This window comes from Desulfotomaculum copahuensis (assembly GCF_001655685.1).
GTDB classification, from domain to species: domain Bacteria; phylum Bacillota; class Desulfotomaculia; order Desulfotomaculales; family Desulfovirgulaceae; genus Desulfotomaculum_G; species Desulfotomaculum_G copahuensis.
The window spans coordinates 1-57,671 of record NZ_LYVF01000062.1; the positions used below are offsets into that span (position 1 = coordinate 1).

Below are 57,671 nucleotides of genomic sequence, written 5' to 3' on the forward strand. Positions count from 1 at the left end.
CGGCGCACCTACCTGATTGGGGTATTGGCCAAAGTAGTAGTAGACATCGCCAAAACCCTGGGCAAACCGCTGGCGGTAGAAAAACTGGACTTCGGCAAAGACCGGCTGGACACGAATAAAAGATTCAACCGCATGGCGGCCAACTTCCCGTTCCAAAAGATGATCGCAGCCGTCATGCGTAAAGCGTTCAAAGAAGGCGTAGGCGTAAAGCAAGTCTGGCCGGCGCACACATCCACCATCGGTTACTGGAAATACATGCGGCGGTACGGAATAATCATCCACCACGCCGCCGCACTGGTCATCGCCCGCCGGGCGATTGGATGCAAAGAACGCATCACCAAAGAGTTGAGGCAAAAGATCCAAGCCGTAAGAGAAAAGCTGAACCAAAAGGCAAATTCCTTACCTGGGGAAGGAAAAGGGATGACCCGAAAGGTAAAGCGGCTCTTCAAGCAACTGGACGGAAAGATTCCCGTTTACAACGGTTTAACCCGTTTCCAACAGGAATCGTTTTATACCGTCTGGCACGACTTGAAGAAACTCGTTTTATTGAGTAGGTGACCTAAGTTTAGCCGGAGTACGGACAAACCGGTAGGCCGCATCTAACAGATCGCGGGAGGCAAAGCCAATGGCTTTCGCTTGACAGTCAACGCAGGATGGAAACCCTCGTGGTTTCACAAAAGGCCGCGTCCTGTGCCCGTCAAGTGCCGTTCTCCCGTCCGGGTGGGACTCCCGGGGCCGAGGCCCCCCTGTCGCAATGTTCGTCCCCCGGGGCGGATAAATCAAATCCGAAAGGAGCGAAAGCCTGGTCATGGGGGTGGCCGGCTGCACAAAAACCAACGCTTGTTAGGTATTGTGAGCTTTTTTGAACCAGGCAATTTTATTTTGATTGCCATCATTGATTACGGCATGGGCAACCTGCGCAGCGTGCAAAAGGGGTTCGAAAAGGCGGGCTGGCCGGCGGCGGTGGTTGACCGGCCGGAACAGCTGGCGGACGCCCGGGGGGTGGTGCTGCCCGGGGTGGGCGCCTTCAACGACGCCATGACCAGGCTGCGGGAAAGCGGCCTGGACCGGGCCGTGCACCGGGTGGTGGAGGCGGGCAAACCTCTTTTAGGCATCTGCCTGGGTTTTCAACTTTTTTTTGAATACAGCGAGGAGTGGGGCCCCACCCGCGGTTTGGGCATTTTCCCCGGCCGGGTGCGCCGGCTGACCGGCGGCGTGAAAATCCCGCATATGGGCTGGAATCAGGTGCGCCTGCTCAAACCGGGTCCGCTGACGGCCGGCATACCCGACCAGTCGGATTTTTATTTCGTTCATTCCTATTATGTCGACCCGGCCGATAAGGCGCTGGTCACCGGTGTGACTTCATACGGCATTGAATTTACGTCCATGGCGGAGCGGGACAATGTTTTCGGCATTCAGTTCCATCCAGAAAAAAGCAGTGTGCTGGGCCTGAAAATTTTGCATAACTTTGGGGGGTTGGCGGCCAAGTGTTAATCATACCGGCAATTGACCTGCGGGAGGGGAAATGTGTACGCCTGGTGGAAGGCCGGCTGGACAGGGAAACGGTCTATTCGGACGACCCGGTGGCGGTGGCCCGCTTGTGGGAGGAGCAGGGCGCCCGCTGGCTGCATGTGGTCGATCTGGACGGCGCCTTCTCCGGTTCACCCAAAAACCTGGACATGATCAGCAACATTCTGATGGCGGTGCGTATTCCCGTCCAGATCGGCGGCGGTATCCGGGACATGGCGGTGATTGAGGAATTGAAGGGCCTGGGGGTCGCCCGGGTGATCCTGGGCACGGCTGCCATTATCAACCCGTCGCTGGTCGCCGAGGCCTGCCGCTTTTTCGGCGAGTCCGTGGTGGTGGGCATTGATGCCCGCAACGGCAAGGTGGCGATCGAAGGCTGGGGGGTGACGGCGGAAAAGAACACCCTGGAACTGGCCGCCGAAATGAATTCCCTGGGCGTGAAACGGGTGGTGTTTACTGATATCTGGCGCGACGGCACTTTAAAAGGCCCCAATCTGGCCGCCATCGAGGAGGTGGCCCGCGCCACGGGAATGAAGATCATCGCCTCCGGCGGCATATCCACCGCGGCGGATCTGTTTGCATTAAAGGCGTTGGAACCCCTGGGGGTGGAGGCGGTGATCATGGGCAAATCACTGTATGCCGGCACGGTAACCATGCGCGAAGCGCTGGCCATCGCCCGCGGGGAAATGGGGGAACAGGTGTGCTGACCAAAAGGATTATCCCCTGTCTGGATGTTACCGACGGCCGGGTGGTGAAGGGAACAAACTTTATCCATCTGCGTGACGCCGGCGATCCGGTGGAACTGGCCGCCTTTTACGACCGGGAGGGCGCCGACGAACTGGTTTTCCTGGATATCACCGCATCCGCCCGGGGGCGCAAGACAGTGCTGGATATGGTCTACCGGACGGCCGGGGACGTATTCATCCCGTTTACCGTGGGCGGGGGCATCACTACGCTGGAGGACATCCGGGCCATATTATCGGCCGGCGCGGACAAGGTGTCCATCAACACGGCGGCGGTGCAAAATCCGCGGCTGGTGAGCGAGGGGGCGGAGCGCTTCGGCAGTCAGTGCATTGTGGTGGCCATCGACGCCCGCCAAAACGGCCCGGACAGCTGGGAGGTTTACGTGCACGGCGGGCGCACGCCCACCGGCATGGACGCCCTGGAGTGGGCCGGGCGGGCCGAAGCGCTGGGCGCCGGTGAAATCCTGCTCACCAGCATGGACCGGGACGGTACGAAGGACGGCTACGACCTGTCCCTGACCCGCGCCGTTTCCCGGGCGGTGCGTATTCCGGTGATTGCCTCGGGAGGGGCGGGCACGCTGGCGCATATCGCCGACGGGCTGACCGCCGGCGAGGCCGACGCCGCCCTGGCGGCCTCCATCTTTCACTTCGGCGAGTATTCCATCCGCCAGGTGAAGGAATACCTGCACGAAAGGGGAGTGCCGGTGAGGATCGGAGGCCGGTCGTCAGATGCCGGAGGCCGGTAAATGTCCAAGCTGGTTGGAGTGGAAAAACTCCGTCATGCTCAGGGGCGGAATTATGAGGGTGAATATTTCCTGGAAGGTGATGTTTTTGGCTTTTGACGTGGATAGTCTGAAATACGACGCGGCCGGGCTGATTCCGGCCGTGGTGCAGGATGTGCGGACCAATGCCGTGGTGATGGTGGCCTACATGAACAAGGAGGCGGTGAAACGCACGCTGGAAAGCGGCGAGACCTGGTTCTGGAGCCGCAGCCGGCAGCAGTTCTGGCACAAAGGGGAAACATCGGGCAACGTGCAAAAAATAAAGGAAATCTTTTACGACTGCGACCGGGACACGCTGCTGGTACGGGTGGAGCAGAAAGGCGCCGCCTGCCATGAAGGTTATTTCAGCTGCTTTCACTACCGCATTCTTCCGGACGGCGGGGTGCAGGTGGTTGGCGAACGGAAGTTTGATCCGGCAAAAGTTTACGGCAAAAACGGTATTTAAGTATCAAAACGTTTTCCTGGATCGCCCGGGCCGGCCGCCCGCCGGCATCCGGGTTTTTTTATATAAGCCGTCCGCCAACTACATGCCCGCCCGCCCCGGTTTTCCCGGAGTGTATCCGGGTTTTTTGTATAAACGGCCCGCCCCGCCGGGTGATAATCTCCAGTCAGCCGGCGCAGCCGTGCACGCTGATGCCTCCCGGCATCAGTTTACATATTTTTGTAACATGAATTACACAAAACCGTAACAATTTTAAGATTAAATTAAAAATTAGCCGGGTGTCCGGGGGCGAAAGGCAGAAAATTTAGAAAAAGGGGGTAAGAACCCCGGTTTGACCGCTCCCGGTCCGCCGCCGGCGTACCGCCGGGAGCTTTTGAGCCGGGTAGAAGCCTATGCAGACAGGTTTAAAACGGGAGCTCAACCTGCTTGATTTGACGATGCTCGGATTGGGCGCGATCATCGGTTCGGGATGGTTGTTTGCCTCCCAAAAGGCCGGCAATATGGCCGGTCCGGCCGCTATTTTGTCCTGGTTGATCGGAGGCATCGCGGTCATTTTTATTGCCCTGGTTTATGCCGAGTTGGGCTCTATGCTGCCCGAGGCGGGCGGGCTGGTGCGCTATCCCCAGTATTCGCACGGCACGTTTGTCGGTTACATCATGGGGTTTGCCTGTATCATCGCCTATTCCACGGTGATCTCCATCGAGGCGGAAGCGGTTGTTCAATACATGAGTTCGTACATCCCGGTTTTGTTTAACGGCAAAGTGATGACATTCAGCCGTTGGCTGGTTTCCCTCGTGCTCATTGTGCTGTTTTTCCTGCTAAATTACTATAGCGTCAGGCTGTTTGCCAAAGTAAACACGGTGATTACCCTGCTCAAGTTCATCACTCCCGTGCTCACCGTGATCGTCCTGTTGACCCAATTTCACGGCGCCAACCTGGTTTCCCGCGGCTTTGCCCCTTTCGGCCTGCCGGGCGTTTTATCCGCCGTCTCATCGGGCGGCATCGTCTTTGCCTTTCTCGGGTTCAGGCAGGCGGTGGATATGGCCGGCGAAGCTAAAAACCCGCAGCGGAACGTGCCCCTGGCCATCATCCTGGCCATCCTGCTGGGCGTGGTTTTATACGCCGTTTTGCAGACGACGTTTATCGGCGCCATTCCGGCGGCGAAAATGGCCGCCGGCTGGGGACAGATCAATTTCCGCTCGCCTTTCGCCGATCTGGCTTTGCTGCTCGGGTTCAACTGGCTGGCGACAATTTTGTTCGCCGACGCCATACTGTCCCCGGCCGGCACGGGCAACATTTATACCGCCTCCACCTCGCGGGTGGTGCTCGCCCAGGCCAATAACGGCTTCTGGTGGCGGATCTTCAAGAATGTCGACGGCGTTTCAGGCGTACCGCGCCCCGCGCTCTGGCTGACCTTGATTCTGGCCGTGATCTGGACCGCCCCCTTCCCGGCCTGGAACAAGCTGGTGGGCGTGGTTTCCGGCGCGGTGGTTTTCACCTACATGATCGGCCCGGTTTCCGCGCTCTCTTTGCGCCGGGTGGCGCCCGACCTGCACCGGCCGCTGCCCGTGAAAGGACTGCCGGTCATCGCCCTGCTCGCTTTTATCGTCGGCACGCTGCTGATTTACTGGAACGGCTGGTCCACCGACTGGGTGGTGGTGGTGGTCGACCTGCTCGGTTTGCTCCTTTATGCCGGATTTGTCATTGCACGCGCGGACCTGCGCACAGACCTGGCCAAAAATATCAAGGCCGGCATCTGGCTGGTGGTCTACATGTTCTTTTTGCTGGCTGTTTCATACGCCGGCAGCAAGCAGTTCGGCGGACACAACCTGATCAAGTATCCGGAAGACATGCTGGTGGTAATTATCGGAGCCATTGTATTTTTCTATTGGGGGAACGCCAGTGCCATGCGTACGGAGGAGATTGAGAACGCCGTGGCCGACCAAGTCAAGGCACAGGAATACCTGAATAAGGAGCTAACCCACAGCGCCTAGTTTCCTTCCGGGTTCCGTCAGACCCCCGGACATTCGGCATTGGACGGCGGGTCGGCGCGACCCGCTTTTTTTTGCCCCGGGGGACGGTTCCGGCGCTTACCGTGAAATCCCGCATTCAAGCCGGCGGGCTGCAGCGCGCCGCGGCGCTGTCACGCCCGCGCCGGGCCGGGAATTGTCCCGGCCGGATTCTGCTGCGGCCGCCGCGCCCGGACCTTGCGCCCCCGGGGCGGGGCCGGCTTTTCCACGGAACAACGGCCGGGCGCCTGTTCGCCCCAACGCGTTTTTGCGGGTAACCGCAGGCGTCCGTCGGCTCCACGCCGGCCGGTTATTCAGGTTTTCCCCGGCGGCAACGCCCGCCGCCAATCTTTTCCCCGCCGCAAGTGTCAAGGTTCGCGAAAATGTCAACGGCGACACTTTTTTCCCGTCGCAAGTACACTTCCAGCCGGTGCTGTGGTATAATGCGGATGTAATCATTCCCCTCAACCGGCTTTAAGGAAGTGAACCCGATGGATTTGCTGGCCAATCTGAATCCGGCGCAGACTGCGGCGGTGTGTCACGCAGAGGGTCCCCTGCTGGTGCTGGCGGGGGCGGGCAGCGGCAAGACGCGCGTGCTGACCACCCGCATCGCCTGGCTGCTGCAGCAGGGAGTGGCTCCCTATAGCATCCTGGCCATCACCTTCACCAACAAGGCGGCCCGGGAAATGAAAACACGCGTGGCGGATATGGTCTCCGGGGTGGCGAATGAGCTGTGGGTGTCCACCTTCCACGCCGCCTGCCTGCGTATTCTGCGCAGTCAGGCCCGCTTTTTGGGCTACGACGGCAACTTTGTGATTTATGACGACGCCGACCAGCAGACGGTGCTCAAGGACTGTATGAAAGAACTGAACCTGGACGAAAAAAAGTTTCCCGCCCGTTCCGTGCACGCGGCCATTTCCGGCGCCAAGAACGCTCTTGCCGGACCGGCGGAATTTGAACGGCAGGCCGGCGATTTTTTCACCCGGCAGGTGGCTCAAATTTACGGCCTTTACCAGCAAAAACTGGCCCGGAACAACGCCCTGGACTTCGACGACCTAATTATGCTCACCGTGCGCCTGTTCCGTGAAAACGGGTCCGTGCTGCGCTATTATCAGAACCGCTTCCGCCATGTGCTGGTGGACGAGTACCAGGATACCAACCGTGCCCAGTACGTGCTGGTCAACCTGCTGGCCAAAACTCACCGCAACCTGTGCGTGGTGGGGGACCCGGATCAGGGAATCTACAGCTGGCGCGGGGCCGATCTGCGGAACATCCTGGACTTTGAGCGGGACTATCCGGATGCCCGGGTGGTCAAACTGGAGCAGAACTACCGCTCCACTCAAACCATTCTGGATGCGGCCAACCAGGTGATCCGGCGCAACCGGGGGCGCAAGGAAAAACGGCTCTGGACGGCGGCCGGCCCGGGCGCTCCGGCGGTGGTTTTCCTGGCCCATGACGAGCGCGCCGAGGCGGAGTTTGTGGCCGACCGCATCGCCCGCCTGCACCACCACCGGCAGTTGCCCTACCGGGAACTGGCCGTGCTCTACCGCACACACGCCATGTCCCGGGTACTGGAGGAAGTGCTGCTGCACCGGGGCATTCCCTATACCATCATCGGCGGGCTTAAATTTTACGAACGCAAGGAAATCAAGGATCTGCTGGCCTATCTGCGCTTGGTGGTCAATCCGGCGGACACCGTCAGCCTGCGCCGGGTGATCAACACGCCCCGGCGGGGCATCGGCGAGGCCTCACTGCAAAAACTGCTCGGGCACGCCGCGGAAAGGGACATGCCCGTGCTGGAGGCGTTGGCCCATGCGGAGCAGGTGCCCGGACTGACCGGACGGGTGCGGGCGGCCTGCGCCGGGCTGGCCAATCTCTTCGGCTGGCTTTATGAGCATCAGGACGGCATGTCCGTCACCGAACTGGCCCGGCAGGTGCTGGAACGCAGCGGCTACTGGCAGGAACTGCAGGCGGAAAGCACGGTCGAATCCCGCACCAGGCAGGAGAACCTGAACGAGTTTCTCTCGGTGACCAAGGATTACGACCGTCAGGCGGTGGAAAACTCCCTGTCCGATTTTCTGGCCGGTCTGGCCCTGGTCACTGACGTGGACAAGTACGAACAGGACGCCGACCAGGTGGTGCTGATGACCCTGCACAGCGCCAAGGGCCTGGAGTTTCCGGTGGTTTTCCTGCCCGGCATGGAGGAGGGGGTCTTTCCCCACTCCCGCTCCCTGACCGAACCGGCCGAACTGGAAGAGGAAAGGCGCCTGTGCTACGTGGGCATTACGCGCGCCTGCCGGCAGCTCTACCTGACCCACACCTGGCAGCGCACGCTTTACGGCGCCACCCGCCACAACGATCCGTCGCGCTTTCTGAAGGAAATTCCGCCGCACCTGCTGACCACGGAGGATCCCCTGGACGCGGAAATCAAAGAAAGCCGGCCGGATTACGGCGGAGCGGGTTGCAAGCCGGCCGCCGGCGACACGCAATCCGGGCGGGCGCGCAAACCGGCTGCCGGTGCGGACACGGCGTATGGCCGGAGTGTCTCCGGCCGGGGGCAGGTTGTTTTTTTCAACCCCGGGGAGCGGGTGCGCCACCGCAAGTGGGGTGTGGGTACGGTGGTGCAGGTGCGCGGCCAGGGGGACGCGGCCGAGCTGCAGGTGGAATTCCCCGACCTGGGTACCAAAACCCTGCTCGCCCGTTACGCGCCGCTGGAAAGGGTGGAGTGACGGCTTTCTTCCGGGGGCGGGCGTATCCGCGGCCCGGCCGGCGGCAATAATGGTGATAATGTTTTGTGATCTGTGTGGTAAGCATGCGGAGGAATTATGTCCCGTTTATTGTTTGTAGCCATACTGACGGCCGTGATTCACGCGATCAATACGCTGATTTACTCCGTGCGCCTGTCCGGAGTGCGCACCCGGCGGCTGGCCACGGCGTTGTCCCTGTTTCAGGTGATTTTTCTGATCGCCAGCACGGCCAATTTGATTCAGGCCCCGTTGATGTCCTCCATTGTCGAACTGGCCATCAACAAGGGGTCGCAGCAGGCCGGCGGGCACGATCTGCTGTCCAGTCCGTATTACCAGGCACAGCTGGTTCATCTAAACAGCCAGATCCGGACGGTGATGCTGGCCGCCACCGCCGGCACATTGATCGGCGGGATGCTGATTCCTTCTTTCGTCAATATTTTCACCCGCGCGATTATGCTGCTGGAAGACTTCGGCAACGTGCCGCGCATGCTTTTGAAAATTTTCATCTCTCCGCGCCAGGTGGCGCGCCTGGCCGGACAGGTCAAACTGCCCGGGGTGGGGCGTTTTCGCACCGCGCTCGCCGCGCCGCTGCACATCCCGCGCTACTTTTTGGTGGCCAACATTATTATTACCGGCGTTTGGACCACGGGGGTGCTGTCAGCGCTTTACGCCGGGGCACTGATCCCGCATTTCCGCTCCACGGCCACGCTTACCTCGGGGATTGTCAACGGCGTGGCGGCGGTGCTGGCCGCCACGGTGGTGGATCCCACCGCCGCGCTGATCACCGACCAGGCCATGCGGGGCAAGCGGCCGGAGGAAGACGTGAAGCAGATGGCCGTCTACCTGGCCATCACCCGCCTGCTGGGCACACTGCTGGCGCAGGCCATCTTCATTCCCGGGGCGCTGGTGATCCGTTTCGTGGCCGCGCTGATCACCTAGCACGCGTTGCCCGGCGCCGCAAGCGCGCACTTTTCGGTTCAGGGGGTTGTAAAAAACTTTGGATACCGGCTTGGAAAAGGCCCGGGCGCGGGCGGAGGAACTGCGCCGGGAAATCGAACACCATGACTACCGCTATTATGTGCTGGACGATCCGGAGATTTCCGACGCCCGTTATGACGCCCTGATGCGTGAATTAACGGCGCTGGAAAAGGAATATCCGCAGTTGATTACGCCCGCCTCCCCCACCCGGCGGGTCGGCGGTCAGCCCCGGGAGGGCTTCGCCCCCGTGCGCCACCGGACGCCGCTGCTGAGCCTGGCCAACGCCTTCGATGAGGGGGAATTGTTTGATTTCGACCGCCGGGTACGCCAGGCGCTGTCCGGCGAGACGGTGGAGTACGTGGTGGAATTAAAAATAGACGGCCTGGCCGTCGCCCTGCGCTACGAAAACAGCCGGTTCGTCCAGGGCGCGACGCGCGGGGACGGGGAAACCGGAGAGGAGATCACCCCCAATCTGAAAACCGTCCGGGCGATGCCCCTGCGCCTGCGCCGGACGGTGCCCGTGCTCGAGGTGCGGGGGGAGGTTTACATGCCCAAGCGCTCTTTCGCCCGCCTGAACGAAGCCCGGGAGGAGGCCGGCGAGCCGCTGTTCGCCAACCCGCGCAACGCCGCCGCCGGCAGCCTGCGCCAGCTGGACCCGGCGGTGACCGCCGCGCGCCAGTTGAGCCTGTTCGTCTACGGAGTGGGCGAAGCCGGCGGCCTGGACCTGCAGTCCCACAGCCAAACCCTGGACGTCCTGGCCGAACTGGGTTTTCCCGTCAACCGGGAGCGCCGCCTCTTTGCGGATATGGAGGGGATCATCGATTACTGCCGCCGCTGGCAGCAGGCGCGTTTTGACCTGGCTTACGCCATTGACGGCCTGGTGATCAAAGTGAACTCCCTGGAACAGCAGGCGCGTCTGGGTGCAACCATGAAAAGCCCGCGCTGGGCGATTGCCTACAAGTTTCCCGCCGAGCAGGCCAAAAGCCGCGTGCTGGGTATTATGCTGCGGGTCGGCCGGACGGGCGTGCTGACACCGACGGCGATCCTGGAACCGGTGCATCTGGCCGGCACCACCGTCAGCCGGGCTACTTTACATAACGAAGACATCATCCGGGAACGGGACATCCGGATCGGGGATGCCGTACTGGTGCAGAAGGCGGGGGACATCATCCCGGAAGTGGTGGCCGCCGTTCCGGAAGACCGCACCGGCAAAGAGGAACCTTTTGTCATGCCGTCCGTCTGTCCGGCCTGCGGGGCGGCGGTGGTGCGCCCCCCGGGCGAGGCGGCCACCCGCTGCACCAACCTGGCCTGCCCGGCCCGGCGCCGGGAAGGGCTGATCCACTTTGTTTCCCGCCACGCCATGGATATCGGCGGCCTGGGACCGGCGGTGCTCGGCCAGTTGCTGGCGGCGGGACTGGTGCGTGATCCGGCCGATCTGTACACGCTGCGCCACGAAGACCTGGCTGCCCTGGAAAGGCTTGGCGACAAGTCGGCTGCCAACCTGCTGCAGGCGATAGCCAAAAGCAAGGCCAACCCGCTCCACCGGCTGATTTTCGCTCTCGGCATCCGCCACGTGGGCGAGCGGGCGGCGCGCATCCTGGCCGGTCATTTCGGTTCTTTGGACCGGCTGACCCGGGCCACCCGGGAGGAATTGCAGGCCATTCCGGAAATCGGACCGGCCATCGCCGACAGCGTGGTCAACTTCTTTGCCGGGGAACAGAACCGCCGGGTGCTGGAAAAGCTGGCCGCGGCCGGAGTGAATATGCGCCAGGAAGCGGAGGCACCGGCCGGCGGCCGGCCGCTGGCGGGCAAAGTATTCGTGCTCACCGGCACACTGGCCGGCTTCACCCGCCAGCAGGCGCAGGAGCTGATTGAGGGTCTGGGCGGCCGGGTGGCCTCCAGTGTGAGTAAAAAAACCAGCTATGTGGTGGCCGGGGAGGACCCGGGCGGCAAGTACGACCGCGCTCTGGCCCTGGGCGTGCCCGTCATGCGGGAGGATCAGTTCACCGCCCTGGTGGCCGGCGCCGGCGCCGAACAATCCGGCAACCGGCCGTCCGGCGGGCAGGCTGAAAACAGCCGCACTTGAAGGTTGTTCCGGGGAAAGCGGCTCCCGCTGTTCCGGAAACGAAGCCCGGCGGCGCTTACGGCGGGCGGACAGGCGGCGCAAATCACGCCGGGCATTGGAGCGCTCGAAGTAAGGCCGCCGGCTTTAACTTTTGCGGGTTGAGTTTAAAAAAAGATCTGCTTTCAAGGAAGGTGCTGGAAAATGATTACCATTCGGGATGTCGAGCACGTGGCCCTGCTGGCCCGGCTGGAGTTGAACGAAGAAGAGAAAAAGACTTACGCCCGGCAGCTCAACGCCATTTTAGAGTACGCCGGAATGCTCAATGAACTGGATACGGCGGACGTGCCGCCCACGGCGCACGTGCTGCCCCTGCAGAACGTCTTCCGGGAAGACCGGGTGGGCGCGCACATGCCGCCGGAAGAGGTGCTGGCCAACGCTCCGGAGCGCGAGGACCGCTACTTCAAGGTGCCGAAAATAATGTAAAGCGGACAGCGGCCTGGTTTTAAAAGAAAACTTTTTCGCCGGACCGGAACACCGGAGCGGCGGGGTACGGCCGCCGGCCTTTCAAAAAAACGTATTTTTCGGGGTGCGTGCCGGCCGGATATAGCGGGACGGCATACGTGCCCGGTGGAAAAGTGCAATCTTGGAGGGGATATTTTTGGAACTTCATTATCTGTCCGCGCATGAACTGCACGGCATGCTGGTGAAAAAAGAAATCAGCGCGGCGGAAATATGTGCGGATGTTTTCCAGCGTATCGACCGGACGGAAGAACGGATCAAGGCCTTTGTCACCCTGACCCGGGAGGAGGCGCTGGCCAGGGCGCGGGAAGTGGACAAAAAGATTGCCGCCGGGGAGGAGATCCACCCCCTGGCCGGCATACCGGTGGCGGTCAAGGACAACATGTGCACCCGCGGCGTCCGCACCACCTGCTCTTCCAAAATCCTGAGCAATTTCATCCCGCCGTACAACGCCACGGTGGTGGAGAAACTGATGCAGGCGGACGCGGTGATGGTGGGAAAAACCAATCTGGATGAATTCGCCATGGGTTCTTCCACTGAAAACTCGGGCTTTTTCACCACCGCCAACCCCTGGGACACGGAGAGGGTGCCGGGTGGTTCGAGCGGCGGTTCCGCGGCCGCGGTGGCCGCCGGCGAAGCCGTGCTGGCGCTGGGCTCGGATACGGGCGGCTCGATCCGCCAGCCGGCTGCCCTGTGCGGCGTGGTCGGGTTGAAGCCCACCTACGGGGCGGTGTCCCGCTACGGCCTGGTGGCCTTTGCCTCCTCCCTGGACCAGATCGGCCCCTTCACACGCGATGTGGAGGATTGCGCCCGGCTGTTCAACGCCATATGCGGTCACGACCCGCTGGATTCCACCTCGGCGCCGGGAAAACAGCCGGACTATACCGGCTTTCTGACGGATGACATCAAGGGGCTGAAAATCGGCGTGCCCGCCGAATACATGGGCGAGGGCATCGACCCGGCGGTGAAGGAAGTGATCGGGCGGGCCATGAAACAGCTGGCCGCGCTGGGGGTGGAAATTGAAGAAACCAGCCTGCCCCACAGCCGCTACGCCCTGCCCACCTATTATCTGATCGCGCCGGCCGAGGCCAGTTCCAACCTGGCCCGTTACGACGGGGTGCGTTACGGCTACCGGGCGGAAGACGCCGCCGACGTGGTGGACATGTTCATGAAAACACGCAGCCGCGGCTTCGGCACCGAGGTGAAAAGGCGCATCATGCTGGGCACCTACGCGCTGTCCGCCGGTTATTACGATGCCTACTACCTGAAGGCGTTGAAGGTGCGCACGCTGATCAAGCAGGATTTCGACCGCGCCTTTGAGCGTTTTGACGCCCTGCTTTCGCCCACGGCGCCCTCGCCGGCATTCAAGCGGGGTGAAAAGACGGATGATCCGCTGCAGATGTACATGTCCGACATCTGCACGCTGGCGGTGAACCTGGCCGGCGTGCCGGGCATTTCCCTGCCGGCCGGCTTTGTGGACGGCCTGCCTGTGGGTATGCAGCTGATCGGCAAACCTTTCGGCGAAGGTACCCTGCTGCGTCTGGCCTACGCTTTCGAACAGCACACGGATCACAAAAGCCGCCGGCCGGCGCTGTAAACATATCCATGGCCAAAAGCCATGCTCATAATCCATAAGAGGGCCTTAAGCATTCCTCCGGACAAACGCGCCGGCTTTTGGGCAAAGCTTTTACGTGTCACCGGAGGGTTGCCCGGTATGATTTTTTTGGCGCATTTTCCGCCAATGAGCGCAAGCTCCCGGAACCGGCCCGGTAAATTTCCTGGGAGGTATTGAATATGGCTGATTACGAAACGATCATCGGCCTGGAAGTGCACGTGGAATTAAAGACCAACAGCAAAATTTTCTGTCCGTCCACCACCGAATTCGGCGCCGGCCCGAATACGCACGTCTGTCCGGTCTGCCTGGGCCTGCCGGGCACGCTGCCGGTGCTGAACAAAAAAGTGCTGGCCTACGCCATCAAGGCGGCGCTTGCCCTAAACTGCCAGATCGCCGAATATTCCAAGTTCGACCGCAAAAATTACTACTATCCCGATCTGCCCAAGAACTACCAGATCTCACAGTACGACCTGCCGATCGCCGAACACGGTCACCTGGACATCGAAGTGGACGGGCGGGAAAAGCGCATCGGTATTACCCGCCTGCATATGGAAGAAGACGCGGGCAAACTGGTGCACCAGGGGAACATCACCACCTCGCCCTATTCCCTGGTGGACTACAACCGCACCGGGGTGCCCCTGATTGAGATTGTGTCCGAACCGGACATGCGCTCGCCGGAGGAGGCGCGCGCTTACCTGGACAAGCTGAAGGCGATAATCGCCTACACCGGCGTTTCCGATTGCAAGATGGAAGAGGGTTCCCTGCGCTGTGACGCCAATATTTCCGTGCGTCCGCGCGGGACGAAGGAATTCGGCACCAAATCGGAAATCAAGAACATGAACTCCTTCCGGGCGCTGCAGCGGGCGCTGGCCTACGAAGTGGAGCGGCAGATCGCCGTGCTGGAGGACGGCGGGCGCATAGTGCAGGAAACACGCACCTGGGATGAAGCACGGGGCGAAACCCGGTCCATGCGCAGCAAGGAGGAGGCGCACGACTACCGCTATTTCCCGGAGCCGGATCTGGTGCCGTTGGTCATCGACCGGCAGTGGGTGGAGGAGATCCGCGCCACCCTGCCCGAACTGCCCGACCAGCGCCGGCAGCGTTACATGCGGCTTTACGATCTGCCTTCCTACGATGCGGCGGTGCTCACCTCATCCCTGGAGATGGCTGAGTATTATGAAGCCTGTGTGGCCATGTACCCGAACGCCAAGGCGGTGAGCAACTGGATGATGGGCGATCTTTCCCGGCTGTTGAACGCCGCCAACATGGACATCACCGCCTGCCGGGTGCGTCCGGACAACCTGACCGGTATGCTCAAGCTGATCGATCAGGGTACAATCAGCGGTAAAATCGCCAAAACGGTGTTTGAAGAAATGTTCAACACCGGCAAGGATGCGGCGCAGGTGGTCAAAGAAAAAGGCCTGGTCCAGATCAGCGATGCCGGAGCGATCACCGCGGTGATCGACCAGGTATTGGCCGGCAACCCCAAGGTGGTGGAGGATTACCGGGCCGGCAAGGACAAGGCGCTGGGCTTTTTGGTCGGCCAGGTGATGAAGACCACCCGCGGCAAGGCCAATCCGGAACTGGTGAACAAACTGCTGCGAGAAAAGCTGCAGGCTTAAAAAAAGGGGGCAGGCATCAAACCTGTCCCCTTGCATTTATTGGCGCGGTTACGCTTTTACGACCGTATCTACAGGTTCGCTCCTGGGCGGTTTGGTGGCGAAGCTCAGGATAGCCGCCACCACCAGCAGGCCGGCGGAAATCAGGTAACTGGCGGTATAGCCGCCGGTGAGGTCGGCCGCCCGGCCGCCGATGATCGGGCCGATCAGTGCGCCGGCGCCCCAGGCGGTAAAGACCAGGCCGTAATTCACGCCGGCATTTTTCAAGCCGAAGAAGTCATAGGTGGCCGACGGGAACAGGGACAGCAGCGAGCCGTAGGCCAGACCGGTGAGGATGGAGCCGATCAGCAGCGCCCCCGGGCTGCGGTAGGAACTGAACAGAAGCATATTGGCGGCCTGTACGGCAAACACCAGCAGCATGGTATTGGTGCGGCCCAGGCGGTCGCTCAGCCAACCGGCCAGGATGCGTCCGCCGGCATTGGCCACGGCCAGCACGACCACCAGCACAAATCCCCAGTTGATGTTTCCCTGGATCTGGGATATTTTGGCCAGGTGGCCGATGATCAACAGACCGGCCGAAGCGGCAAAGCAGAACATGATCCAGAGCAGGTAAAACTGGGGCGTGGCCAGCATTTCAGAAGCGGTGAAGTCCCGCTTGGGCGCGGACAGGCTGGCCGCCCGGGCGGCCGGAGCGGGTGTGCCCTGGGGCACAAAACCGGCCGGCGGATAAGACAGTACCTGGGACAACAACACGGTCACGATCAGGAAGATAAACCCTTCTATATAGAAGGCGCGGATTACACCGAAGGACTTGATGAAGGCGTTGGTCATCGGGGCGATATAAACCGAGGCCAGGCCGAAACCGGCCACCACCAGGCCGGCAATCTGCCCCTTGCGGTGGGGCGGGAACCACTTGACCGCCGCCGGGGTGGGCGCCGCATAGCCAAAGCCCAGCCCGATGCCCACGATGACACCGAAAGTAACGGCCAGCGCCTGGAAGGAACCGGTCAAGCCGGACAGGATCATACCGCCGCCGGCAAAGATGCCGCCGATGGTGGCCACCCAGCGGGGACCGATGCGGTCCACCATCCGGCCGCCCGGCACCATGAAAATGGCGAAGACGACGCAGGCGATGGTATAGGGGATAGCCGACGCTGTTTTGCTCCAGTGCAACTGGTTGACCAAAGCGGCGGCGAATACGCTCCAGGTGTATAACACACCCAGACACAGGTTGACGCCGGTACCGGCGAAAGTAACCGCCCAGGCCCGTGCCGAACCGGGTTGACTCATCCTGATACACCTCCTGTAGGATTGACATATTCGTCGGATGGGATAAACAGATGTCGTATGAGTGCGAAAATTCTGACACATTAATCTGCACCGGCTCACTTGTGCATAAAACTTCTCACTTAATCCCCCCTTGTGAGCAAAATTCCCCCGCTGCCATCATTTTAATGGCAAACGCTTACCGGCAATATGTTTTTTCCGGCAATAGACAAAAACATCCACCAAATGGTTTAATGGTCCCAGGGGTTGTGAAAAAAGGCTGCGGAGCGGCTGCCGTTTTCCGTTCAAGGTGCAAAGACGACCGTTCGGAGCGCAAAACAAGCCGTCCAGGAAACAGAGGGAAGGGACGGCCCGGCGGGTGCGGAGCCGGGCCGTCCGGGAAACAACCGGCCGGTTTGTATACAGTATGATCATAATTTGTAGTTTTCAGTTGACTGATTTCGTGATATGATAGTTTAATAAATTGTACAACGGCTTTCAAGGGGGAAAGCTTGATTTTTTTTCGATGGAGAAAGCCTAATTTATCTTGCAAGGAGTGGAACAGGTGTGAGCGAAAGAAAAATTTTTATTGTGGACACCACCCTGCGGGATGGCGAGCAAACGGCCGGGGTCGTTTTCGCCAACCGGGAAAAAGTGCGCATCGCCAGGTTCCTGGATGAAATGGGGGTGCATCAAATCGAGGCCGGCGTCCCGGTGATGGGCGGGGACGAAAAGGAAGCGATCACAGCCATTTGCAAGGCCGGCTTGAAAGCCAGCATCATGGGCTGGAACCGTCCGGTGCAGAAGGACATTGAAGCCTCCCTGGCCTGCGGAGTGGATGCCGTGGCCATTTCCATTTCCACCTCGGACATTCATATCAAATACAAGCTGCAGACCACCCGGGAATGGGTGCTGGAACAGATGGTCAACGCCACCCGTTTCGCCAAGCAGGAAGGCATGTACATTTCCGTGAACGCCGAGGACGCTTCGCGTACCGATATGGATTTCCTGCTCCAGTTCGCCCGGGCGGCCAGGGAAGCCGGGGCCGACCGGCTGCGTTACTGCGATACGGTGGGTATCCTGGACCCGTTCACCACCTTTGAGCGCATCAAAACGATCCGGGAAAACGTGGACCTCGATATTGAGATGCACACCCACAATGACTTCGGCATGGCCACGGCCAACGCCCTGGCCGGTGTCAAGGCGGGCGCCAACCACATCGGCGTCACCGTAATCGGGTTGGGTGAACGCGCCGGCAACTCCGCCCTGGAAGAAGTGGTCATGTCCTTGAAGCACCTGGCGGGCGTCGACCTGGGCTTCCGCACGGAGATGTTCCGGGAAGTGGCCGAGTACGTGTCCCGCGCCTCCGGCCGGGAATTGCCGACCTGGAAGGCCATCGTCGGCTCGAACATGTTCGCCCATGAATCAGGCATTCATGCCGACGGGGCGCTGAAAAACCCGAAAACGTACGAAGCCTTCCAGCCCGAGGAAGTGGGCCTGGAGCGGCAGATTGTGATCGGCAAGCACTCGGGCACGGCGGCTTTAAAGGCCAAGTTCGCCGAATACGGCATCCATTTGAGCGAGTTCCGCGCCCAGGAAATGCTGGCCAAGGTGCGCTCCTACTGTGTTTCTCTGAAGCGGCCGCTTTTTGACAAGGAATTGATGTACATCTACGAAGACTATTTCGGAAAGTAGGGATCAGTCGTTGGGTCAGACGATCATTGAAAAGATTCTTTCCAGCCACTGCGGCCGGACGGCGCATGCCGGTGAAATCGTGGTCGCGCGGCTGGATTTCATCATGGGCCAGGACGGCACCTCCCCGCTGGCCATCCGGGCTTTTCAGGAGATGGACGGCCAGGCGGTTTTTGACCCGGACCGGGCGGCGCTGGTCATCGACCACAGCGCGCCCAGTCCGAACGAAGGGGTTTCGGCACTGCACAAGCTGATGCGGGAATTCGCCCGGGAAAAAGGCCTGCACCTTTTCGACATCGGCGAGGGGGTCTGCCACCAGCTGGTGCCGGAAAGCGGCCGGGTCGGTCCGGGATCGCTGGTCATCGGCGCCGATTCGCACACCTGCACCTACGGCGCCCTGAACGCCTTCTCCACCGGCGTCGGTTCCACCGATTTGGCCGCCGGGCTGATTTCCGGCCAAATGTGGTTCAAGGTGCCGGAGACGTTTAAATTCGTCTGCCGCGGCACACTGCCGCCCGGCGTTTACGCCAAGGACCTGATTCTCTTCCTGATCGGCGACGTTACTGCCGACGGGGTCACCTACATGTCCGCCGAGTACACCGGCGGGGCGGTAACCGCCCTGTCCATGGAAGGGCGCTTCACCATGGCCAACATGGCCATCGAAATGGGCGCCAAGGCCGGCCTGATGGAGGCGGACGACAAGACATTCGCCTGGCTGGGGCAGTTCACCCGCCGTCAGTTCACCCCGGTGAGCGCCGACCCGGACGCCCGCTACGCCAAAATCAAGGAGTACGACGTGTCGTCCCTGGCGCCGCAGGTGGCCCGTCCCCACCGGGTGGACAACGTCTGTCCGGTGGACGGGGTGGCCGGCACGCCCGTCCAGCAGGCGGTGCTCGGCACCTGCACCAACGGCCGCCTGGAGGACCTGCGCATTGCCGCCGGCATTCTGGCCGGCCGCCGGGTGCACCGGGACGTGCGGCTGATTGTGGCGCCGGCTTCCCGGCGCATCTTCCTGCAGGCCATGCGCGAGGGGATCATCCAGACCCTGGTGGAAAGCGGCGCGGCCGTGGTCACGCCGGGCTGCGGCCCCTGCGTGGGCACACACAATGGCGTGCCTTCCGACGGCGAAAATGTCATTTCCACCGCCAACCGCAACTTCAAGGGACGCATGGGCAACAGCAACGCCTTCATTTACCTGGCCTCGCCGGCCACGGTGGCCGCTTCGGCACTGACCGGGCAAATTACCGACCCGAGAGAATTTGTAAAGCAGGTGACGGCATGATCCTGGCGGGCAGAGCACATAAATTCAGCGATGATGTGAATACCGACTACATCATTTCAGGAAAATATAAATTTAAAACCCTGGATATGAAGGAACTGGCCAAACACGTGATGGAAGACCTGGATCCGGACTTTTACCGCAAGGTCGCCCCGGGCGACTTCATCGTGGCCGGCGCCAATTTCGGCTGCGGTTCCTCCCGGGAACAGGCGCCCCTGGCCATCAAGCACGCCAACGTAGCCGCCGTGCTGGCCAAGTCCTTTGCCCGCATTTTCTACCGCAACGCCATCAACACCGGCCTGCCGGTGCTGGAGTGCGACACGGACGGCATTGAGCCGGGAGACGAACTGACGGTGGATCCGGCCGCCGGGGTAATCACCAACCGGACCAAAGGCACTGTCATTCCGGCCAAGCCGCTGCCGCCGGTGATGATCAAAATCTTGAACGACGGCGGTTTGGCCGCCCATTTCCGCAAATACGGCGGATTCAATTTCGATTGAACCATCCGGCCGGACAGCGCCGGCGGCGGTCATCCCCCGCGTGTCCGGTTCCGGTCCGTATGCCATTGGACGTTGGTTCAGTCACGGCATACCGACGCTCGCGGCATCAACCGGCGGCGCCAAAGACCGGGAAGGCGCCGCCCCGGTGTGGCGGCGGGCAGATAGAGGATACAGGAGGAATAAAGCAGCAGTGACACACAATGTAACTTTAATCCCCGGCGACGGGGTCGGTCCGGAGATTGCCGCGGCCGCCAGGCGGGTGATTGACGCCTCCGGGGCGCGCATCGCCTGGGAAGTGGTGCAGGCGGGCGAAGCGGTGATGGCTGAATACGGCACGCCGTTGCCGGCTTACGTGCTGGATTCCATCCGCAAAAACAAGGTGGCTTTAAAAGGGCCGATCACCACGCCGGTGGGGAAGGGTTTCCGCAGTGTGAACGTCACCCTGCGCCAGGAACTGAACCTTTACGCCAATGTGCGCCCGGCGCGCACCCTGCCGGGAATCAAAACCCGCTACCAGAATGTGGACCTGATCATTGTGCGTGAAAACACGGAGGACCTGTACGCCGGCATTGAACACCGGGTAGGCGCGGACGCCGCCGAGAGCATCAAGATCATCACCCGGCCGGCCTCCGAACGCATCGCCCGCCACGCCTTCGACCTGGCCCGCCGCCAGGGGCGGCGCAAGGTGACCGCCGTGCACAAGGCCAACATCATGAAGCTCTCCGACGGTCTCTTTCTGGAATGCGCCCGCCGGGTGGCGGAGGAATACCCGGATATCGCCTTTGAGAACATGATTGTGGACGCCATGTGCATGAAGCTGGTGCAGACGCCGGAGAACTACGATGTGCTGGTACTGCCCAACCTGTACGGGGACATTGTAAGCGACCTTTGCGCCGGACTGGTGGGCGGTTTGGGTGTGGCGCCCGGAGCCAATACCGGCCTGGAGGCGGCCGTCTTTGAACCGGTGCACGGCAGCGCGCCCAAGCACGCCGGACAGAACCGGGTCAATCCCCTGGCCATCATCCTGTCCGGAGTGATGATGCTGCAGCACCTGGGCGAAAATGAAGCGGCAGACCGGATCATGCGGGCGGTGACAGCCGTGCTGTCCGAAGGCCGCAACCTGACCTACGACCTGGGCGGCTCCGCCGGCACCAGTGAAATGGCCGGAGCGATCATCGGGAAAATGCAAGGATAACCCCGCCCTTAAAACAGGCAGGCGGGCCGCCCCGTTCCGGGAACGGCCAGCAATCAAGTGCGGCGGACCGGACAGGCCGTCCGGCCGGAGGGATTCGCCCCGTCTGAAATATTATTCCGTCAAAAGGAACGGCTGGCCGCCGTTCTTTTTTTTTGCATAAAAAAAGGCTTTGCACATAATAATAACTTTGTGGCCCCGGTTATCTAAAAGCAGCTGAATAACAACAGGAGGTGAATGCAATTGGCCTACCCGAGCAACTTCGGGGAAGGGGACTACCGGCTGCAAGCCATGCATGAGGCCGGATTTCCCGGGGGAGTGGTGGTGGACCCGACACCGGTCACCGCATATGACGAAATAACGGTATTTTATAACGGACTGCTTGCCCGGAGCGGCGCCGGACAGGTTTACCTGCATGCCGGTTACGGCAACGCCCGTGACTGGCGCAATGTGCAGGACCTGCGCATGTCCCGCACCGGCTGGGGCTGGGTGAAAACGCTGCAAATGTCCGATGACACCCGTTTTAATTTTTGTTTCCGGGACAACGCCAACAACTGGGATAACAATAACGGGATCAACTGGAGTTTTGAAATTCATAACGGAAACCGCCCCATGTAGCCCCGGCTTGAAGGTTATTATGCCCCGTACGGAAAGCATAGAGATCGGGACTTGCCTTCAATCCCTACCGGAAGCGGTAGGGATTTTTGATTAGGATCTGTAACGCGCCGGCCGCTTCCGTCCGGCCGGGAATATGGTCCGCGGGCCGTTTTAAGGAGGATCTGTCGCTTGCGTGTGCTCATGTTGTCGTGGGAATACCCGCCCCGGGCAGTGGGCGGCCTGGCCCAGCATGTCTATGATTTGACCGGCGCCCTGGCCGCCGCCGGGGAGGAGGTGCACTTGATCACCTGTGGCGCCCCGGGTCTGGAAGAATACGAGGAAGTGAACGGCGTACATGTCCACCGGGTGGTGCCCTACCAGATATCGGCGCCCGGTTTTGTCACCTGGGTCGCCCAGTTGAATGTAGCCATGCTCGAAAGGGCCATTCCCATCGTCAATGAGTTGAATGTTCATTTGCTGCACGCTCACGACTGGCTGGTGGCCTATGCCGCCCGGGCGCTCAAGCACGCCTGCCGCCTGCCGCTGGTGGCCACCATCCATGCTACCGAATATGGACGGAATTACGGTTTGCATAATGACACCCAGCGGCATATCAGTGATATTGAGTGGTGGTTGACATTTGAAGCCTGGCGGGTGATCTGCTGCAGTCATTACATGCGCAACGAGGTGCGCCACGTTTTCCAGCTGCCGGACGACAAGGTGGGCGTGATCCCGAACGGAGTCAACCCGTCCGCCTTTGCCGCCCGGAATCCGCAGGCGGCACGTGACCATTACGCCGCCCCAGACGAACAGATTGTTTTTTACGTCGGACGGCTGGTGCGGGAAAAGGGAGTGCAGGTGCTGCTGGACGCGGTGCCGGAAGTGCTTTCCCGCCATCCGCGGACGAAGTTTGTTATTGCCGGCAAGGGTCCTTATGCCGCTCAACTGCACCAGCAGGCCGTTGATCTGGGTATCGCCAGCCGCGTTTATTTTACCGGCTATGTCGACGACAAGACACGCAATTCCCTCTACGGCTGGGCCGCCGCCGCCGTCTTCCCCAGCCTGTACGAGCCGTTCGGCATTGTCGCCCTGGAGGGTATGGCGGCCAGGGCGCCGGTAATTGTGGCCGATACCGGTGGTTTGAGTGAGATTGTGGAGCACGGAGTGGACGGTTTGAAATTTTACCCCGGTAACAGCCATTCCCTGGCCGATATGATCTGCTGGCTGCTGCAGGATGGACAACTGGCGGAAAAATTGCGCCAGCGCGCCTTCCGCAAGGTGCAGGAGCAATTCAACTGGCGGGACATCGCCCGGCAGACCGGCCGGGTCTACCGGGGGGTCTGGCAGGCTTACCGCGGCGCCACCTGGTACGATACTCCGCGAGCCGGACGTTTATTCAACCGGGTCACGCGCATGCTGGCCCGGGCTTGAAACCCGTGGTCAATTACACAGGAGGGATGAGATGAAAGCAGTGATTATGGCCGGCGGTGAAGGTTCGCGCCTGCGCCCACTGACCTGCGGCCGGCCCAAACCGATGGTGCCGGTGGCCAACCGTCCGGTAATGGAACACATCGTCGACCTGCTCAAAAAGCACGGTTTTACCGACCTGATGGCCACCCTGCAGTATATGCCCGCGGCCATCCGCGATCATTTCGGCAACGGCGCCTCCTTCGGCATTAATATGCACTATGCCGTTGAGGAGACACCGCTGGGCACGGCGGGCAGCGTGAAAAACACCGGGGATTTTCTGGATCAGACCTTCCTGGTAATCAGCGGCGACGCCCTCACCGATCTGGATCTGGGTGCGGCCGTCGACTTTCACCGCCGGCGGGGGGCCATGGCTACCCTGGTGCTGACCCGGGTCAGCTGCCCACTGGAATACGGCGTGGTGATCACCGGGCCGGACGGACGCATCACTCAGTTTTTGGAGAAACCGGCCTGGGGGGAAGTGTTCAGCGATACGGTGAATACCGGCATTTATGTGCTGGAACCGGAGGCGCTGGATTATATCGAGCCCGGGCGCATGTTTGACTTCAGCAAGGATCTTTTCCCCCTCCTCCTGCGGGAGAAAAAACCGCTTTTCGGTGTTGTTCTGCCGGGTTACTGGTGTGACATCGGCAACCTGCAGCAATATCTGCAGGCGCACCACGACATACTTTCCGGCCGGGTGAGCGTGAACCTGCCGGCCCGGGAGGTACAGCCCGGCCTCTGGCTGGGCCGGGACGTGCAATTGGGCGAGGATGTGCGCGTGCAGGGGCCGGTGCTGATTGGGGACGGCTGTCACCTGGGCGCCGGTGTGGAACTGGCTCCTTATACGGTGCTCGGGCCGGACTGCCGGATACAGGACCAGGTTTCAATCAAACGCAGCGTGCTCTGGAACAATGTCTATCTGGGCGCCGGCGCCGCCCTGCGGGGGGCGGTGCTGGGCAGCCGCGTGCAGGTTCAGACCGGCGCCTCCGTCTATGAGGGAGCGGTGGTGGGGAGCGATTCGGTGATTCAGGAACTGAGCGTGATCAAGCCCGACGTGAAATTGTGGCCGCATAAAATGGTGGAAGCGGGAACCGTGGTGCAGAACAGCCTGATCTGGGGCACGCGCACGCCGAAAAAAGTTTTCGGGCTGGAAGGTGTCTCCGGGCTGGTCAACGTGGAAGTAACCCCGGAATACGCCAGCCGGTTGGGGGCGGCTTTTGCCTCCGCCCTGGGCGGCGTCGGCACCGGCCTGGCGGTGAGTGCGGACCGTTACCCGGCCTGCGGCATGATCAAAAACGCCCTGGCCGGCGGTATGCAGTCGGTGGGCGCCCGGATTTGCGATCTGGGTACGGGCATCACTCCCATGCAGCGTTTCGGCGTGCGCAGCCTGGGGCTGGCCGGCGGCGTACACGTACGTGTCTCCGCCCGGCGCAGCGACCAGGTGACCATGATCTTCCTGAACGGCAACGGGGGCAATATTTCCCGCAGCCTGGAACGCAAGGTGGAAAACCTGTTCATGCGGGAAGACTTCCGCCGCGCGGAACCGGGACAGGTCAAACCGGCGGAATATGTTCCCGACATGCCCGGCACCTATCTGCGGGCGTTGACCCGCGAGTTGGACACCGGATTGATCCGGAAAAGCCGCTTTCACCTGATTACGGCCTATGACCACGCCAATCTGGATCCTTTTTTGCAGCCGCTGTGCGGCCTGTTGAATATTGAACTGGAAAACCTCGAACCGGACAATCCGGAACTGCCGCCGCGCAACTGGCCGTCCTACCAGGAGGTTCTGCCCCTTTTGGCCGGCCGGGTTAAGGAACGGGGCGCCTGCGCCGGGGTGATCATGGACCACAACGGGGACCGCCTGGTGCTTGTTGATGAGCGGGGGCGCCTGATTCAGGATAATCTGCTGACCGCGCTGATCGCCCTGATCATTCTCAAGTCCCAGGGCGGTCCGGTGGTGGTGCCCGTGACCGCCCCCCGGGTGATCGAAACGCTGGCCGAACGTTACCGGGGGCAGGTGGTGCGGACCAAAACGGCGGTGCAGGATTTTGTGGAAAAAGTGCTCGGTCAGGACGAAGCGCTGCGCCGGCAGGGCGGCAGGCGCGTTTCCCAGTTCCTGCTCAACTTTGACGCTCTCGGGGCGCTCACCCGTATCCTGGAGTTCGCTGCCGCCCACCGGCTCTCCCTGGGCGAACTGGTGGACGAAATACCGGCCTTCTTTGTCGACCGCAAGGAGGTGGCCGTACCCTGGGAGGCCAAGGGTACGGTGATCCGGCGGTTGATCGAGGAACCGCCGGCGAAGGAACTGGAACTGCTGGACGGTGTGAAGGTGTTTCACCCCCAGGGCTGGGCGCTGGTGCTGCCGGATCCCGAGGAGCCGGTCTGCCGGGTGTTCAGTGAAGGGGCGACCATGGAGATCGCCCAGTCCCTGACCGATTTCTACATCGACAAAATCAGCCGGATTGCCGGCGGGAAATAAATAGCGGTCTTCCGGCCGGCTTTGCAGTAGCGCCGGCCGGAAGACCTTTAATTTTCAAAGGCGTGATTCGCGCCGCCGGTTCGCTTACCGGCGGCGCGTGTCGTGGTTCGCTCCCGGACCTGCGCCAGACGCTCCGCCGGTCCGGGCACCACCTTCAAGAGCGGCTGTTTTTATGTTAATGGGACGCCGTGGTGGACGGCGGCGCCGGTTTGATCAGCGGCGCGCCCAAAGGCAGGATGGTGCGTCCGAATTCCGTGTTCAAGATCACGCCGGCGGCGGTATACAGGCCGAAGATGCCGGCGATGAGCAGGAATACGCCGGCAATGGGCACCGGTGTACGGGCAATGGCCCCCATGTCGGCCAGGGAAATAATCCACAACGCCGGGTCGAGGGCGACCACCACCGCGCAAAGGGTCAGCGGTGATTTGAAATAAGCCGGCGTCCAGGTGGTCAGGGCGATGGCCAGGGCCAGCCAGGCCCAGCCGTCGATCCGGGCGTCTATTTTCCAGCCGTTGGTGGCGGCAAAGAATTTTAAAATCAGTTCCAGACCGGTAACCAGCATGAAAAAGGCCGAAAAAAAGGTGAACACATTGCCGCCGGTGCTGTTGCCCTCTTTCAGTTCAATCAGTCCGACACACAGCTGCACCACGAAACCGCCCAGCAGCCAGATGCCCATCAGCGGCGATACCCCCGCCGTCACTTTGCCGGTCAGCAGGGCGTAAAAAACAAAGCATGCCATGGCCAGGGCGACCAATCCGGCGGGACCGGGATTTGCCCAATCGTGTCCTTTGGCCAATAATAACGCCTCCTTTTGTTTGGTTTTGTCTTCATCAATCAACAGTTGCTCAGCCCGGATCAATTCAAGCCGTTCTTGATCATCATCCCCTTTCCCGGATTTGTGGTTCCCGGGGAATTGTAAATGCAAGAACCATGTTAATATTCAGTAAAATTAAAAATTAGTTTTTTCTACCCGAATAGTGTGCACTTTTCCGCTCACCGCTTTTTCCGCAGTGTAAATTAAAACTTACACCGTCATTAAACAAAAGGGGACATACCCGCGTGCTCCGGGCATGTCCCCTTTTGTAAATCAAGGTTTACAGTGTATAGTATTGTCTAACCGGCCCGGGCGGCCTTTTCCCGGCTGCTGCGGTAGCAGGAATAATCCAGATCCGGAAAAATATTGTTTGTTTCTTCCAACCAGGCCAACCATCCCTCTTCCAGGCGGTGTTCCCGGATCTGTCTTTCCAGGCCGAGAAAATTCAATAAGTGTTTTTTGGTGCGCCGTACGGCATAATCGACCATAGTGCCGGTGTTCATGATGAACGCCCAGTCACTGCTCTGGGCGAGCAGCAGTTCCCTGGCCGCCTGGTTCAACGCCCGCCTCAGCAGGCCGCCGGCCGACGGATAATCGTCTGCCAGCCCGGTCATGCGCGCGGCGGCCAGGTGCAGGTGGCGGTAAATCCAGTCGTTGGCCCGGCACAGCCAAACTTCGTTGTAGCCCTTGTTCCCCCAACTGGAGGCGCAGGGGACGGCCACCTGGTTGCAGCGGAAACGCTCCAGGTAGTCGCCGGGGGTAATCAGTTCCACCGTATCCTGGTCGTAATGCATTTTCCGGATCAAAAACTCCAGCCATTGCGGTCCCTCAAACCACCAGTGGCCGAAAAGCTCGGCGTCGTACGGGGCGACGATGACCGGCGGCCGGTCCATGATCCCGCTCAGGTAATCCACCTGGAGCTGCCGGTTGAACATGAAGTTGGCCGCGTGTATTGCCGCCTTCTCCACCGCCCGGGCCGGCACGTAGGGTTCCTTGTGGTCGCCGGTACCGGTGATGCGGTAATATTTTATTCCCGTGTGCAGGCGGATGCCGTCGGGATGAATGTACGGCTTGATATAGCCGAAGTCCAGATCAAAGCCGATGTCCCGGTAGAATTCCCGGTAGTCGAAGTCGCCGGGATAGCCCTCCTTGGCGCTCCACACCTGCCGGGAAGATTCGGTGTCCCGTCCGAACACGGCCACCCCCGAGGGGCAGTAGAGCGGGGCGAAAACACCGTAACGGGGACGGTGGGAGGCGTAAAGCACACCGTGGGTGTCGGTGAAGAAAAACTTGATGCCGAATTCATTCAGAATCTGATCAACGCCCGGGGCGTAAGCGCATTCGGGCAGCCAGATGCCCCGCGGCGCCACGCCGAAATGCCGGCGGTGCAAATCCACCGCCACGGCAACCTGCGCCCGCACCGCTTCCGGGTTGACCATCAAAAGGGGCAGGAAGCCGTGAGTGGCCGCGCAGGTGGTGAGTTCCAGCCGGCCGGCGTCCTGAAACCGTCTGAATCCGCGCGCCAGATTGCGTCCGTAAGTATCGTGCCAGGTGCGCCGCGCCGCGTGAAAATTGTGTTGATACATCAGCGCCGTGTCGTGAAAAGGCGTGCCCCGGGTACGCTCCGCTTCCCGGTTGCTCAACTCGATCAACCGGTCCAGATGTTTGGTGTAACGCTCCTGGAGCAGGGGATCGGTAAACATGGACACCAGGGGGGGCGAGAGGGAAACAGTCAGGCGGAAGGGCACACCGTCCCGTTCCAGCCGTTCAAAAACCTGCAGCAGGGGGATGTAAGTCTCGGTGACGGCTTCATAAAACCATCTTTCTTCCAAAAAATGCTCATGCTCCGGATGCCGCACATAGGGCAGGTGGGCGTGCAGTACGAGAGCCAGATAGCCGCGGGCCAAATGAAACACTCCCATCGTATAATGTCCTGATTTTTTTAAACGGGCGGGCAATTGAAAAGGACCGGCGGCCGTATACCGCCCCCGGTGCCCAGGTCCGGCGGCGCCTCTGCCGGGCGGTCTTTCTTCAATTTATATCCTGATCAGCGCCCCGCCAGCCGGGCGAACTGATGCCCAGGGGCAGCACTCCGGCGCCGGCGCCCATTTCCTCCAGAATCAGGGGGGAGCTGATGCCATACTGCGGGCGGTAAGTGCGGTACAGGCCCTCGATCCACATCCACTGCTCATCCAGGCACTCGGACAGATCATCACGGGGTGTGGTCACCAAGTTTGAGCGAAGCAGGGTGACAAAACGGCCGTCCGGAAACCGGCGTCCCAGATCCAGGCAGAAGGAGCGGTTGGGCCGGCCGGCCGGAATATGCCAGTTGTCCGCCTGTTCATTTATGTTGATGTCAATATAGCTGTTGGCGTTTTGACCGTTGAACTCAATTCCCGTCACATCATAAACCCTGAGCACCGGACGGGTGGCCTGCCAGGCACTGACGCCGTAAGTACGATCAAACTCTTCCTGTTTGGTGGCTGTTATTTCCCAATAGGCGTAAAGCCAGTAGGGATCCCTGACCAGTAAAACCAGCCTGTCCAGTCCGTAGGCGGCAGGCAGCTCCAATGCCGGAACAGCCGGTTTTTTGGCCGGCGGCGGGGGCGGGACGGCCAGTTCGGCGGCCATTTCTTCATTAAACGCCGGGCCGGCGGTCTTTGCCATGCCGGCCGGACGCCTGAAAGGCCGTAAAAAAATGACCAGCAGTGCCGCTGCCAGCACAGCTCCCAAAAACAAGGACAATGAAATGGTCATAAGTTGCCCTCCTTTAAAACTGAGTTCTGTCTAATAACAATCGCACAATGGAGGCATAATGCTTTATATATCGTAGACAGGCTTATTATTGCCCGTCGGGCGAATCTTTTATTAAACAAAAAATAACCTTGGCCTGGAGGAATCAAGTTGCCCAGGGAAATTGTGCTTGGAAACGGCAAAATGCTGATTAATTTTGATCAAAGCGTGAATATGAGGGATTTGTATTATCCCTATGTCGGGATGGAAAACCATATCTGCGGCCACAAAAGCAGCCTCGGCGTGTGGGTTGACGGCTGTTTTTCCTGGCTGGACGGCGGGGAGTGGCAGATTACAAACGGCTACCGGCCGGCCAGCCTGGTCAGCCGGATCGAGGCGGTGAATCCCTGTTTGGGTATCAAGCTGGAGATCAACGGTGCGGTTCATTATGCCCGTGACCTGTACATCAAAAAAATCCGCCTGCAAAACATGCACAGCACCAGCCGGGAAGTACGCCTGTTCTTTCATCACGACTTTTCCCTGGGCGGTTCCGACGTGGGGGATACGGCCCTGTACGACCCGGATACGGGCGCGCTGATCCACTACAAGCGCCATTACTATTTTTTATTTAACGGGCGGGCGGAAGAGGCGGGATTTTTCCAGTTCACCACCGGCATCAAACGCTTCGCCGACCAGGAAGGCACCTGGCGGGACGCGGAAGACGGAAACCTGGTCAATCACCCGGTGGCCCAGGGATCGGTGGACAGCACGGCCAGCCTGCGCGTACGCCCCGGAGCGGGGGGGGAATCCGTGCTGTATTACTGGATTGCAGCCGGGGACAGCTTTGAAGACGTCAAGCAGGCAAACAGCTTTGTGCGGGAACAGGGTGTGGACGCACTGCTGGCCGAGGTGGAAAGCTACTGGCGCCATTGGGTGGATAAAATTCCGCGCTTCTTCGCCGGCCTGGATGAAACGGCGGTGGAACTGTTCAAAACCAGCCTGCTGGTGGTCAGGACGCAGTGCGATCAACGGGGGGCCATCCTGGCGGCCAACGATACGGATATCATGGCCACCAACCGGGACAACTACTCCTATCTCTGGCCGCGGGACGGGGCGCTGGTCGCACACGCGCTGGAACGGGCCGGTTATCCGGAAGTGAGCCGGCCGTTTTATTCTTTTTGCCGGGAGATCATCACCCCGGAAGGTTTTTTCTGGCCCAAATACAACGCCGACGGCTCGGTGGGCTCAAACTGGCACCCCTGGATCCGGGCCGGACAACTGCAGCTGCCCATTCAAGAGGACGAAACCGCCCTGGTGCTTTGGGCGCTCGGACATTATTTCGGGCGGTTCCGTGATTTTGAATTGATTAAGGATTTATACCCCGCTTTGATTAAACCGGCGGCCGGCTTTTTAACCCGTTACCGGGATCCGTCCACCGGGCTGCCGCTGGACAGCTACGACCTCTGGGAGGAAAGACGGGGGGTGTTCACTTTTACCGCCGCCGCTGTTTACGCCGGTTTGGCGGCGGCGGCGGATTGCGCCGCACTGGTCGGAGACAGCACAAACGCGGCGCAATGGCGGGAGGCGGCCCGGCAGGTACGCGCCGGCCTGCTTAAATATCTGTACAGTTATGAACTGGGGCGTTTTATCCGGGGCATCATCCATGTTCCCCGGGGTGAACCGGAAAAGGACTTTACTCTGGAAAGCAGTGTTTACGGTGTCTTCGGCTTCGGCGCGCTGCCGGCCGCCCATCCCCGGGTGGCCGGCACCATGCGCGCAATCCGGGAAGGGCTGCGGGTACGTACGGAGATCGGCGGCATCGCCCGCTACACCGGGGATTATTACTTCCGCCGCAGCGCCGATGTGCAAAATGTGCCGGGCAACCCCTGGTTTATCTGCACCCTCTGGATGGCCGAGTGGTATGCCGAAGCGGCACGGAACCCGTCCGGACTTGCTCCGGCGCGCGTGCTGCTGGAGTGGGCGGCGCTGCACCGGACCGCCGGGGGCATGCTGGCCGAACAGCTGCACCCCTATACCGGCGAACCCCTGTCCGTATCCCCGCTTACCTGGTCCCACGCCACCTATATTCTGGCAGTATTGAAATATATTGAAAAATACACCCGCCTGACCGCCCATTAGCCGCCGGGCGGGCCGTCCGGTAAATTGCGCGCAGGGGAAAAATTGCTTTTCCCCTTTTCTTCCGGCGCCGGGAATGTTAAGATGGGTATAAAGCCATTTCCAGGAGGTAGGACCTTGTTCAACAACCCGGAAGACAAAGCGCTCAAATCGCTTCTTTCCACTGCCCGTACCATTGCCGTGGTCGGACTGTCCGACAAGCCGCAGCGGGACAGCCACCGCGTGGCCAAATACCTGCAGGAGCAGGGCTACCGCATCATTCCCGTCAATCCTGTGCTCAAGGAGGTGTTGGGCGAGGCCGCATACCCGGATCTGGCCTCCGTGCCGGTACCGGTGGATATTGTAAACATCTTCCGGCGCAGCGAGGAAGTGCCGGGAGTGGTGGACGCCGCCCTGGCCAACACCCCGCCGGAGGCGATCTGGATGCAGCTGGGCGTGGTCAATGAAGAGGCGGCGAAGGCGGCCGTATCCCGGGGAGTGACAGTGGTCATGGACCGCTGTATCAAAGTGGAACACGGGCGCCTGCTCGGCGGCGCGCCCGGCGGGGAGCGGACGTGAAAACAGTCCGCCGGGTTCCGGCGGCCGGAGGGAAACGGCGCCGGGAAACAGCCGGGGAAGCTATGCCGCCGGGGCGGCCGGACGCCGGGACCGCCGCCTTTCCGGACCGGGAACCGGGTGCCGCGGCCGCTCTTCCGGCCCGGCCGGTTTCCGGAAACGTTCTTGTTCCGGGGCCGGAAAGCACGGCAGATACGGCCGGGCGCGCCCGAAAAATTCTGGCCGTGCTGGCCCGCACCTACCCGGAAGCGGATACGGCGCTGCATTTCGCCAGTCCGTTTCAACTGCTGGTGGCCGCCATGCTCTCGGCGCAAAGCACCGACCGGCAGGTGAATATAATAACCGCCGGCCTTTTTCAACGCTACCGCACCCCGGCCGACTTCGCCCGGCTGACGCCGGAGGAGTTGGCTGAAAAAATCAAGGGCTGCGGCCTGTACCACAACAAAAGCAAAAATATCATTGCCGCCAGCCGGATGCTGGTTGACAAATACGCCGGGGCGGTGCCGTCAACCCGGGAGGAACTGGAACGGCTGCCCGGGGTGGGACGCAAAACGGCCAACGTGGTGCTCAACGTAGCCTTCGGCCGGCCGGCGCTGCCGGTGGACACCCATGTTTTCCGGGTCAGCCACCGCCTGGGCCTGTCCAGTGCCCGCACGCCGGAACGGACGGAGGCGGATCTGCTCAAGTTGATTCCGGAGGCGCAGCGCCGTGACGCCCATCACCGCCTGATTGCACACGGCCGCCAGATCTGCCGCGCCCGCCGCCCCCGCTGTGCGGTTTGCCCTCTGGCGGCGCTCTGTCCTTCCCGGGACGCCGCGCCGTCCGGGTAGCAATGCCGGCAGGCCGGCGGCCGCGGTTGGCCGGACCGTTTTACACGTCCTGACGCCGCCCGGCCGCAAACCAACAGGTCAGGAAGGGAACAGTTTTGCACATCGTCCTGGTTGAACCGGAAATTCCCGCCAATACGGGCAATATTGTACGCACCTGCGCCGCCACGGGCAGCATCCTGCACCTGGTGCGTCCGCTGGGATTTTCCACCGATGACAAGTATTTGAAGCGGGCCGGCCTGGATTACTGGTATCTGGTGGAAATCCATTACCATGATTCCTTTCTGGAAGTAAGGCGGCTTTATCCAGGTCATCATTTTTACTTTCTGAGCACCCGGGGGGAAAAGTGCTACACGGGAATACGCTACGGTCCGGAGGACTTTCTGGTGTTCGGCAAGGAAACGCAGGGCCTGCCGGCAGCGCTGATCCGGGCCAACCGCGCGTGCTGCTTCCGCATCCCGATGGCCGCGGACGCCCGCTCCCTGAACCTGGCCAATTCAGTGGCCCTGGTGTTGTACGAGGCGCTGCGCCAGCAGAATTTCCCCGGGCTGTGCTAAAATCCAGAACATAACAATTTTAAAAAAATACGAATGGCAGGATGAGCGACAAACAGCGCGAATATTTTGTTTATAGAATTGTGGCAAGGAAAGGACGGGGCCGCATGAACCTGACCATAGAGCAACTGCACCGTTCCCTGGAGCTGGCGGACTACATCTGTGACGAGGAACTGGTGGTGACCGTATATCTGGCCTTGAAGCTTGGCCGCCCCCTGCTGGTCGAGGGAGCGCCGGGAGTGGGCAAAACCGAGGTGGCCAAGGCGCTGGCCCGGGTGCTGCAAACGGACCTGGTGCGCCTGCAGTGTTACGAGGGTTTGGACGAAAACCGCGCCCTCTATGAATGGAATTACCAGCGGCAGTTGTTAAAAATACAGATTGCCCGGAACAGTTGCAATGACGCGGAACTGGAAAAGAGCCTGTTCGACCCGGAATACTTGTTGGAACGCCCGCTGCTCAAAGCGATCCGGGCCGGCCGGCAGGTGGTGCTGTTGATTGACGAAATAGACAAGACCGATCCGGAGTTTGAAGCTTTCCTGTTTGAATTGTTATCCGACTTTCAGGTTTCCATTCCCGAACTGGGCACACTGAAGGCGGTGCACATTCCGGTGGTGGTACTCACCAGCAACGGCGACCGGGAGCTTTCCGACGGCCTGAAGCGCCGCTGCGTCTATTTGTATATCGACTATCCCGGAGTGGAAAAGGAAGTGCGCATCCTGCAGGTAAAAGTACCGGAGGCCGGAGAGACGCTGGTCCGGGAAGTGGCCCGGGCGGTGCACTACATCCGGGCCAACCTGGATTTGAAAAAACAGCCGTCCATCGCTGAAACCCTGGACTGGGCGCGGGCGCTGGTAGCGCTGCACGCCGGCGCCCTGACCCCGCAAAACATGGACCGGACTCTGAACCTGCTGCTCAAGAACCGTGACGATCAGCAGGCTGTCAGAACCGAACCCGGTTTGGAACAGCTGCTCTCCCGGAGCAGGGAGGCCGGGCCCGGCGGGGACGCCGCCTCCCGGTGCGCCTGCGGCCGGCACGGCGCATAGCGGGGTGAAGGCATGGAAGTGGACCGGGTAACCAGAGTGGTCGCCCGGGTGGAAGCGGAAGGCATGAATTCCCTGCACCACAATCTGGCCGGGTTCATTCATGTTCTGCGCCACCTGGGCTTGCGGGTGAGCGTCGCCGAAGCGTTGGACGCCTACCAAGCCCTGACGGCGGTGGACCTGATGCAGAAAGAGCGGGTCAAGGCCGCCCTGCAGGCAGTGCTGGTCAAGGACCGGGCCGGCCGCGCCCTTTTCGGACTGGCTTTTGACCGTTTCTTTGTCACCCCGGAGGAAAAAAGGCGGCGGCAGCAATTACGCCGGCAATGGGAGGAGGAACAGGCAATACAACAGCAGCAGGCGGCGGCGGAACTGCAGGAAGCGGTACGCCAGTGGCACCCGGATTACCAGTTCACCGGCGAGCAGGTGGCCACCTTTGCCCGGCTGCCCTCTGAACAGCGGCGCCGTTTCAAGGAAATCATGGGCCGGATGCGCGGCAATCCGGTCAACGATCCCCACGACCTGATCGCGCAGGTGATTCAGTCGTCTTTAAACTACTGGCGCTATTACCTGATGAAAAACCGGGTGGAAAACCAGCCGCCGGACGCGGTCCATACCGGCCGGGAGGATCTGGACGCAGTGATTGCCGGGGTGGCCGCCGACTTCTACCGGGATCCGGACGAACAAATTATGCATGCGGACATGCAGAATATCACCGGCCGGGATGTGGACCGGATGACCGCCTTGATTCAGCGACTGTCCGCCCAACTGGCCAGCCGTCTCTCCCGGCGTTACCGGCGCAGCAGACTGCACCGGCAGGTGGACATCCGGCGCACCATCCGGCGTAATTTACGTTACGGCGGCACACCCCTGGAGCTTTCCTACCGCGCCCGGCGCGCGCACAAGCCCCGGCTGCTGTTGATCTGCGATGTATCAGCTTCCATGGCCCGCTATGCCCGCTTTGTACTGCAGTTTGTTTACGGCCTGTCCAGCGCCGTGCAGGAAATCGAAAGTTTTGTTTTTTCCGAGGATCTGGAGCGGATCACTCCTTTTTTCAAACACGGACGCAATTTTACGGAAACCATGACCGGATTAATCAACGAGAGCCGCCAATGGGGCCAGACCACCAACCTGGGCGCCGCGCTGCAGACTTTTGAACGCCTCTACCGGCCGCTGCTGAAAAGTGACACCCATGTGCTAATCGTCAGTGACGCCAAGACCATCGCCCCGGAAAAGGCGGCCGGGCTGCTGGCCGTGGTGCGCCGGCAGGCCCGGGAAATCATCTGGCTGAATCCCGTACCGGAGCGGGAATGGCAGCACCTGCCCGGGTTGGCGGCGTTCCGGGAACAGGCCGGCATGTTTGAATGCTATACCCCGGCCCACCTGGAGGACATCCTGCGCCGGCAGTTGAAAAAAATCTAACCGGCAGGATTTTGCCCGCCCGGTGTGGAATACAGTCTTAAAAACGGACGTTTCCTGTAAAAAAGGGGGTGAGCTGTATGGTCCTGAACAAAAATTACCTGGAAAGCACCAGCTTTTTACAAGATGAACAGGCTATCTTCAATTCCGTACACAATATCGTCATGGCCATCGATTATCAAGGGCGGATCACCATCTTCAACCCCACTTCCGAACGGGTTTTCAACATTCCGGCGGAAAAGGCGCTGGGACACCTGATCAGCGAGGTGCTCCCGGGCACCGGCCTGCTCAAAGTGTTGAAAACAGGCAAGCCCCACATCGGACGTAAATTTGTGGCCGGCAACGCCCTCTGGGTGGTCAACCGGACGCCGGTGATCCAAAACGGCGCCATTGTGGGCGCCATCGGCGTGGCCCAGGAAGTTACCGAGCTGCAATATCTGGCTGAAGAACTGGAAGAAACAAACCGCATCCGGGGCACCCTGGAGACAATTTTCGACAGCGCGCGGGACGGCTATCTGGCCATAAACAATGAAGGCCGGGTGATCCTGATCAATGAGGCCATGGCCGGGCTGCTGGGCGTCACCGTGGCGGAGGCGACCGGCCGGCATGTGACTGAAATAGCTCCCGATACCGGCTTGCAATTGATTCCGCGCAACAGCAAGACGCAGATCGGCGAGGTGGCGCGCATCAACGGCCGGGACACGGTGGTCATGCGCTACCCGATCTACCAGCAGGGGAAAATCGCCGGCGCGGTAAGCAAGGTCATGTTCAACGATGTCGAACAGCTGATTGCCCTGGCCGGAAAACTCAACGCGCTGCGCCGGGAGCAGGGCGCGCAGCGCAAAGAGACGGAGCGGGTACCGGGGGCGCGCTTCCAGGTCAACGACATCATCGGCTCCTGCCCGTCCATGTCGAGGCTGAAGGAAACGATCCGGCGGGTGGCCCAAAGGCCGTCCACCGTGCTCATCCGCGGTGAAAGCGGCACGGGCAAGGAACTGGTCGCCCACGCCCTGCATACCGTATCTCCCCGCCGTAACGGGCCGTTTGTCAAGGTGAACTGCGCCGCCGTGCCGGAAAACCTGCTGGAGTCCGAGCTTTTCGGCTACCAGGAGGGAGCCTTTACCGGTGCGCGCAAAGGCGGCCAGACCGGTAAGTTCGAACAGGCCAACGGGGGCACCATCTTTCTGGACGAAATCGGGGATATGCCCCTGGCCATGCAGGCCAAGTTGCTGCGTGTTTTGCAGGACCGGGAAATTGAACGGCTGGGGGACAACCGGACGCGTCAGGTCGACGTCCGGGTGGTGGCGGCCACCAACCGTGATATTGAGGGACTGATTCGTCAGGGCCAGTTCCGGGAAGACCTTTATTACCGTCTGAATGTGATTTCACTGCACATCCCCCCGCTGCGGGAGCGGCTGCCGGATTTGCACGGGCTGGCGCATCACTTTATTGACAAGTTCAATCTGGAGTTCGGCCTGTCCATCCGGGACCTGTCCCCCGAGGTGTGGTCGCTGCTGCAGGAATACAATTGGCCGGGCAACGTGCGGGAATTGGAAAACGTCATTGAACGGGCGTTCAACCTGGTGGAGGGGGAAACGATCCAGACGGGCCACCTGCCGCAGTACCTGCTCAAGTTGCACCGGGAGGTCAGGCGGCCGGTGGCGGACAGGACACTGCCCGCACTGCTGGAGGAAGTGGAAAAAGAGGCCCTGATCGAAGCCCTGGCCACCTCCGGCGGCAACAAGATGCAGGCCGCGCGGGCGCTGGGCATCTCCCGGGCCTGGCTTTACAAGAAAATGAAACAATACGGCATACAGTTGTAAGGGGCGGGGGACGGCGCAACAGCGGCGGCATCCCGCAATGACGAAAAACGTAAGTCTCACAACGGGGAGTTGCTGCAAGGGGCTGAGAAAGGGCTGCAAGCACCTGACCCGCCAAACCTGCCCGGGGTAATGCCCGCGAAGGGATAGACGGCTTCACCGCCAGTCGTGCGGCGTACCCTGTCTTTTGCGGGTGCGCCGTTGTTTATGGCCGCCCGCGGCCCGGCCGAAGACGGATACAAGGCGGCCTTGTTTGAAAGCAGGCTCAGCGTCGGCGGCAATTGCCGCCGGTAATTTTCCACGGGGATATTGACATAGTGATATAAATAGGTTAATATAAATTTACAGATAAAGAGATTTATTATCGTTAGGTAGATTGGAAGTGGAGTGGAGGATGGGAAAAGTTACACGTATGACCAGGCAAAAAAAATTGGTGCTGGAGATCCTGCGCAGCACGACCTGCCACCCGACGGCGGACTGGGTCTACGAGCAGGCACGTAAAAAAATCCCGGACATCAGCCTGGGCACCATTTACCGCAACCTGAGCAATTTGAAAGAGGCCGGGGAGATTTTGGAGCTCAACTACGGCAGTACTTTCAGCCGCTTCGACGGCAACCCGCGCAACCACTACCATTTTGTCTGCGAGGAATGCAAGCGGGTTTTCGACCTGAATATGCCGCTCCTGGAGGGTCTGGAGGAACGGGTGGCCGGACAAACCGGCCTGTGCGTAAAATATTACCGCCTGGAGTTTTACGGCCGCTGCCGGGACTGCCGGGAACGGAAAAATGAAACGGGGTAGTTTCCTGACGGAAACCGCCCCTTTATTTTTTGTCGCCCGTATCCGGGCGGGGAGCCGGGGCGGCGGCCCTTCCCCGCACCAGGGAAGTGAGCACGCCCAGGGCGGCCAGGGAGGCCCCGACCAGATAGGCGTCCTGCATGGACATGGTAAAGGCCTGTGCCTGCAGGGCGGCGCCGTGACGGCCGAGCGCGCGCAGTACGGCGTCGTGCACGGGCAGGCGTCCGCTGAACACGGCGCCGCTCAAGGCAATCCCCAGCACCATGCCGATGTTGCGCATGCTGGCCAGGGTGCCGGAAGCGGTGCCCAGGCGTTGGCGCGGTACACTGCCCATGATCGCGCTGTTGTTGGGCGCCTGAAACAGGCCGGTGCCCAGGCCGAAAACAGCCATGCCGGCGACAATCACCGCATAGGGGGTGGCCACCCCCACCCGGCTCAGCCAGAACATGCCGGCGGCGGTGATGGCCATGCCCAGGGAACTGAGCAGGCGGGAACCGATGCGGTCGCTCAGCGCGCCGCTCAAGGGAGCGACAAAAAGAATCAAAAACGGCGGAGCGGAAAGCACCAGCCCGGCATGGGCGGGATTCAGGTGCCGCACCTGCTCCAGGTAAAAAGGAAGCAAAAAGGTAATCGAAAACTGGGCCATAAAGTTTAATAAAGATGTGGCGTTGGCGGCGGCAAACAGGCGTATACGGAAAAGGCGCAGGTCCATCATCGGCTCCGGACTGCGCAGTTCCAGGTAGATAAACAGGCCCAGAAACACCACCGCCGCGGCCAGGGAAAAGAGAACAGCCGGCGACGACCACCCCCACTCCCCGCCATGGCTCAAAGACAGCAGCAGAAACATCAGCCCGGCGAAAATGGTCACCGCCCCCGGAATATCAAAGCGGTGCCGGACCAGCCGTTCATCCCGGCGCAGGATGCGCACCGCCCAGAGGGTGCCGATGATGCCGATGGGCAGGTTGACGAAAAAAATGGACCGCCAGCCGAACTGGCTGAGCAAAAGCCCGCCGATGGCGGGACCGAAGGCCAGCGCCGAAGCCACCACCGAGCCGTTCATGCCGAGCGCGCGGCCGCGCAGGTGGGGTGGGAAGGTGCTGGTGACGATGGCCGGACCGATGGCCATCATCATGCCGGCGCCGACCGCCTGCAGCACCCGGGCGCCGATTAAAAAGCCGATTCCCGGGGAAAAACCGCACAGGGCCGAGCCCAGGGTGAAGATCACAAATCCGCCCAGGTAGATCGGCTTGTGCCCGTACATGTCGCCCAGCCGGCCATAAGTGAGCAGCAGGCTGGAGATCATCAGCAAGTAGGACATGACCACCCATTCCACCATGGCCAGGGAGGTATGAAAGTAACTGCTGATGCTGGGCAGGGCGATATTGACGATGCTGCCGTCCAGCGGACCCATGAATGTGCCCAGGGCAATGGACGCCAGCACCCACCATTTGTAACTTTCTTCTGAAACGTTAGGAATTTTCAAGGCCGGCTTCTCTCCCACATAAAAGTTAAACGGTTTAAGAATTAGGTATGTGGATCAAAAAATCCTGCCGCACAAAGAAAATTTCCGGCGGCAGGATTTTGCCCCCCGCAAAACGAATGACTGAAAACGAATGTACAGGACAGCCGGAAGATTGTTCCGGTGTTCATATTATACCGCCATCCCGCCGGGGATATCAGGAGTGTGCATCAAGCCATGTTTGTTCATCTGCACGTACATACGGAATACAGTCTTCTGGACGGGGCCTCCCGGATCAAGGAAGTGGTCAAAACGGCCCGGGAGTTGGGCATGCCCGCCCTGGCCATGACCGACCACGGGGTCATGTTCGGCGCGGTCGACTTCTACAAGGCCTGTCAAAAAGAAGGCATCAAGCCCATCCTGGGCTGCGAAGTTTACGTCGCCCCCCGGACCATGGCCGACCGCACCCCGCGGGTGGACGATCGTCCCTATCACCTGGTGCTGCTGGCCGAAAACCAGACCGGCTACCAAAACCTGCTTCAGCTGGTTTCCCTGGGCTTTACCGACGGCTTTTACTACAAGCCCCGGGTGGACCGGGACACCCTGGCCCGCTACAGCAAGGGACTGATTGCCTTGAGCGGCTGCATCGCCGGGGAGGTGGCCGCCCGCATTCTGGGCGGCGAGCCGGCCCGGGCCAGGGAGGCGGCCGGTGTCTACCGGGATATTTTCGGCCCGGACAACTACTTTCTGGAAATCCAGGATCACGGTTTTGAAGAACAGCATACGGCCAACCGGGAACTGCTCCGCATCCACAAGGAGCTGGGCATACCCCTGATCGCCACCAACGATGTGCATTATGTACGCCGGGAACACGCTGAAATGCAGGATGTGCTGTTGTGCATCCAGACCGGCAAAACAGTGGATGATCCCGCCCGCATGCGCTTTTCATCGCGCGAGCTGTATCTGAAAAGCGGGGAGGAAATGAATCTTTTGTTCGGTGAACTGCCGGAAGCGATGCAAAATACACTGGCCGTTGCCGAACGCTGCCGGGTGGAATTCACCTTCGGCAAGCTGCACCTGCCTCATTACCGGGTGCCGGAAGGCTACACGGTGGACAGCTACCTGGAGGAACTCTGCCGGCAGGGAGTGCGCCGGCGCTTCGGGGAGGCTGAAAACCCCCGGGTGAAACAACGGCTGGAATACGAACTTGGCGTAATCCGGCAGATGGGCTATTCGGGCTATTTCCTGATCGTCTGGGATTTTATTCATTTTGCCCGGCAAAACGGCATCCCGGTCGGTCCGGGCCGCGGTTCGGCGGCCGGCAGCCTGGTTTCCTACGTGCTCGGCATTACCAACCTGGATCCGCTGCGCTACGACCTGCTCTTTGAACGCTTCCTCAACCCGGAACGGGTATCCATGCCCGATGTGGACGTGGACATCTGCTACGAGCGGCGCGGCGAGGTGATCAACTATGTGGCCCGGCGGTACGGCGCCGACCGGGTGGCCCAGATCGCCACCTTCGGCACGATGGCCGCCCGGGCGGCCATCCGGGATGTGGGCCGCGCTTTGAGCATGTCCTACGGCGAGGTGGACCGGGTGGCCAAGCTGGTGCCGGCGGAACTGCACATCACCCTGGAAAAGGCGCTGCAGGATTCCAGCGAACTGCGGGAGCTCTACCAGCAGGATGCGCAGGTGAAGAAATTGATCGACATGGCCGCCCTGCTGGAAGGAATGCCCCGGCACGCTTCCACTCACGCCGCCGGGGTGGTGATCACCCGCGACCCCCTGATCCATTACGTCCCTTTGTATAAAGCCGCCGACGGGCCGCTGACCACCCAGTTCGCCAAGGACCAGGTGGAGGAGCTGGGCCTGCTGAAAATGGACCTGCTCGGACTGCGCACGCTGACTGTGATTGCCGACTCCCTGCGCCTGATCAAGGAAAGCACGGGCATAGATGTAGATATTGACAATATCCCCCTGGACGACCCGGCCGCTTTCGACCTGCTCTGCCGGGGCGAGGCCTGCGGTGTGTTCCAGTTGGAATCCAGCGGCATGCGCGCCATTTTAAAGGAACTGCGCCCGGAAGTGTTCGAGGACATCATCGCCCTGGTCGCCCTGTACCGGCCCGGTCCGCTGGGCAGCGGCATGGTCGAGGACTTCATCAAGAACAAGCACGGGGAAAGGCAGGTCACCTACCTGCACCCCAAACTGGAGCCAATTTTAAAGGACACCTACGGCGTAATTCTCTACCAGGAACAGGTGATGCGCATCGCCAGCGACCTGGCCGGTTTCACCCTCGGCGAGGCCGATCTGCTGCGGCGGGCGATGGGCAAGAAGAAACCGGAAATCATTGCCGGCCTGCGCTCCCAGTTTGTGGAGGGCGCGGTGAAAAACGGCGTGGACGGGGAGATCGCCGGCCAGATCTTCGACCTGATGGAATACTTCGCCGGTTACGGCTTCAACAAGTCGCACAGTGCGGCCTACGCCCTGGTTTCCTACCAGACGGCCTATTTAAAGGCCAATTTCCCGGCCCCGTACATGGCTGCGCTGCTCACCTCGGTGCGGGACAACACGGACAAAGTGGCCGTCTACGTGGAGGAATGCCGGCGCATGAAAATGGCGGTGCTGCCGCCGGACGTCAATGAAAGCCGGGAAAGCTTCACCGTGGCGGGCAACAATATCCGGTTTGGACTGGCTGCAATCAAAAACGTGGGCCTGGGGGCGGTGGAAGCAATCATCAAGACCCGGGAAGAAGGCGGCCCGTATACCTGTTTTGCCGACTTCTGCCGCCGCCTGGATACGCGGGTGATCAACCGGCGCGTGCTGGAGAACCTGATCAAATCCGGCGCCCTGGATTCCCTGGGTCACCACCGGGCGCAGCTGATGGCCGCCGTCGACGCCGGGCTGGCCCTGGCCCAGCAGTCCCAGCGCGAGCGCCGGGACGGACAGCTGTCCCTGCTGGATCTGTGGGGGGAGCAGGCGGAGGAAACGCTGGCCCTGTCCATGCCAGACGTCAAGCCCTATCCGCAGGGCGACTTGCTGGCGCTGGAAAAGGAAGCGCTCGGATTGTACATCAGCGGGCATCCTCTGCAGGAATACCGCCGGGCGCTGGCGGAGCGGGCCGGCGCCGTGGCGGCCGAACTGGCCGACCTGGAACCGGAAAGCGTGGTCACTCTGGGCGGCCTGTTGACGGCGTTGAAAAAAATCGCCACCCGCCGCGGCGAGCCGATGGCTTTCGGAACGCTGGAAGATCTGACGGGCAGCGTGGAGGTGGTTTTCTTTCCGCGCACCTACCAGCAGTACGGCGGGCTGATCGCTCCCGACCGGGTCATACTGGTGCGGGGAAAAGTAAACAATAGCGGGGAGGCGGTGAAAATTCTGGCGGACGAGGTGACGCCGCTGACGAAAACGGCCGGCGGCGATCTCTACCTGCAATTTCCCCGGCCCACCACAGAACTGATCACCCGGGTGCAGACGCTGTTGCGTGCTTTTCCCGGCCAGTGCCCGGTCTATCTATATTTTCCGCGCGACAAGAAGCTGGCCTGTACGCCCCGGGAATACTGGGTGGATCTTGCTTCGCCGGTGCTGACGGAACTGGGCGGGCTGCTCGGTGATGAAAACGTGAAGGTCAAACAGTGAAACCGGATTGAACTTGTCAATGGTATAACAATGTGCTATGATGGATTTGTTAAAACAGGAAAATTAAGGAGTGAAAGTTGTGCTCAATGAAGCGATTTGCGAAGTGAACGGTGAATATGTGGTGATCAAAGCGTTGGAAAACGGGGTGACCATCATTGGTTTGACCCGGGGCAAGGATACTAAGTTCCATCATTCGGAAAAACTGGATAAGGGTGAGATTATGATCGCCCAGTTTACCGAGCATACTTCGGCCATTAAAATCCGCGGACGGGTGGAACTGCTCACCAGGCACGGCCGGATGAGCAGCGAATAGGTGCAGTATCCGGGGTTGGTGCTCTGGATATACTTATTTATGTTCTTTACCCCGCTTTGCATATACAGTGTAAATCTGGAACGAGGGGGCGCATGGCGTGTGGGCCGTGGTTTACATCGCACCGAACCGGAAAGAGGCTGAAAGGATGAAGAAGGTCCTCTCCGACGAGGGGTTGCTGGTCAAGCTGCGGGAACTGGGCCAGTCCATCGCCGGACACAACTGCTCGGTGGAAGTGCTGGTGCCGGAATCAGAGGTGGATGAGGCGCTGGATATCATCAATGCCATATAAGGAGAGTTTGATTTAGTGCTGGAATTATTCAAAAAACAGAAGTATGTGACCGTGGCCTCAGACGCCGGACGGCGCGAAATGCCCGACGGGCTCTGGATCAAGTGCCCCCGCTGCAGCGAGATCCGTTTTGCCCGGGAATTGGAAAAAACATTGAAAGTATGCCAGAAGTGCGGGCATCACTTTCGCCTGACCGCCGGCGAGCGCATTCAGTTCACTTTGGACGAGGGTACTTTCACGGCCTACGATGCGGACCTGGAACCGGTAAACCCCTTTCATTCCACCGAATATGCGCAAAAACTGGCGGCCGCGCGGCAGGCCAGCGGACTGGCGGAGGCGGTGGTCGGCGGCGAAGGCGCCATTGACGGCCAGCGGGTGGTGGTTGTGATCATGGACGCGCAGTTTATGATGGCCAGCATGGGTACGGTGGCGGGGGAAAAAATAACCCGGGCGATTGAACGGGCCGCGGAAAAGGAGCTGCCTTTGATTATCTTTACCGCTTCCGGGGGCGCGCGCATGCAGGAGGGCGTGCTGTCCCTGATGCAGATGACCAAAACCGTGTCCGCCCTGTGCCGGCATTCCCGGCGGGGGCTGTTATACGTCACCGTGCTTACCGATCCCACCACGGGCGGGGTCAGCGCCAGCTTCGCCGCCCTGGGCGATATTATTCTGGCCGAACCGGACGCGCTGATCGGTTTTGCCGGACCGCGGGTGATTGAGCAGACCATCCGACAGAAGCTGCCGGAAGGTTTTCAGCGGGCGGAGTTTTTGCGTCAGCACGGTTTTGTCGATCTGGTCACGCCCCGGCCGCAATTGAAAGCCGTTTTAAGCCGGCTGCTGGATCTGCACAGGAGAGAACAATCATGACAGGCGCCATTTTGGAATTTGACCGGCCGATTGTGGAGCTGGAAGAAAAAATCAAAGAACTGCGGCAATTCGCCCGGGAAAAAGAGATCAACCTGGACGCTGAAATAGCCAATCTGGAAAAACGGGTGCAGGCGCTGAAGGAAAATATCTATCAAAACCTGGCTCCCTGGCAGAAGGTGCTGGTCGCCCGGCACCCCGAACGCCCGAACATGCTGGATTACATCAACCGGCTCTGCACTGATTTTGTCCAGCTGCACGGGGATCGTCTTTATGGCGACGATCCGGCGCTGGCGGGAGGGATCGCCCGTTTTGACGGGAGGCCGGTAACCGTGCTCGGCCAGATTAAGGGCCGGGACACCAGGGAGAATCTGGCCCGCAACTTCGGTATGGCCCATCCCGAAGGGTACCGCATGGCCATGCGCCTGATGCGTCAGGCGGAAAAATTCCACCGGCCGGTGCTGGCTTTCATCGACACGCCCGGCGCCTATCCGGGCATGGGGGCGGAAGAAAGGGGCATCTCCAACGCCATCGCCGAATGCATCCAGACCATGCTCATGCTGGAAGTGCCGGTGCTGTCGGTAATCATCGGCGAGGGAGGCAGCGGCGGCGCGCTGGCCCTGGCCAGCGGCGACTGTATCCTGATCCAGGAACACGCCGTTTTCTCCGTGATCTCGCCGGAGGCTTACGCCAGCATACTGTGGAAGGACTCCTCCCGGGCGCGGGAAGCGGCCGGGGTGATGAAGATCACCGCCGCCGATTTGGAGGCGCTGCATCTGGTGGACGAAGTGATTCCCGAACCCCTGGGCGGCGCCCACCACGATCCGGACGGGGCGGCGGAGCGGATCCGGGAGGTCCTGTCCAGACGGCTGCCGGAACTGGCCGCCCGGCCGGTGGGGCAGCTGCTGGCCGCACGCGGTGAAAAGTTCCGGCGCATTGGTGATCCCCGTATATATTTGACGGGTAATGACATAACTTAATACTGTCCGTTGAATAGGTCAGGGGGGGACAGTATTTGCAAAGAATCGGGGTGCTGACCAGCGGGGGGGACTCACCGGGCATGAACGCCGCCATCCGCGCGGTGGTGCGCAAGGCCATCTATCACGGACTGGAGGTAATCGGCATCCGCCGCGGATTCACCGGCTTTATTGAAGCGGATATGGAGCCGATGCGCCTGGGTTCGGTGGCTGACATTATTCACCGGGGCGGCACGGTTTTACATACGGCCCGCTCGGAAGAATTCAAATCGCCGGCCGGACGCGCCCGGGCCTGGGAAAACGTGAACCGTTTCGGTTTGCAGGGTCTGGTGGTCATCGGCGGCGACGGCTCCTTTCAGGGCGCGCAGGCTTTTTACCGGGAATACGGCCTGCCGGTGGCGGGCATTCCCGGCACCATTGACAACGACATCAGCGGTTCCGATTACTCAATCGGCTTTGATACGGCGGTGAACTCGGCGGTGGACGCAATCAACAAAATCCGGGACACCGCCACTTCACACGAACGCACCTTTATCATTGAAGTGATGGGCCGGGACACCGGTTTCATCGCGCTGGCCGCCGGGCTGGCCGGCGGCGCCGAATCCATTCTCATCCCCGAGCAGCCCTTCAGCATTGAAGACATCTGCGACAAGCTCTGCCGGGGTTACCGGCGGGGCAAGCTGCACAGCATCATCGTGGTGGCCGAGGGGGCGGCCGGCGGTTTGGAAATCGGCAAACAAATCAAACAGCGTACCGGCTTCGATACCAAGGTGACCATTCTGGGCCATCTGCAGCGGGGCGGCACACCCTCCGCCTTCGACCGCATCCTGGCCAGCCGCCTGGGGGCGAAGGCGGTGGAACTGCTGATGTCCGGCGCCACCGGTAAAATGGTGGGCATAAAAGCCGGCCGGATCGTGGACAGCGATCTGGACAAGGTGATTGCCTGCAAAAAGACCGTGGATCTGGACATGTTCCGCCTGGCCGGCATTCTGTCCATTTAACAGGGGGGCTAAAAGCATTGATGATCCGCCGCACCAAAATAGTCTGTACGATCGGGCCGGCCTGCGAAGATGTGGAAACGCTGACCAAAATGATCAAAGCAGGCATGAATGTGGCCCGGCTCAACTTTTCCCACGGCACACACGACGAGCACGCCCGGCGCGTGGCGGCCGTCCGCAAGGCGGCCGGCCGGGCGGGTAAAAACATCGCGCTGCTGCTGGACACCAAGGGGCCGGAAATCCGCCTCGGCTACCTGGAAAAGGAGCCGGTGGTTTTGGAAGCCGGCCGGCAGGTGACTTTAACCACGGAGGAAATCAAGGGCACCGCCGAACGGCTGCCAATCACCTACGCCGGACTGCCCCGCGATGTCAGGCCGGGCAACAGCATCCTTATCGCCGACGGCATGATCGAGCTGAAGGTGCTTTCGGCCACTCCGCGGGAAGTGGTCTGCCTGGTGGTGCACGGCGGCGAGCTGACCAGCCAGAAGGGAGTGAACCTGCCCGGGGTGCCGGTGAATCTGCCGGCCATCACGGACCGGGATGTCAGTGACATTGTCTTCGGCATTGAACAGGGCTTCGATCTGATTGCCGCTTCTTTTATCCGCAAGGCCGGCGATGTGCTGGCCATCCGGCAGATCCTGGAGGAGCACGGCGCCGAACTGGACATCATCGCCAAAATTGAAAGCCAGGAAGGCGTTAACAACCTGGATGAAATTATCAAGGTGGCTGATGGAATCATGGTCGCCCGGGGTGACCTGGGCGTGGGCATCCCGGTGGAAGAAGTGCCGCTGGTGCAAAAATCAATCATTCATAAATGTAACCGGGCCGGCAAGCCGGTGATTACCGCCACCCAGATGCTGGAGTCGATGATCCACAATCCCCGCCCCACCCGCGCCGAGGCCAGCGACGTGGCCAACGCCATTTTTGACGGCACCGACGCGATCATGCTTTCCGGGGAAACGGCCGCCGGCCAGTATCCGGTGGAGGCGGTGGAAACCATGGCCCGTATCGCCAGGCGGGCCGAGGCGGCGCTGCCCTATGATGAAATGCTGCAACACAGGGGACAGGCCCCGGCGCGCACCGTCACGGATGCGATCAGCCACGCCACCTGTGCCACGGCCCGGGATCTGGAGGCGGCCGCGATCATCACCTCCACCGAGAGCGGCCATACGGCCAAAATGGTCAGCAAATACCGGCCCAAGGCGCCGGTCATCGCCGTCACCACCCGGCCCGTGGTGCTGCGCAAGCTGGCCCTGGTCTGGGGGGTGCAGCCGCTTCTGGTCGGGCGTTCGGAAGATACGGACAGTATGATTTCCGCCGCCATCGAGGTTTCGCTGGCCGCGGAATTGATCAGTCCCGGCGACCTGGTGGTGATTACCGCCGGAGTGCCGGTGGGCGTGCACGGAACGACCAACCTGCTCAAAGTGCATACGGTGGGCGATATCCTGGCCCGGGGTACCGGCATCGGCGCCCGGGCGGTGACCGGACCGGTAAAGATATGCCGCACGGTAAAAGAGGCCCTGGGCAGAATGGAGCCGGGGGACATTCTGGTCACCCCGGCCACCGAACGGGATTACATCCCGGCCATGGAGAAGGCGGCGGCCGTAATCACCGAAACCGGCGGGCTGACCTCCCACGCCGCCATTGTCGGCCTGGAATTCGGCATCCCGGTGGTGGTGGGGGTGGAAGCGGCCACGGCCATTCTGACCGATGGAGAAACGGTAACTGTGGACGGCCAGCGGGGGCTGATCTACCGGGGCACGGCACGGGTGTTGTAGGCGGTGTTGCCGGACCCGGGTTGTTTTTAAAATGCCCCCGCCGGGCATCTTAACCGGGGGGGTTTATCTTGAAGGAATGGGTCATGCACTACCTGGGCGCCCTGGGCGCCGGCGGCATTCTGGCGGGAACGATTATTGAAGCGATGGGCATCCCCTTTCCCGGGGGGGTGATGGTAATAATTGCCGGCTTTTTGGTGGATCAGGACCGGTTGAATTTTTATCACGTCCTGCTGGCCGCAGTGGGCGGATTTGATTTGGGCGCCCTCATCGCCTACCTGATCGGCCGCCGGGTGGGCGAGCCGTTTTTCCAGCGCTACGGAAACTACCTGCACATCACCCCGCAGAAATTTGAGCGGGCGCAGTCCTGGCTGACCCGGTCGGCGGCCGCCTTTATCATCGTCGGCCGCTTTGTGCCCATGATCAGCAATCTGACCCCTTACATGGCCGGGGTGAGCAAACTTTCCCCGGCCAGGTTTTTGTTTTACAACTCCATCTTTGCCGTCATCTGGGCCTCTTTCAACCTGGCGGTGGGTATTGTTTTCGGCCAGAACTGGGAGCGGATTTCCCGTTTGACCCGCTCCTGGCTGCCCCTGGGAGCGGCTGTGCTGCTGCTGCTTTATCTAGTCTACCTGTACCTGCGCCATCAGAAAAAAACCGCCGGGAAAATTTGAGCAAGGCATTGGCGCCAAAGGATCAGCTCCGTAAAAATCCCGGCAATGTGTCTTCCGGGGCAGGAAATGATCGCTTTGTGTCGAAGAAAACCCCTGTGCAATAAGGCGTCCTCAGGAAACGGGGTATGGACTTGCGTAAAATACCGGTTGGTGCTTTAAAACCCGGCCTGAAAACCGGCCGCCCGGTTTACAACGGCAACGGCCAGGTGCTGCTGAACAGCGGCGTGATATTGACGCCAAGGTTTATCCACCGTTTGAAACTTTTGGGCATCCCGGCCGTATATGTTGATGACGGTTTTCTGCCGGATATCGAGATCAGCGACGTTATTTCGGAAGAAACCAGGGTGCGGGCGGTTGCCAAAGTAAAGGCGCTGCTCGCCGAGCAAAGCGAACAGCGTTCCCTGGTTGGGCGGGCGATCATCAGTGTGAAGGAAATGTATGCCACTGTTTACGAAATAATTGACGAACTGATGAGCAACCATTCCCTGATGGTTAATATGATTGACATCCGCTGCCTGGATGAATACACCTTCGGCCATTCGGTCAATGTCTGCGTGCTGGCCGTGCTCACCGGCATAACCATGGGCTTCGGCCGGAACAAGCTTTTTCACCTGGGCATGAGTGCTTTGTTGCATGACATCGGCAAAACAAAAATCCCCCTGGAATTATTGAACAAGGACGGGCCGTTGACCAGGCCGGAATTTGAAACGATCAAGAAGCATTGCTTTTACGGCGCGGAAATACTGGCCGGGGATCCTTACGCCGGACCGCTTTGCCGCCTGGTGGCGCTGCAGCATCATGAACGTTATAACGGCACCGGTTACCCGGGCGGTCTGGCCGGGGGTGAAATTCACCTCTTTGCCCGTATCACCGGCCTGGCGGATACATATGACGCCATGACCGCCGACCGGGTCTACCGCCGCGCCTACCCGCCGCACGAGGCCTACGAAATGATTGCCGGTTCGGGTGACTACCTGTTTGATTTTGAAATTGTGCAGTCGTTTTTATACAATGTGGCCGCTTATCCGTTGGGCAGCCTGCTGCGCCTGAGCAACGGCGAGACCGGCGTGGTGGTGGAAACCATGCGCGGTTTTTCCCTCTACCCGCGGGTGCGCATTCTATTTGCCGCCGACGGTGCGCCTCTAACCTCGCCCTACGAAGTCTGGCTCGGCGAAAACAGGCAGCTGGCCGTGACGGAAGTAATCCGGGACTACTGGGAACTGGGAAGCGGCAAGCAGGACAGCAGCCGCAGCGAGTGACTCCCCCGAAAAATTGTTTCTTGTTTTTAAAAAAATAATTTGTTTCCTGTGCACTGTCCGGCAGGACTTTTTACTTAAACGGAGAATTTTTAGAATATTTGACTGTGGAGTGCAAATTTTTAGTATTTTGAAAACAATCCCGCACAATGCGCCCGGCGCCGGTAATCAAAGCCGGTTGCCACCCGGCGGACGGGCGCCCGCGCACCGAGCACACACTTGTGTAAATGAGAAAGGGAGGTTTTTCATGACCCAGCGCACCACTTATTATGAACCTTTGAGCCCGTTGAGCTTTTTGAAACGGAGCGCCTTCGTCTATCCGGACAAGACAGCCGTGGTTTACAAGGACAAACGGTATACCTACAGCGAGTTTTACCAGCGGGTGAACCGCCTGGCCAGCGCACTGAGCCGGGTTGGCGTGGGCAAGGGGGACAAGGTGGCTTTTATCTGCCCCAACACGCCGCCCATGCTGGAGGCGCATTACGCCGTACCCATGCTCGGAGCGGCGCTGGTCAGTGTAAACATCCGCCTGTCCCCGGCGGAAGTAGCCTACATCCTCAACCACTCGGACAGCAAGGCCGTTTTTGTAGATAACGAGTTTGCCCACATTGTTGCGGCAATCAAGGATCAGCTGCCCAACATCAAGACATTTGTCAACATCTGCGACGTGGATGACAGCCGTCCCCTGGACGGGCTGGAATACGAAGAGTTTCTGGCCACCGGCTCCCCCGATCCGCGGCCCAATGTAATTGAAGACGAAATGGAGAACATCACCATCAACTACACCAGCGGCACCACCGGCCTGCCCAAAGGCGTCATGTACCACCACCGGGGCGCCTACATGAATGCCCTCGGCGAGGCGCTGGAACATTTGATGAGTGCCAACTCGGTCTATCTGTGGACACTGCCCATGTTCCACTGCAACGGCTGGTGCTATACCTGGGGCGTGACGGCGGTGGGTGCCACCCACGTCTGTCTGCGCAAAGTGGTGCCGGAGGAGATCTACCGCCTGGTGGAAGAGGAAGGGGTCACCCACCTGTGCGCCGCTCCCACCGTGCTGGTGTCCATGGCCAATTACCCCAAGGCCAGGGAATGCAAGATGAAAACAAAACTGAAAGTGATCACCGCCGGCGCGCCGCCCGCCCCCACGGTGATCAAAAACATGGAGGCGATCGGGGCGGAAGTGACCCAGGTATACGGGCTGACCGAAGTTTACGGCCCGCATACCATCTGCGAATGGCGTCCGGAATGGAACGCACTGCCGGTGGACGAGCGTGCCGCAATCAAGGCCAGACAGGGTGTGGCTTATATCACCTCCGAATTTGTCAAGGTGGTGGACGTCAGCAACATGGAGGAAGTGCCGTATGACGGGCAGACGCTGGGCGAAATCGTCATGCGGGGGAACAACGTGATGCTGGGCTACTACAAGCAGCCCGAGGACACCGAACGCGCCTTCCGGGGCGGCTGGTTCCACAGCGGCGACCTGGCCGTGGTCCACCCCAACGGCTATATCGAAATCAAGGACCGCATCAAGGACATCATCATCAGCGGCGGGGAGAACATTTCCACAGTGGAAGTGGAAAACTGCATCTACCAGCATCCGGATGTGCTGGAAGTGGCCGTAATCGCCGTTCCGGATCCCAAGTGGGGCGAGGTGCCCAAGGCTTTCGTGGTGCCCAAGCCCGGCACCAATCCCACGGTGGAGGAGATCATCAATTTCTGCCGGGAGCGCATCGCCCGCTTCAAGGTGCCCAAGGCCATCGAGTTCGGCGAACTGCCCAAAACTTCCACCGGTAAAATCATGAAATACCGGCTGCGGGAAAAAGAATGGAGCGGACACGAAAAACGGGTCAACTAGCCGGACGCAGACCGCCGGAACATCTTACCAGTCAGTATGAAAATGGCAGCTTTTGAAGCTGGTGGCCGTACCGGCGCGTTGGAGCGGCAAGGTACGGCCATCAGTCTTTTCATTCGTTATTTGATGGTTTGTTCAAGGGTTTGTTCAAATGAAGGGTTTTGTTCAAAAATGACAGCTGCCGGCTTGTGCGGCGGCACCGGTAAATAAACCCCCGCGCAGGGGTTATTTTTAATCAAAAGTTAAATTGTTCTTCCCGGAATTTTAATCTTCAACCGGTATAATGCCTCTAGTTCTAATGAAAGGGTGACTTTTGATGCCGGCCGCAAAAAATTCTGCCAGCCAGCACAGCCGCAAGCCTTCCAGAGAAGGGTGTTTAACCCTGCAGCAGCAGTTCGCCAGCCCGATCATCCGGGTGGAAGTAACCACGGGCAAGGTGTTGATTGACGCCGTAAAAGACTTTTGGGACCGTGAAGTGGTCGAATCATCGACACGCACGGCGGAATAACGCTCAACCGGCTGGTACCAGTTTGACCCGGCCCCAGGCAGCCAGTTTGTCGCCGCAGATAACCACCACGCCCGCTATACCGGGTATGGCTGCGGCCAAACCGGCTGCCTTTTGCACATCATCCGGTGACTGTACCAGGTTGCCGGCCGCGGTGGCTGCCGCGTCGGCCAGGGCGGGGCTGGCAGACAGTACCACCACCGCGTCGGCACAGCCGTACGAAAGGGAATGGCCCACCGTGCCCGAGGACGTACAAATGCCCAACGGGGTGTCCTCCGGCCTGATTTCCAGGGCCAGACGGCCGGTAAAGGCCGATTGACCGGCAAAAATGCCGATGCGCCGCAAACAGGCGCTGCGCAGAAAAATGTCGCCGCCGTTTTCCACAATCACATCCCGGCTGCGGCGGCAAAGTGCTTTACCCACCTGTCCGGCCACGGCGCCGGCCACTGCGGCCATCGGGCCGACCCCGGCCCGGCGGCCGGCGTCCGCCATTTCCACGGCGATGGCCGGCGCACCGGGCAATGGTTGATAAGGGGTATGCGCCTTCAAGAAGGCGGGATCGCGCCGGACATATTCCTCCAGCGGACCCCGCACATCCCGGACCAGTTTTTCCACCCACTGCACCAGTTCGGGGGAATAGCGCTCCCGCCGGATGCCGATATCCAGATCGGTTTCCTTACAGACAACCTGAAAATGGATTAAATCCTCCTGACGGTGCCACTGCCGGTATGTGCGGCGGATAAAAGACAATTACAACCTGACCTCCATCGCCCGGACCGGGCAGGCTTTGACACAAAGCTGGCAGACCACACAATTATCCCCGTCGAAGCGAACTTCCATACCGGGCCGCTCGATAAAAAGCGCGCCGGTGGGACAAATGGCCGTGCAGGCGCCGCACATGGTACAGCGGTCCCCGTTGCGCACCACTTCCCGGGTCAACGCCTGCACCGACACACCCTGGCGGCGCAGGAACTCCAGGCCCTGGTCGTATTTTTCCCCGGTTAATTCCAGCACCAGCGTGCCTTCTTTTTGTGGATTGACATTGGCTTTGACAATATTGACCATCAGATCGTAATCCTTGACCAGCCGGTAGATTACCGGATTACCGGAAATGTCCGCACCGAAGCGCAGGACGATTTTTTTCGGCGCCATGCGAAAACCTCCCTGATATTCAAAATTGCTCCGGGTCTAACCGTTCAGCGGCTTGCCGCTGAGCCCGTCGGCCGGTGAGGGCAGCAACTGTACAGGTTCGGTGAGCAGGAATTTGCCTGTGCCGATCCACTGTTTGAGCGTAGCGGCGATTTCCCGTGCCCGCGGATAGCTGGACAGGGGCGCGGTGGGCACTTCCCGGCCGTTGACGGTGATTTTGCCGGATTTCAGCTGGGCGTAGCTGACGAAGCCGAGGTTGCCCGGCTGCCGCTCGGGGTAAGTTGTGCCGTAGTCGACGACCGGCGCGTAAAGTTCCGCGTCGCTGGCTGCAGCGTAGCGGGCGATTTCCTCATTTAAAACGGGAATCGGGATGCCGATGCCCACACTCAAAGTGGCGCCGTAGCCCAGATAACTGGTGCCCATCAGCCAGCGCGGGCTCATTTGTTTCAGATCCCCGATCACCGCCAGCGTGCCGCCGTTGGCGCCCAGTTCCCGTCCCTGCGCATCCGTCTGGATGGCCGGGAAGTGCTGGGTGCCGTGCCAGGCTACATAGCCTACACCGCCGCCCAGGAAGATCCGGGTACCGATGCCGGTGGTTTTGAAGTGCGGATCCTTCAACAGCGGGCTCAACTGCCCGGAGGTGGAATAATGGGCGTTGCCCAGACGGGGCTTGAGCGTGCCCATGTAAGTATAGATGGTGCGGTCGGTGGTGTTCACCGCGCAGTTATAGTTCTGGTAAGCGTTGCGCGGGTTGAACAAGAAGGCGTCATTGATATCGTTTAGTGTAATGGTGGTTTCGATTTCCCGCCGCGGGTAGCAATCGGTGCCATAGGACAGCGCCTTCAACCTGACGGGCCGGCCGGCCACCAGGTCTTCAATCACGTGCCCGCCGCCGTAACGGAATTCGCCCGGATAATTATTGTTCAGGGGATCATCCTCGGGCACCTCGGTGGCCCCGATGTAGGCATCCACCGCCGCGATGCCCGCGTAAGCCGGCACATTGTTCAGCCAGACCCGGCTCATTCTCATGCGCGGAGCCGAATGGCCGAAATTAAGAAAGGCGCCGGAGGAGCACATGGGAGCAAAAGTGCCGGTGGTCACCACATCCACCTGGCGGGACGCCTCCGTCAGTCCTTTTTCGTTAACCAGGTCGATCAATTCTTCCGCCGTTAGCACCACCGCTTTGCCGGCTTTAATCCGTTCGTTGATTTCCGCGTAAGTCTTTTCCGCGCTCATTTGAACTACATCTCCTCCTCGTGCTCTGCTCCAGACGTAAACAGGCCTCTTCCCAACAGAAGAGGCCCGCAAACGATCTTTGCCATCCTCTTATCTGTCAGAAGATAAATCTTCTGCAGGAATTGGCACCATACCTTCCTTTGTACCGGGCTTTGCGCCGGGGCCGCAAAGCCTTGAAGGAAAGCGGTTGCCGGGTTTCATCGGGCCAGTCCCTCCACCACTCTGGATAAGAGCACCAGATTTATATTTACTTAATCACTGAACATATTAGCAGAGCAACCGGCCGATGTCAAGCGTTTTTCGCCGGGAAGGTGATTTTTGCCGGAAGCAGGCGGCGTATCCCGGCTGTTTCATCGTCCCGCCGGCAAGGCAAATTGTTCCGTCAGCCGGTGCAGGGCGCGCTTTTCAATCCGCGAGACATAGGAACGGGAGATGCCCAGGCGGCGGGCGATTTCCCGCTGGGTGCGCCGGGCGCCGTCTTTCAGTCCGAAACGCAGCACCAGCACCTTGCGCTCCTGGGGCGGCAATTGTTCCAGCTGACGCCACAAATGATCCTGTTCCAGATGCCCGGCCACCGTGTCGCAAACCACTTCCGCATCGGTGCCCAGCACATCGATGAAACTGATCTCATTCCCTTCCTTATCCATGCCGATCGGATCATACAGGGACATTTCCGTGCGCACTTTCTTGCGCGCCCGCAGATGCATCAGGATCTCGTTTTCAATGCACCGCGAGGCGTAGGTGGCCAGACGGGTGGCCTTGACGGGGTTATAGGTGTCCACCGCCTTGATCAGCCCGATGGTGCCGATTGAAATAAGGTCGTCAAAATCCTCGCCGGTCCGGTCGAATTTTTTAATGATGTGCGCCACCAGACGCAGGTTGTGCTCGATCAGTTTGCGCCGGGCCGTTTCGTCGCCGGCCAGCATTTTTTCCAGAAAAACCGCTTCCTCCTCCTCCGATAATGGTTTGGGGAAACTGTTGCCGGCCACGTGGCAGATCAGGATGACCAGTCCGTTTACCACCGACAGTGCCGCCAGGATGCACAGACCGGGCAGCATGCAAATCACCCCTTGAAAAGAAATAGGTTATATATCATATGGGCAAAAGGTGGCGGAGGTGACAGGAAGCGAAAATTTTTTGCAAAGTGGACCCGGGTGGTTATCCGGTGCAGACGGCCAGCGTTATTGCGGAGCATATCAACAAAAAACGCGCCGGGTTGGGGCTGCAATGAAAAAATCCGGTCCTTTTACCAAAAATTAAAGTGCGGTTAATATGCTACTAACAATAATCTGGGAGAATAGGAACAAGCAAGGACAGGCATCAAAATCAAATGAACGCACTGTAGTGTGCCGCCCGCATTTTGGGCGGCACATATGCTGCCGGGCTGCTGTCCAGACATCCGGACCGGACGGGAAGTTGCAGCGCACTATTTCTTTTCCGGCGGCGCTCACGGGAGGGTTGGCACGGTGATTGACAAGGAAAGCGGTATTCCGTACTACCGTCAACTGATGAACATAATCCGGCAGCAGATTGCATCCGGTACGCTTAAAGAAGGCCAGCAACTGCCGCCTGAAATGGAACTGGGCGCCATCTACCGGGTAAACCGGCACACCGTGCGTCAGGCGGTGGGCGAATTGTGCCTGCAGGGACTGCTTTATAAAATCAAAGGCCGGGGTACTTTTGTGGCCAACCATTGTCCGGAATGCCTGGAATACAGGCTGACACCCCAAAACCGGTTTACGGAAAACATCCGCCAGGCCGGCAAAATGCCCGCCAGCAGGGTTCTGCAGGCGGTAAAGACGGCGGCCCCCGGCGCAGTGGCCGGCATACTGGGCATAAAACCGCTGGCGCCGGTTTATCTGCTGGAAATTCTCCGCCTGGTGGACGGCCTGCCCTTTCTTGTAGCGACCAATTTTTTACCTGCTCAACATCTGCCCGGTTTTCTGGAACACGTGGTTGACTTTTCTTCTTTATTTGCCATTTACGAGCAATTTTACGGGATCAAACCTTCCCGGGTAAAATCAAACTTTCAGGCCGTCCTGCCCTCCCCCAAAGAAGCCATGGTCTTGAAGATTCCCGCCGGCACGCCGGTACTCAAGGTGGACAGCCTGTTAAAGACCCAGGATGACATCCTGATCCAATACACGGTTACCTGTTACCGCGGCGATCTGGCCAGGATTACAGTCGACTGGTAAAGGAGGGAGGGAAAAGGCTGCATCAATGCTCAATGAGCAGGGACGGTTCCATTGCCGGGCACGTGCCGGAACCGGTAAACAACAGGCCAACTGCGCAGTTCAGCGAAGATAATCCAGATGTTTGACTGAAAGGAGAATTTACATGCGGAAACTGTATTTCCCCGGGCTGATTATTGCTCTTGCGGTGTTTCTTTTAGCCGGCTGCGGCTCTTCATCCAATGCTCCGTCCAACTCCGCAACCGTTAAGGAGCCCGACACCATTACCATTGCCTGGC

Annotated in this window: 50 protein-coding genes and 1 riboswitch (1 of these 51 running past the window's edge); of the genes, 41 read left to right on the forward strand and 9 right to left on the reverse strand. The window is 60.2% G+C overall.

The window, feature by feature from the left end; translation table 11 throughout:
• The 12 genes from A6M21_RS04895 to gatB all read left to right on the forward strand — a co-directional run.
• Window positions 1–558 (forward strand): IS200/IS605 family accessory protein TnpB-related protein (locus tag A6M21_RS04895; RefSeq protein ID WP_151191805.1); only part of this gene is annotated, 558 nt, incomplete at its 5' end.
• 324 nt (window positions 559–882) lie between these two features.
• Window positions 883–1,494 carry an imidazole glycerol phosphate synthase subunit HisH gene (gene hisH / locus A6M21_RS04900; protein ID WP_066666879.1) on the forward strand — a complete coding sequence of 204 codons (612 nt, stop codon included), beginning with the start codon at window positions 883–885 and terminating at the stop codon, window positions 1,492–1,494.
• A complete protein-coding gene (gene hisA / locus A6M21_RS04905; RefSeq protein ID WP_066666770.1) occupies window positions 1,488–2,234 on the forward strand; it encodes a 1-(5-phosphoribosyl)-5-[(5-phosphoribosylamino)methylideneamino]imidazole-4-carboxamide isomerase in 747 nt (248 codons plus the stop codon). The genes hisH and hisA overlap by 7 nt, the downstream gene beginning before the upstream one ends.
• Window positions 2,228–3,016 (forward strand): imidazole glycerol phosphate synthase subunit HisF, encoded by a 789-nt coding sequence (gene hisF, locus A6M21_RS04910; protein WP_066666771.1) that lies wholly within the window; start codon window positions 2,228–2,230, stop codon window positions 3,014–3,016. Before hisA ends, hisF begins: the two co-directional genes overlap by 7 nt.
• A gap of 85 nt (window positions 3,017–3,101) precedes the next feature.
• Window positions 3,102–3,497 carry a phosphoribosyl-AMP cyclohydrolase gene (gene hisI / locus A6M21_RS04915; RefSeq protein ID WP_078060411.1) on the forward strand — a complete coding sequence of 132 codons (396 nt, stop codon included), beginning with the start codon at window positions 3,102–3,104 and terminating at the stop codon, window positions 3,495–3,497.
• A 389-nt stretch (window positions 3,498–3,886) separates the two neighbouring features.
• Window positions 3,887–5,488: an APC family permease gene (locus A6M21_RS04925; RefSeq protein ID WP_066666773.1), complete on the forward strand. Its 1,602-nt coding sequence runs from the start codon at window positions 3,887–3,889 to the stop codon at window positions 5,486–5,488.
• 506 nt (window positions 5,489–5,994) lie between these two features.
• Entirely contained in the window at window positions 5,995–8,232 is a 2,238-nt protein-coding gene (pcrA, locus tag A6M21_RS04940) for a DNA helicase PcrA (protein WP_066666776.1), read from the forward strand.
• Between the two features lie 96 nt (window positions 8,233–8,328).
• Window positions 8,329–9,189 (forward strand): lipid II flippase Amj family protein, encoded by an 861-nt coding sequence (locus tag A6M21_RS04945; RefSeq protein ID WP_066666777.1) that lies wholly within the window; start codon window positions 8,329–8,331, stop codon window positions 9,187–9,189.
• A 58-nt stretch (window positions 9,190–9,247) separates the two neighbouring features.
• Window positions 9,248–11,314, forward strand: a complete 2,067-nt coding sequence (ligA, locus tag A6M21_RS04950) for an NAD-dependent DNA ligase LigA (protein ID WP_078060401.1) — start codon at window positions 9,248–9,250, stop codon at window positions 11,312–11,314.
• A 180-nt stretch (window positions 11,315–11,494) separates the two neighbouring features.
• Complete coding sequence (gene gatC / locus A6M21_RS04955; protein ID WP_066666778.1) at window positions 11,495–11,776, forward strand: Asp-tRNA(Asn)/Glu-tRNA(Gln) amidotransferase subunit GatC; 282 nt, start codon at window positions 11,495–11,497, stop codon at window positions 11,774–11,776.
• A gap of 175 nt (window positions 11,777–11,951) precedes the next feature.
• On the forward strand, window positions 11,952–13,409 hold the full coding sequence (gene gatA, locus A6M21_RS04960; protein WP_066666779.1) for an Asp-tRNA(Asn)/Glu-tRNA(Gln) amidotransferase subunit GatA: 1,458 nt from the start codon (window positions 11,952–11,954) through the stop codon (window positions 13,407–13,409).
• A 197-nt stretch (window positions 13,410–13,606) separates the two neighbouring features.
• Window positions 13,607–15,049, forward strand: a complete 1,443-nt coding sequence (gene gatB, locus A6M21_RS04965) for an Asp-tRNA(Asn)/Glu-tRNA(Gln) amidotransferase subunit GatB (RefSeq protein ID WP_066666780.1) — start codon at window positions 13,607–13,609, stop codon at window positions 15,047–15,049.
• A gap of 48 nt (window positions 15,050–15,097) precedes the next feature.
• Here gatB and A6M21_RS04970 read toward each other — a convergent pair whose 3' ends face one another.
• Window positions 15,098–16,336 carry an L-lactate MFS transporter gene (locus A6M21_RS04970; RefSeq protein WP_066666781.1) on the reverse strand — a complete coding sequence of 413 codons (1,239 nt, stop codon included), beginning with the start codon at window positions 16,334–16,336 and terminating at the stop codon, window positions 15,098–15,100.
• A 543-nt stretch (window positions 16,337–16,879) separates the two neighbouring features.
• On the opposite strand from A6M21_RS04970, the gene nifV reads away from it, so the two are divergent.
• The 7 genes from nifV (at window position 16,880) to A6M21_RS05010 (ending at window position 25,524) form a co-directional block, all read left to right on the forward strand.
• Entirely contained in the window at window positions 16,880–18,007 is a 1,128-nt protein-coding gene (gene nifV / locus A6M21_RS04980) for a homocitrate synthase (RefSeq protein WP_066666783.1), read from the forward strand.
• A gap of 10 nt (window positions 18,008–18,017) precedes the next feature.
• Complete coding sequence (locus A6M21_RS04985; protein WP_066666784.1) at window positions 18,018–19,286, forward strand: 3-isopropylmalate dehydratase large subunit; 1,269 nt, start codon at window positions 18,018–18,020, stop codon at window positions 19,284–19,286.
• Complete coding sequence (locus A6M21_RS04990; RefSeq protein WP_066666785.1) at window positions 19,283–19,783, forward strand: 3-isopropylmalate dehydratase small subunit; 501 nt, start codon at window positions 19,283–19,285, stop codon at window positions 19,781–19,783. Before A6M21_RS04985 ends, A6M21_RS04990 begins: the two co-directional genes overlap by 4 nt.
• Window positions 19,784–19,973: 190 nt before the next feature.
• Entirely contained in the window at window positions 19,974–20,978 is a 1,005-nt protein-coding gene (locus A6M21_RS04995) for an isocitrate/isopropylmalate dehydrogenase family protein (RefSeq protein WP_066666786.1), read from the forward strand.
• Window positions 20,979–21,218: 240 nt separating this feature from the next.
• The gene (locus A6M21_RS05000) at window positions 21,219–21,593 is read left to right on the forward strand and encodes a carbohydrate-binding protein (RefSeq protein WP_066666787.1); all 375 of its coding nucleotides are present in this window, start codon (window positions 21,219–21,221) and stop codon (window positions 21,591–21,593) included.
• Window positions 21,594–21,767: 174 nt separating this feature from the next.
• Window positions 21,768–23,003, forward strand: a complete 1,236-nt coding sequence (locus A6M21_RS05005) for a glycosyltransferase family 4 protein (RefSeq protein ID WP_427854603.1) — start codon at window positions 21,768–21,770, stop codon at window positions 23,001–23,003.
• Window positions 23,004–23,034: 31 nt separating this feature from the next.
• Entirely contained in the window at window positions 23,035–25,524 is a 2,490-nt protein-coding gene (locus tag A6M21_RS05010; protein ID WP_066666789.1) for a mannose-1-phosphate guanyltransferase, read from the forward strand.
• A gap of 175 nt (window positions 25,525–25,699) precedes the next feature.
• Here A6M21_RS05010 and A6M21_RS05015 read toward each other — a convergent pair whose 3' ends face one another.
• The 3 genes from A6M21_RS05015 to A6M21_RS05025 all read right to left on the reverse strand — a co-directional run bounded on the left by A6M21_RS05015 (window position 25,700) and on the right by A6M21_RS05025 (window position 29,095).
• A complete protein-coding gene (locus tag A6M21_RS05015) occupies window positions 25,700–26,320 on the reverse strand; it encodes an acetate uptake transporter family protein (RefSeq protein ID WP_078060413.1) in 621 nt (206 codons plus the stop codon).
• Window positions 26,321–26,637: 317 nt separating this feature from the next.
• Window positions 26,638–28,245, reverse strand: a complete 1,608-nt coding sequence (locus A6M21_RS05020; RefSeq protein WP_066666882.1) for a glycoside hydrolase family 57 protein — start codon at window positions 28,243–28,245, stop codon at window positions 26,638–26,640.
• 124 nt (window positions 28,246–28,369) lie between these two features.
• Entirely contained in the window at window positions 28,370–29,095 is a 726-nt protein-coding gene (locus tag A6M21_RS05025) for a DUF4912 domain-containing protein (RefSeq protein ID WP_066666790.1), read from the reverse strand.
• Between the two features lie 147 nt (window positions 29,096–29,242).
• Here A6M21_RS05025 and A6M21_RS05030 point away from each other — a divergent pair, with 147 nt between their 5' ends.
• The 8 genes from A6M21_RS05030 to A6M21_RS05065 all read left to right on the forward strand — a co-directional run bounded on the left by A6M21_RS05030 (window position 29,243) and on the right by A6M21_RS05065 (window position 38,218).
• Window positions 29,243–31,210 (forward strand): glycoside hydrolase family 15 protein, encoded by a 1,968-nt coding sequence (locus A6M21_RS05030; protein ID WP_066666791.1) that lies wholly within the window; start codon window positions 29,243–29,245, stop codon window positions 31,208–31,210.
• A 114-nt stretch (window positions 31,211–31,324) separates the two neighbouring features.
• Window positions 31,325–31,765, forward strand: coding sequence for a CoA-binding protein (locus A6M21_RS05035; RefSeq protein ID WP_066666792.1), 441 nt, complete (start codon window positions 31,325–31,327; stop codon window positions 31,763–31,765).
• Entirely contained in the window at window positions 31,762–32,592 is an 831-nt protein-coding gene (nth, locus tag A6M21_RS05040) for an endonuclease III (protein ID WP_345788082.1), read from the forward strand. Before A6M21_RS05035 ends, nth begins: the two co-directional genes overlap by 4 nt.
• A 95-nt stretch (window positions 32,593–32,687) precedes the next feature.
• Window positions 32,688–33,146, forward strand: coding sequence for a tRNA (uridine(34)/cytosine(34)/5-carboxymethylaminomethyluridine(34)-2'-O)-methyltransferase TrmL (gene trmL, locus A6M21_RS05045; protein ID WP_066666793.1), 459 nt, complete (start codon window positions 32,688–32,690; stop codon window positions 33,144–33,146).
• A gap of 104 nt (window positions 33,147–33,250) precedes the next feature.
• The gene (locus A6M21_RS05050) at window positions 33,251–34,186 is read left to right on the forward strand and encodes an AAA family ATPase (RefSeq protein WP_066666884.1); all 936 of its coding nucleotides are present in this window, start codon (window positions 33,251–33,253) and stop codon (window positions 34,184–34,186) included.
• Between the two features lie 12 nt (window positions 34,187–34,198).
• Window positions 34,199–35,602: a VWA domain-containing protein gene (locus A6M21_RS05055; protein WP_066666794.1), complete on the forward strand. Its 1,404-nt coding sequence runs from the start codon at window positions 34,199–34,201 to the stop codon at window positions 35,600–35,602.
• A gap of 77 nt (window positions 35,603–35,679) precedes the next feature.
• The gene (locus A6M21_RS05060) at window positions 35,680–37,422 is read left to right on the forward strand and encodes a sigma-54 interaction domain-containing protein (protein ID WP_066666795.1); all 1,743 of its coding nucleotides are present in this window, start codon (window positions 35,680–35,682) and stop codon (window positions 37,420–37,422) included.
• 391 nt (window positions 37,423–37,813) lie between these two features.
• Window positions 37,814–38,218, forward strand: coding sequence for a Fur family transcriptional regulator (locus A6M21_RS05065; protein ID WP_066666796.1), 405 nt, complete (start codon window positions 37,814–37,816; stop codon window positions 38,216–38,218).
• 22 nt (window positions 38,219–38,240) lie between these two features.
• On the opposite strand, the gene A6M21_RS05070 is transcribed toward A6M21_RS05065, so the two are convergent.
• On the reverse strand, window positions 38,241–39,698 hold the full coding sequence (locus A6M21_RS05070; protein WP_242868769.1) for an MFS transporter: 1,458 nt from the start codon (window positions 39,696–39,698) through the stop codon (window positions 38,241–38,243).
• Window positions 39,699–39,911: 213 nt separating this feature from the next.
• Between A6M21_RS05070 and A6M21_RS05075 the strand changes: the two genes are divergently transcribed.
• The 12 genes from A6M21_RS05075 (at window position 39,912) to A6M21_RS05125 (ending at window position 52,819) form a co-directional block, all read left to right on the forward strand.
• Complete coding sequence (locus tag A6M21_RS05075; RefSeq protein WP_066666885.1) at window positions 39,912–43,313, forward strand: DNA polymerase III subunit alpha; 3,402 nt, start codon at window positions 39,912–39,914, stop codon at window positions 43,311–43,313.
• Window positions 43,314–43,392: 79 nt separating this feature from the next.
• Window positions 43,393–43,626 carry a trp RNA-binding attenuation protein MtrB gene (gene mtrB / locus A6M21_RS05080; RefSeq protein WP_201721833.1) on the forward strand — a complete coding sequence of 78 codons (234 nt, stop codon included), beginning with the start codon at window positions 43,393–43,395 and terminating at the stop codon, window positions 43,624–43,626.
• Window positions 43,627–43,723: 97 nt separating this feature from the next.
• Window positions 43,724–43,915 carry a glutamate decarboxylase gene (locus A6M21_RS05085; RefSeq protein ID WP_066666798.1) on the forward strand — a complete coding sequence of 64 codons (192 nt, stop codon included), beginning with the start codon at window positions 43,724–43,726 and terminating at the stop codon, window positions 43,913–43,915.
• A 15-nt stretch (window positions 43,916–43,930) separates the two neighbouring features.
• Window positions 43,931–44,779, forward strand: a complete 849-nt coding sequence (gene accD / locus A6M21_RS05090; protein WP_066666799.1) for an acetyl-CoA carboxylase, carboxyltransferase subunit beta — start codon at window positions 43,931–43,933, stop codon at window positions 44,777–44,779.
• Window positions 44,776–45,756, forward strand: coding sequence for an acetyl-CoA carboxylase carboxyltransferase subunit alpha (locus A6M21_RS05095; protein ID WP_066666800.1), 981 nt, complete (start codon window positions 44,776–44,778; stop codon window positions 45,754–45,756). The genes accD and A6M21_RS05095 overlap by 4 nt, the downstream gene beginning before the upstream one ends.
• A gap of 35 nt (window positions 45,757–45,791) precedes the next feature.
• Window positions 45,792–46,754, forward strand: coding sequence for a 6-phosphofructokinase (gene pfkA, locus A6M21_RS05100; RefSeq protein WP_066666801.1), 963 nt, complete (start codon window positions 45,792–45,794; stop codon window positions 46,752–46,754).
• 23 nt (window positions 46,755–46,777) lie between these two features.
• Window positions 46,778–48,529 (forward strand): pyruvate kinase, encoded by a 1,752-nt coding sequence (pyk, locus tag A6M21_RS05105; protein WP_066666887.1) that lies wholly within the window; start codon window positions 46,778–46,780, stop codon window positions 48,527–48,529.
• 68 nt (window positions 48,530–48,597) lie between these two features.
• The gene (locus A6M21_RS05110; RefSeq protein ID WP_078060402.1) at window positions 48,598–49,200 is read left to right on the forward strand and encodes a DedA family protein; all 603 of its coding nucleotides are present in this window, start codon (window positions 48,598–48,600) and stop codon (window positions 49,198–49,200) included.
• 131 nt (window positions 49,201–49,331) lie between these two features.
• Window positions 49,332–50,459: an HD-GYP domain-containing protein gene (locus A6M21_RS05115; protein ID WP_066666802.1), complete on the forward strand. Its 1,128-nt coding sequence runs from the start codon at window positions 49,332–49,334 to the stop codon at window positions 50,457–50,459.
• Window positions 50,460–50,703: 244 nt separating this feature from the next.
• Window positions 50,704–52,314: a long-chain-fatty-acid--CoA ligase gene (locus tag A6M21_RS05120; protein ID WP_066666803.1), complete on the forward strand. Its 1,611-nt coding sequence runs from the start codon at window positions 50,704–50,706 to the stop codon at window positions 52,312–52,314.
• A 42-nt stretch (window positions 52,315–52,356) separates the two neighbouring features.
• On the forward strand, window positions 52,357–52,521 hold the full coding sequence (locus A6M21_RS18640; protein WP_161486005.1) for a hypothetical protein: 165 nt from the start codon (window positions 52,357–52,359) through the stop codon (window positions 52,519–52,521).
• A gap of 106 nt (window positions 52,522–52,627) precedes the next feature.
• The gene (locus A6M21_RS05125) at window positions 52,628–52,819 is read left to right on the forward strand and encodes a hypothetical protein (protein ID WP_151191806.1); all 192 of its coding nucleotides are present in this window, start codon (window positions 52,628–52,630) and stop codon (window positions 52,817–52,819) included.
• 3 nt (window positions 52,820–52,822) lie between these two features.
• On the opposite strand, the gene A6M21_RS05130 is transcribed toward A6M21_RS05125, so the two are convergent.
• From A6M21_RS05130 to sigK, 4 genes are all read right to left on the reverse strand, one after another.
• The gene (locus A6M21_RS05130; protein ID WP_066666805.1) at window positions 52,823–53,566 is read right to left on the reverse strand and encodes a UPF0280 family protein; all 744 of its coding nucleotides are present in this window, start codon (window positions 53,564–53,566) and stop codon (window positions 52,823–52,825) included.
• Complete coding sequence (locus A6M21_RS05135) at window positions 53,567–53,968, reverse strand: NIL domain-containing protein (protein ID WP_066666806.1); 402 nt, start codon at window positions 53,966–53,968, stop codon at window positions 53,567–53,569.
• A 36-nt stretch (window positions 53,969–54,004) separates the two neighbouring features.
• Complete coding sequence (locus A6M21_RS05140; RefSeq protein WP_066666807.1) at window positions 54,005–55,201, reverse strand: homocysteine biosynthesis protein; 1,197 nt, start codon at window positions 55,199–55,201, stop codon at window positions 54,005–54,007.
• An 87-nt stretch (window positions 55,202–55,288) separates the two neighbouring features.
• A riboswitch (SAM riboswitch) is annotated at window positions 55,289–55,434 on the reverse strand.
• A 117-nt stretch (window positions 55,435–55,551) separates the two neighbouring features.
• A complete protein-coding gene (sigK, locus tag A6M21_RS05145) occupies window positions 55,552–56,259 on the reverse strand; it encodes an RNA polymerase sporulation sigma factor SigK (RefSeq protein WP_066666808.1) in 708 nt (235 codons plus the stop codon).
• A gap of 408 nt (window positions 56,260–56,667) precedes the next feature.
• Between sigK and phnF the strand changes: the two genes are divergently transcribed.
• Window positions 56,668–57,396: a phosphonate metabolism transcriptional regulator PhnF gene (phnF, locus tag A6M21_RS05150; RefSeq protein ID WP_161486006.1), complete on the forward strand. Its 729-nt coding sequence runs from the start codon at window positions 56,668–56,670 to the stop codon at window positions 57,394–57,396.
• A gap of 142 nt (window positions 57,397–57,538) precedes the next feature.
• Window positions 57,539–57,671, forward strand: partial view of a PhnD/SsuA/transferrin family substrate-binding protein gene (locus A6M21_RS05155; protein ID WP_066666810.1) — the 5' portion only. Its footprint extends 923 nt past the window's final position; 133 of the gene's 1,056 nt are visible here — the first part of the coding sequence; the start codon lies at window positions 57,539–57,541; the stop codon falls past the right edge of the window.

Excerpts from the sequence above, each read along its gene's own strand:
- A6M21_RS05060 (WP_066666795.1), top strand. The coding sequence starts at position 35,680 with ATGGTCCTGAACAAAAATTACCTGGAAAGCACCAGCTTTTTACAAGAT.
- A6M21_RS05075 (WP_066666885.1), top strand. The coding sequence starts at position 39,912 with ATGTTTGTTCATCTGCACGTACATACGGAATACAGTCTTCTGGACGGG.
- gatC (WP_066666778.1), top strand. The coding sequence starts at position 11,495 with ATGATTACCATTCGGGATGTCGAGCACGTGGCCCTGCTGGCCCGGCTG.
- A6M21_RS05065 (WP_066666796.1), top strand. The coding sequence starts at position 37,814 with ATGGGAAAAGTTACACGTATGACCAGGCAAAAAAAATTGGTGCTGGAG.
- A6M21_RS05055 (WP_066666794.1), top strand. The coding sequence starts at position 34,199 with ATGGAAGTGGACCGGGTAACCAGAGTGGTCGCCCGGGTGGAAGCGGAA.
- A6M21_RS04945 (WP_066666777.1), top strand. The coding sequence starts at position 8,329 with ATGTCCCGTTTATTGTTTGTAGCCATACTGACGGCCGTGATTCACGCG.
- A6M21_RS05120 (WP_066666803.1), top strand. The coding sequence starts at position 50,704 with ATGACCCAGCGCACCACTTATTATGAACCTTTGAGCCCGTTGAGCTTT.
- sigK (WP_066666808.1), bottom strand. The coding sequence starts at position 56,259 with ATGCTGCCCGGTCTGTGCATCCTGGCGGCACTGTCGGTGGTAAACGGA.
- A6M21_RS05125 (WP_151191806.1), top strand. The coding sequence starts at position 52,628 with ATGCCGGCCGCAAAAAATTCTGCCAGCCAGCACAGCCGCAAGCCTTCC.
- A6M21_RS05095 (WP_066666800.1), top strand. The coding sequence starts at position 44,776 with ATGACAGGCGCCATTTTGGAATTTGACCGGCCGATTGTGGAGCTGGAA.
- A6M21_RS05010 (WP_066666789.1), top strand. The coding sequence starts at position 23,035 with ATGAAAGCAGTGATTATGGCCGGCGGTGAAGGTTCGCGCCTGCGCCCA.
- pcrA (WP_066666776.1), top strand. The coding sequence starts at position 5,995 with ATGGATTTGCTGGCCAATCTGAATCCGGCGCAGACTGCGGCGGTGTGT.
- A6M21_RS05135 (WP_066666806.1), bottom strand. The coding sequence starts at position 53,968 with ATGGCGCCGAAAAAAATCGTCCTGCGCTTCGGTGCGGACATTTCCGGT.
- A6M21_RS05050 (WP_066666884.1), top strand. The coding sequence starts at position 33,251 with ATGAACCTGACCATAGAGCAACTGCACCGTTCCCTGGAGCTGGCGGAC.
- A6M21_RS05140 (WP_066666807.1), bottom strand. The coding sequence starts at position 55,201 with ATGAGCGCGGAAAAGACTTACGCGGAAATCAACGAACGGATTAAAGCC.
- gatB (WP_066666780.1), top strand. The coding sequence starts at position 13,607 with ATGGCTGATTACGAAACGATCATCGGCCTGGAAGTGCACGTGGAATTA.
- A6M21_RS04990 (WP_066666785.1), top strand. The coding sequence starts at position 19,283 with ATGATCCTGGCGGGCAGAGCACATAAATTCAGCGATGATGTGAATACC.
- A6M21_RS04970 (WP_066666781.1), bottom strand. The coding sequence starts at position 16,336 with ATGAGTCAACCCGGTTCGGCACGGGCCTGGGCGGTTACTTTCGCCGGT.
- A6M21_RS04925 (WP_066666773.1), top strand. The coding sequence starts at position 3,887 with ATGCAGACAGGTTTAAAACGGGAGCTCAACCTGCTTGATTTGACGATG.
- A6M21_RS18640 (WP_161486005.1), top strand. The coding sequence starts at position 52,357 with ATGGCAGCTTTTGAAGCTGGTGGCCGTACCGGCGCGTTGGAGCGGCAA.
- A6M21_RS05025 (WP_066666790.1), bottom strand. The coding sequence starts at position 29,095 with ATGACCATTTCATTGTCCTTGTTTTTGGGAGCTGTGCTGGCAGCGGCA.